This is a genomic window from Bacillus sp. EB600, from assembly GCF_024494385.1.
Lineage (GTDB): Bacteria > Bacillota > Bacilli > Bacillales > Cytobacillaceae > JAEVLT01.
The window spans coordinates 288,357-335,994 of record NZ_JAEVLT010000003.1; the positions used below are offsets into that span (position 1 = coordinate 288,357).

Annotated in this window: 43 protein-coding genes, 2 tRNA genes and 2 pseudogenes; 46 read left to right on the forward strand and 1 reads right to left on the reverse strand. The window is 41.8% G+C overall.

The window, feature by feature from the left end:
- Nucleotides 1–131: 131 nt before the first annotated feature.
- From JN080_RS05635 to JN080_RS05790, 32 genes and pseudogenes are all read left to right on the forward strand, one after another.
- Complete coding sequence (locus JN080_RS05635) at nucleotides 132–1,592, forward strand: S41 family peptidase (RefSeq protein WP_256234942.1); 1,461 nt, start codon at nucleotides 132–134, stop codon at nucleotides 1,590–1,592.
- Between the two features lie 524 nt (nucleotides 1,593–2,116).
- Complete coding sequence (locus JN080_RS05640; protein ID WP_309144657.1) at nucleotides 2,117–3,307, forward strand: PDZ domain-containing protein; 1,191 nt, start codon at nucleotides 2,117–2,119, stop codon at nucleotides 3,305–3,307.
- 213 nt (nucleotides 3,308–3,520) lie between these two features.
- Nucleotides 3,521–4,756: an ATP-binding protein gene (locus JN080_RS05645; protein WP_256234944.1), complete on the forward strand. Its 1,236-nt coding sequence runs from the start codon at nucleotides 3,521–3,523 to the stop codon at nucleotides 4,754–4,756.
- 1,239 nt (nucleotides 4,757–5,995) lie between these two features.
- Nucleotides 5,996–6,628, forward strand: a complete 633-nt coding sequence (locus JN080_RS29785; protein WP_375141589.1) for a methyl-accepting chemotaxis protein — start codon at nucleotides 5,996–5,998, stop codon at nucleotides 6,626–6,628.
- Between the two features lie 359 nt (nucleotides 6,629–6,987).
- Nucleotides 6,988–7,356: an ArsR/SmtB family transcription factor gene (locus JN080_RS05655; RefSeq protein ID WP_256234946.1), complete on the forward strand. Its 369-nt coding sequence runs from the start codon at nucleotides 6,988–6,990 to the stop codon at nucleotides 7,354–7,356.
- Nucleotides 7,357–7,374: 18 nt separating this feature from the next.
- On the forward strand, nucleotides 7,375–7,509 hold the full coding sequence (locus tag JN080_RS05660) for a hypothetical protein (protein ID WP_256234947.1): 135 nt from the start codon (nucleotides 7,375–7,377) through the stop codon (nucleotides 7,507–7,509).
- A gap of 144 nt (nucleotides 7,510–7,653) precedes the next feature.
- Nucleotides 7,654–8,571 carry a cation diffusion facilitator family transporter gene (locus JN080_RS05665; protein ID WP_256234949.1) on the forward strand — a complete coding sequence of 306 codons (918 nt, stop codon included), beginning with the start codon at nucleotides 7,654–7,656 and terminating at the stop codon, nucleotides 8,569–8,571.
- An 80-nt stretch (nucleotides 8,572–8,651) separates the two neighbouring features.
- A complete protein-coding gene (locus JN080_RS05670) occupies nucleotides 8,652–8,885 on the forward strand; it encodes a DUF2198 family protein (protein ID WP_375141582.1) in 234 nt (77 codons plus the stop codon).
- 532 nt (nucleotides 8,886–9,417) lie between these two features.
- Nucleotides 9,418–11,397 (forward strand): excinuclease ABC subunit UvrB, encoded by a 1,980-nt coding sequence (uvrB, locus tag JN080_RS05675; protein WP_256234951.1) that lies wholly within the window; start codon nucleotides 9,418–9,420, stop codon nucleotides 11,395–11,397.
- A 7-nt stretch (nucleotides 11,398–11,404) separates the two neighbouring features.
- Entirely contained in the window at nucleotides 11,405–14,281 is a 2,877-nt protein-coding gene (gene uvrA / locus JN080_RS05680; protein ID WP_256234952.1) for an excinuclease ABC subunit UvrA, read from the forward strand.
- 277 nt (nucleotides 14,282–14,558) lie between these two features.
- Nucleotides 14,559–15,680 carry a DUF4097 family beta strand repeat-containing protein gene (locus tag JN080_RS05685; protein WP_256234953.1) on the forward strand — a complete coding sequence of 374 codons (1,122 nt, stop codon included), beginning with the start codon at nucleotides 14,559–14,561 and terminating at the stop codon, nucleotides 15,678–15,680.
- A 24-nt stretch (nucleotides 15,681–15,704) separates the two neighbouring features.
- Nucleotides 15,705–15,908, forward strand: a complete 204-nt coding sequence (locus JN080_RS05690) for a PspC domain-containing protein (protein ID WP_256234954.1) — start codon at nucleotides 15,705–15,707, stop codon at nucleotides 15,906–15,908.
- Nucleotides 15,905–16,264, forward strand: a complete 360-nt coding sequence (locus tag JN080_RS05695) for a phage holin family protein (RefSeq protein WP_256234955.1) — start codon at nucleotides 15,905–15,907, stop codon at nucleotides 16,262–16,264. Before JN080_RS05690 ends, JN080_RS05695 begins: the two co-directional genes overlap by 4 nt.
- Before the next feature lie 245 nt (nucleotides 16,265–16,509).
- The gene (gene hprK, locus JN080_RS05700) at nucleotides 16,510–17,445 is read left to right on the forward strand and encodes an HPr(Ser) kinase/phosphatase (RefSeq protein WP_256234956.1); all 936 of its coding nucleotides are present in this window, start codon (nucleotides 16,510–16,512) and stop codon (nucleotides 17,443–17,445) included.
- A 209-nt stretch (nucleotides 17,446–17,654) separates the two neighbouring features.
- Nucleotides 17,655–18,488, forward strand: a complete 834-nt coding sequence (gene lgt / locus JN080_RS05705) for a prolipoprotein diacylglyceryl transferase (protein WP_256234957.1) — start codon at nucleotides 17,655–17,657, stop codon at nucleotides 18,486–18,488.
- Between the two features lie 93 nt (nucleotides 18,489–18,581).
- A complete protein-coding gene (ppaX, locus tag JN080_RS05710) occupies nucleotides 18,582–19,226 on the forward strand; it encodes a pyrophosphatase PpaX (protein ID WP_256234958.1) in 645 nt (214 codons plus the stop codon).
- Between the two features lie 4 nt (nucleotides 19,227–19,230).
- A complete protein-coding gene (locus JN080_RS05715; RefSeq protein ID WP_256234959.1) occupies nucleotides 19,231–19,761 on the forward strand; it encodes an acyltransferase in 531 nt (176 codons plus the stop codon).
- Between the two features lie 229 nt (nucleotides 19,762–19,990).
- The gene (locus JN080_RS05720; RefSeq protein WP_256234960.1) at nucleotides 19,991–21,178 is read left to right on the forward strand and encodes an ATP phosphoribosyltransferase regulatory subunit; all 1,188 of its coding nucleotides are present in this window, start codon (nucleotides 19,991–19,993) and stop codon (nucleotides 21,176–21,178) included.
- Nucleotides 21,171–21,809: an ATP phosphoribosyltransferase gene (gene hisG / locus JN080_RS05725; protein WP_256234961.1), complete on the forward strand. Its 639-nt coding sequence runs from the start codon at nucleotides 21,171–21,173 to the stop codon at nucleotides 21,807–21,809. Before JN080_RS05720 ends, hisG begins: the two co-directional genes overlap by 8 nt.
- Before the next feature lie 2 nt (nucleotides 21,810–21,811).
- Nucleotides 21,812–23,083, forward strand: coding sequence for a histidinol dehydrogenase (gene hisD, locus JN080_RS05730; protein WP_256234962.1), 1,272 nt, complete (start codon nucleotides 21,812–21,814; stop codon nucleotides 23,081–23,083).
- Nucleotides 23,084–23,287: 204 nt separating this feature from the next.
- Nucleotides 23,288–23,875: an imidazoleglycerol-phosphate dehydratase HisB gene (gene hisB / locus JN080_RS05735; protein WP_256234963.1), complete on the forward strand. Its 588-nt coding sequence runs from the start codon at nucleotides 23,288–23,290 to the stop codon at nucleotides 23,873–23,875.
- A 1-nt stretch (nucleotide 23,876) separates the two neighbouring features.
- Entirely contained in the window at nucleotides 23,877–24,515 is a 639-nt protein-coding gene (hisH, locus tag JN080_RS05740; protein WP_256234964.1) for an imidazole glycerol phosphate synthase subunit HisH, read from the forward strand.
- Entirely contained in the window at nucleotides 24,512–25,240 is a 729-nt protein-coding gene (gene hisA / locus JN080_RS05745; protein ID WP_256234965.1) for a 1-(5-phosphoribosyl)-5-[(5-phosphoribosylamino)methylideneamino]imidazole-4-carboxamide isomerase, read from the forward strand. Before hisH ends, hisA begins: the two co-directional genes overlap by 4 nt.
- A complete protein-coding gene (gene hisF, locus JN080_RS05750; protein WP_256234966.1) occupies nucleotides 25,234–25,992 on the forward strand; it encodes an imidazole glycerol phosphate synthase subunit HisF in 759 nt (252 codons plus the stop codon). Before hisA ends, hisF begins: the two co-directional genes overlap by 7 nt.
- Nucleotides 25,989–26,607, forward strand: a pseudogene (gene hisIE / locus JN080_RS05755) (bifunctional phosphoribosyl-AMP cyclohydrolase/phosphoribosyl-ATP diphosphatase HisIE). The gene hisF and the pseudogene hisIE overlap by 4 nt, the downstream one beginning before the upstream one ends.
- 271 nt (nucleotides 26,608–26,878) lie before the next feature.
- Nucleotides 26,879–28,363, forward strand: a complete 1,485-nt coding sequence (locus tag JN080_RS05760) for a tetratricopeptide repeat protein (protein ID WP_256234967.1) — start codon at nucleotides 26,879–26,881, stop codon at nucleotides 28,361–28,363.
- Nucleotides 28,364–28,630: 267 nt separating this feature from the next.
- On the forward strand, nucleotides 28,631–29,581 hold the full coding sequence (gene trxB / locus JN080_RS05765; protein WP_256234968.1) for a thioredoxin-disulfide reductase: 951 nt from the start codon (nucleotides 28,631–28,633) through the stop codon (nucleotides 29,579–29,581).
- A 647-nt stretch (nucleotides 29,582–30,228) separates the two neighbouring features.
- On the forward strand, nucleotides 30,229–30,687 hold the full coding sequence (locus tag JN080_RS05770) for an NUDIX hydrolase (RefSeq protein ID WP_256234993.1): 459 nt from the start codon (nucleotides 30,229–30,231) through the stop codon (nucleotides 30,685–30,687).
- A 22-nt stretch (nucleotides 30,688–30,709) separates the two neighbouring features.
- Nucleotides 30,710–31,603 (forward strand): RNase adapter RapZ, encoded by an 894-nt coding sequence (gene rapZ, locus JN080_RS05775; RefSeq protein WP_256234969.1) that lies wholly within the window; start codon nucleotides 30,710–30,712, stop codon nucleotides 31,601–31,603.
- Nucleotides 31,600–32,583, forward strand: coding sequence for a gluconeogenesis factor YvcK family protein (locus tag JN080_RS05780; RefSeq protein WP_256234970.1), 984 nt, complete (start codon nucleotides 31,600–31,602; stop codon nucleotides 32,581–32,583). The genes rapZ and JN080_RS05780 overlap by 4 nt, the downstream gene beginning before the upstream one ends.
- 58 nt (nucleotides 32,584–32,641) lie before the next feature.
- Complete coding sequence (gene whiA, locus JN080_RS05785) at nucleotides 32,642–33,592, forward strand: DNA-binding protein WhiA (RefSeq protein ID WP_256234971.1); 951 nt, start codon at nucleotides 32,642–32,644, stop codon at nucleotides 33,590–33,592.
- 27 nt (nucleotides 33,593–33,619) lie between these two features.
- Nucleotides 33,620–33,877 (forward strand): HPr family phosphocarrier protein, encoded by a 258-nt coding sequence (locus JN080_RS05790; RefSeq protein ID WP_256234972.1) that lies wholly within the window; start codon nucleotides 33,620–33,622, stop codon nucleotides 33,875–33,877.
- A gap of 149 nt (nucleotides 33,878–34,026) precedes the next feature.
- Here the strand turns inward: JN080_RS05790 and clpP are convergent, their stop codons facing one another.
- Entirely contained in the window at nucleotides 34,027–34,626 is a 600-nt protein-coding gene (clpP, locus tag JN080_RS05795) for an ATP-dependent Clp endopeptidase proteolytic subunit ClpP (protein WP_256234973.1), read from the reverse strand.
- Nucleotides 34,627–34,848: 222 nt separating this feature from the next.
- On the opposite strand from clpP, the gene JN080_RS05800 reads away from it, so the two are divergent.
- From JN080_RS05800 to secG, 14 genes and pseudogenes are all read left to right on the forward strand, one after another.
- Nucleotides 34,849–34,920: transfer RNA gene (locus JN080_RS05800), tRNA-Arg, on the forward strand.
- Nucleotides 34,921–35,047: 127 nt separating this feature from the next.
- The gene (locus tag JN080_RS05805) at nucleotides 35,048–35,572 is read left to right on the forward strand and encodes a tyrosine-type recombinase/integrase (protein WP_256234974.1); all 525 of its coding nucleotides are present in this window, start codon (nucleotides 35,048–35,050) and stop codon (nucleotides 35,570–35,572) included.
- Nucleotides 35,573–35,600: 28 nt separating this feature from the next.
- A pseudogene (locus JN080_RS30125) lies at nucleotides 35,601–35,719 on the forward strand (recombinase zinc ribbon domain-containing protein); the annotation flags it as partial.
- Between the two features lie 306 nt (nucleotides 35,720–36,025).
- The gene (locus JN080_RS05815; protein WP_256234975.1) at nucleotides 36,026–36,517 is read left to right on the forward strand and encodes a hypothetical protein; all 492 of its coding nucleotides are present in this window, start codon (nucleotides 36,026–36,028) and stop codon (nucleotides 36,515–36,517) included.
- A 455-nt stretch (nucleotides 36,518–36,972) separates the two neighbouring features.
- A tRNA-Arg gene (locus tag JN080_RS05820) sits at nucleotides 36,973–37,045 on the forward strand.
- A gap of 172 nt (nucleotides 37,046–37,217) precedes the next feature.
- The gene (gene rpoN / locus JN080_RS05825; RefSeq protein ID WP_256234976.1) at nucleotides 37,218–38,522 is read left to right on the forward strand and encodes an RNA polymerase factor sigma-54; all 1,305 of its coding nucleotides are present in this window, start codon (nucleotides 37,218–37,220) and stop codon (nucleotides 38,520–38,522) included.
- Nucleotides 38,523–38,907: 385 nt separating this feature from the next.
- Complete coding sequence (locus JN080_RS05830) at nucleotides 38,908–39,156, forward strand: glutaredoxin family protein (RefSeq protein ID WP_256234977.1); 249 nt, start codon at nucleotides 38,908–38,910, stop codon at nucleotides 39,154–39,156.
- Between the two features lie 132 nt (nucleotides 39,157–39,288).
- A complete protein-coding gene (locus tag JN080_RS05835) occupies nucleotides 39,289–40,311 on the forward strand; it encodes a sugar-binding transcriptional regulator (protein ID WP_256234978.1) in 1,023 nt (340 codons plus the stop codon).
- 52 nt (nucleotides 40,312–40,363) lie between these two features.
- Nucleotides 40,364–41,371, forward strand: coding sequence for a type I glyceraldehyde-3-phosphate dehydrogenase (gap, locus tag JN080_RS05840; protein WP_256234979.1), 1,008 nt, complete (start codon nucleotides 40,364–40,366; stop codon nucleotides 41,369–41,371).
- A gap of 322 nt (nucleotides 41,372–41,693) precedes the next feature.
- Nucleotides 41,694–42,878, forward strand: a complete 1,185-nt coding sequence (locus JN080_RS05845) for a phosphoglycerate kinase (protein WP_256234980.1) — start codon at nucleotides 41,694–41,696, stop codon at nucleotides 42,876–42,878.
- A gap of 161 nt (nucleotides 42,879–43,039) precedes the next feature.
- A complete protein-coding gene (tpiA, locus tag JN080_RS05850; protein WP_256234981.1) occupies nucleotides 43,040–43,801 on the forward strand; it encodes a triose-phosphate isomerase in 762 nt (253 codons plus the stop codon).
- Complete coding sequence (gene gpmI / locus JN080_RS05855) at nucleotides 43,794–45,326, forward strand: 2,3-bisphosphoglycerate-independent phosphoglycerate mutase (RefSeq protein WP_256234982.1); 1,533 nt, start codon at nucleotides 43,794–43,796, stop codon at nucleotides 45,324–45,326. Before tpiA ends, gpmI begins: the two co-directional genes overlap by 8 nt.
- 24 nt (nucleotides 45,327–45,350) lie before the next feature.
- Nucleotides 45,351–46,649 carry a phosphopyruvate hydratase gene (gene eno / locus JN080_RS05860; RefSeq protein WP_256234983.1) on the forward strand — a complete coding sequence of 433 codons (1,299 nt, stop codon included), beginning with the start codon at nucleotides 45,351–45,353 and terminating at the stop codon, nucleotides 46,647–46,649.
- 616 nt (nucleotides 46,650–47,265) lie between these two features.
- Complete coding sequence (gene secG, locus JN080_RS05865; protein ID WP_256234984.1) at nucleotides 47,266–47,499, forward strand: preprotein translocase subunit SecG; 234 nt, start codon at nucleotides 47,266–47,268, stop codon at nucleotides 47,497–47,499.
- Nucleotides 47,500–47,638: the final 139 nt, after the last annotated feature.

A 47,638-nucleotide genomic window follows, 5' to 3' on the forward strand; every position in this document is an offset into this window, starting at 1 on the left:
TCTTCTTTTTTTGCTTTTTCTCTCTCTTCTACAGTATGTTTTCTATCGATTATTCATAACTCGTCCAGCATCTACATATATGTTACTAGCGGGCACTAATGAATTTTACGATGTCGTTGAGGAGGATTTGGATGAAGCAAAAATGGATTGCCCTTTTGATGACAGGGTCACTGCTCTTAGGGGCGGGTGGAACGTATGCAGGCATGCAGTGGTTTGATCGCTCAAGTGGAACGCCGTCCTTTGAAAAAATAAATCATACACCAGTAAACAAATCTACGGATTTAGCGATGGCGGATCGTACGAATTTGGAAAAAGTAAGCCAGGCTTATGATCTAATTTTAAGCCGCTATGTTGAAAAGGTCGACCGCGATAAATTGACGGAAGGAGCGATCCAGGGAATGCTATCCGTGCTGAAGGATCCTTATTCTGTATATATGGACAAGGAAACCGCTAAGCAGTTTACGCAAACGCTGGAATCCTCCTTTGAAGGAATCGGGGCAGAAGTAGGGATGGAGGATGGAAAAATTATCATTGTTTCCCCTTTTAAAAATTCACCGGCAGAAAAAGCTGGTCTTCGGCCGAATGACCAAATCTTAAAGGTGGACGGTAAAAGTGTTGACGGGCTGAATTTGAACGAAGCAACATTAAAAATCCGTGGAAAAAGAGGCACGAAGGTGCAATTAGAGATTGCGAGAAGAAGTGTAAAGGAGCCAATCACGATTTTGGTTAAGCGGGATGAAATTCCGCTTGAAACCGTCCATTCCTCATTGAAAAAGGTAAATGGCGAGCAGATTGGCTATATTGATATTACGACATTCTCTGAGAATACGGCAGCTGATTTTAAAAAGCAGCTCGGATCATTGGAGAAGGATCAGCTGAAGGGACTCGTCATTGATGTGCGCGGTAACCCTGGCGGCCTTTTATCAAGCGTTGAAGAAATTTTAAAGGAGTTCGTTACAAAGGATAAGCCAATGGTTCAAATTGAAAAAAGAAATGGTGAGAAGGATCGTTTCTTCTCGACTTTAACAAAGAAAAAAGACTATCCTGTTGCCGTTCTTGTTGATAAAGGCAGCGCGTCGGCTTCAGAAATTTTGGCAGGCTCCTTACAAGAAGCAGAGGGCTATAAGCTTGTTGGGGATAAAACGTTTGGAAAAGGCACTGTTCAGCAGGCGATCCCAATGGGTGATGGCAGCAATATTAAATTAACATTATTTAAATGGCTGACTCCAGATGGAAATTGGATTCATAAAAAGGGAATTCAGCCTGACGTCGAGGTTAAGCAGCCTGCAATTTTTCAAACGCATCCGATTCAAATTAGCAAGCCTTTAGAGCAAGACATGAATAACGAGCAGGTCAAGAATGCTCAAGAAATTTTAACTGGACTAGGCTTTGTTCCTGGCAGAATGGACGGCTATTACAATGCTGACACAGCAAGGGCTGTAAAAGCATTCCAGCAGCAGCAAGGGTTAAAGCCATCTGGAAAAATCGACTCCCAAACAGCTTTGAAGCTTGAGGAGGCAGCAGTCAAGGAAATGAAGAAAGAAAAAAATGATCTTCAGCTAAATACAGCATTGCGCCTAGTAGCCAACTAAAAACAGGGGAGAATTCCCCTGTTTTTTAGTTGGCTAAAATTTGAGGTGAGTGGAGCATGCAGCCTTGTAAAAAGCGGTTGGCGAAATAAATGGGGAGTTTGGCGAAATAATTAAAAATTTGGCGAAATAAATAGGGAGTTTGGCGAAATAATTAAAAATTTGGCGAAATAAATAGGGAGTTTGGCGAAATAATTAAAAAATCGGCGAAATAAATAGGGTGTTTGGCGAAATAATTTAAAAATCGACGAAATTAATTTTGAAATAGCAGGAATTAACCTAATGTTGGTAAACTCACCCCGAAAATTCGTGAAATTACTCTGCAAATTAGAAAATAAATTCAGCAAATTAGCGAAAACATTGAATAGAAACCATACAGGTATCTTCTTTAATCCCTATTCACTGCATTTTTCTCCCCAGTCTCGATATTTTCCTTGTTCCAAGAAACTAGCAATAGGTTTTACGAGCCCAATTTGGTAGAATAGTATATAAATAGAACTTTTTATGGAGGTTGGTGGCGGGTCTTGATGCAAGTATGGCTTGTAGAGGTGATAAAGGGGATAGGCAGGTTTTTTCTTGATCCCGTGGCCTACTATCTCGTGATTCTTGCCGGAATTCTGGGTGTTAGGAGAGTTAGACGAGAACGGAAAAACTTTAATATACGGGCATATGATGCCTATTTTGAATTGCGCCAATTGATTCCAGCCGGGCTGTTTGCCGGATTGATCCTATCGATTATTATTTTTGCAGCAGGGATTGCCGTGCCATTTGCTGCAATCTTGTTGATAACAGCTTTTACTTTTTTATGGAGCCTGACGACGAATGTAAGGCTGTTGGCGCCAGTGTATACGGTTGGAGCTGCCTTTTTTACGTTGATTTTTGCTTCGCAAAATAATTGGCCAGTGCCTTTTTTTAAAAACGCCTTTCATTCGATTGATGAAAAAGTGTATCCATCACTCGCTGTTTTGCTTGGTCTTTTGTTAGTAGCAGAGGGATGCATGATTATAAAAAATGGCAGCTATGGTACTTCACCAAAGCTGATAAAGAGTAAGCGAGGCAGGCGTGTGGGTGTTCATGAAGTAAAACGCCTCTGGCTGCTGCCAGTGCTTTTGCTTATTCCTGGAGATGCTGTTCATCTGCCATTTACATGGTGGCCAGTATTCCACTTAGGGGCTGAAAACTATAATCTAATTGTCATTCCGTTTGCGGTTGGTTTTCAGCAGAGGATTCAGAGCATGCTGCCAAAGCAGGCAGTTAAAGCCCTTGGAAAAAGAGTTCTCTGGCTGGGGATCATCGTACTCGTTTTGTCTGCAGCAGGCTATTGGTTCCCACTTGTTTCGATTGTGGTAGTGACTTTAGCTATTTTAGGCCGCGAAGGGATCGCCTTCATGCAGCGGTTTCGTGAAGATGGGATGCCGTTTTATTTTTCAAAAAAAAATCACGGTCTGATGATTTTAGGGGTCATTCCCAACTCACCGGCCAGCAAAATGGAATTAAAGGTCGGCGAATTAATTACGAAGGTAAATGGAAATCTCGTCAAAGACGAGAAGGAGTTTTATGAGGCATTGCAAAAAAACCGCGCCTATTGCAAGCTTGAGGTAATTGACACGAATGGCGAGATAAGGTTCGAGCAGCGGGCCTTATATGAAGGCGATCATTATGAACTTGGGATTTTGTTTGTTCAGGATGAGCGGACAGACGGGGAAAAAATCGGGTAAGGATGCGAGTTTTTTGACTAAACATTTGAATTATTTCAGCATTTGTCTAAACCTTTTGAATCGATTCAGCATTAGTCATATATAGTAGGTGTTCATTTTTATTCACCTAAGTGAGGCGGGAGGCGTATGGCTCTCGCCATTTTTCAACACTGGGCATTTCCTGCGTGTGGAAAGTTTCACTAACTGGGAAACTGCCTAGAAAGGAGTCACATCTTGATTGAATCTTTACTATTAAATTTTCTTTTTCTACTTTTTCCTGTTGTTATTTTTCTAATCTTCTTTGAGAACAGACTACATACTTACAACAAATATATTCTTATTCTGCTAACGGCTATTACAATGGTTTTATGTATGATATTTCCGATAAGGTTAAAAATCGGCTTTATTTTTGATTTACGCTATATTCCATTTATCTGCATTGCCCTTTACGGTGGTTACAAATATACATTTCCACTTTATATTGTCTTAAACGTATATCGGTTTATGATTGGTGGGAATGGTACTGTACAATCGCTTGTTTTCTCTACTGTTATTTTCGCACTGGTGCCTTTAGTAAATAAAATGTTTCTCAAACGGAAAGCTAAGCAACGAATCTTCCTTGCTGCACTTGTTGCTTTTCTTACGATGGTTCTCTACCTCTCAAGTCTTGCGTTATTTTTACCAGCATTGAATCGGGAATACTGGATCTTAACCCTCAACGCTTTGACCACCTACGTAGCAGTAATGGTCGTCATCATGATTTTAGTAGAGCAAATTATTGCTAATAAAAAAACCCGTGAATCCTTTTTACATTCAGAAAGATTGCATGTGATTAGTGAGTTATCAGCAAGCGTTTCACACGAAATCAGGAATCCCCTTACCGTAACGAGTGGATTTCTACAGCTTTTAAGTAAATCAGAGACGGTCTCGGAGAAAGATAAAAGCTATATTGACTATTCATTATTAGAATTACAACGCGCAGAAAATATCGTTAGCGATTTTCTTGCTTTTGCCAAGCCTCAATCGGAAAATATGATTTATTCCAATTTAAAGGATGAAACTGAGTATGTAAAAAATATTATTACGCCCTATGCTAATATGCATCAAGTTGAGATCAATAATGTTTTTCAAAACACGTTACATTTTAAGTATGATAAAAATCAAATCCAGCAATGCTTAATCAATTTATATAAAAACGGAATAGAAGCGATGAAGGAAACTGGCGGTACTTTGTTTATCGATGTTTCGGAACGGAAGAATAACATCGTAATTACGGTAAGAGATATGGGTGTTGGAATGACAAGCGAGGAACTTTCAAGTCTTGGTAGCCCCTATTACTCGACTAAAACAGAGGGCACAGGACTAGGCATGCTTATGGTTTATAGTACGATTCAAAAGGTAAATGGAAAAATTGAAGTGGAAAGTGAAAAAGGAAAAGGAACGACGTTTACCATCACTATTCCTGCCTAAAATCCAGCAGGCTCCAACGTAATCCTTTCCTTTATGGTGGTGTCTAACCACTCAGCAGGTCCCGTCTTACCCCCTTTCATATGTAAAAAAATTTCCGGCTTCTTTTTCAGGCTGGGAATTTTTTTGGTTTATCAGATGCTAATGGGCTTTTGAAACTCCCCTGACTTGTAAACTTTTGAAAAAAGAATAACAGTAACTGGTGAAAAATTTTCATTTTTTTCTCATCTAACTAGCCTATAGTCCGATATAATGAATAGTAAAATAGGCTGACTTTGGGGGAGTGAAGGAAAATAGCTGCTAGTTGAATGGACCGATTAAATGAATATATTCAAAGATTTACATTTCCTTCTCAAAATAAAAAAGAATGCTGGGGGGATCCACTTGGAAGCCATTAAACAAATGAATCTAAAAGTGCTTAGATCAAAAAATACGCTTATGTTTATTACCTTTTTAATTTCGATCATTGCAGATGAAGTATACGGGTTTATCAACCACAGCGGTACGATTACGATGTCAGTGCTGGGGTTTGAATTTTTGGGGTTTATTTTGCTTTTCCTTATTTTGCAAAAGGTAGTAAAACAGGAGCACTTATTCCCGTATCTTAGTGTGATATTAATCTATGGCTGTACGATTACATTAATTTTTGTCGGAGGTGGTACATCAGCAAACTACCAAATGATCGCCTTTTTGCAGGTTTATTCCATTATTCAACTGTCTTTTGCGATCTTTATGCTCGGAACTTCTTTGGGAATCATTGCGGTCGTTCTCAATTTTTTCAAGGCTGTGGATCCTGCAACGCAACTTGCATTTCCATCCGCATTAATGACCTTTATTTTAACGGCCATAGCTTTATTTTCGCTGGTGAAAATCAATGGTACGCAAAAGAATAAGATAGAAGCTTTACTGATTGAATCCGAGGAAAGCGCTGCAGAAATAAAAGTGCAAAGAGAATTGCTGGAATGCGAAGTTACCCAGATGGTTGATACGATTAATGATATCAATCAGCAGGTCCAAAATAACAGCGGTGCACAAATGGAAATGAAGGCTGCTGTTCAAGAGGTTGCCGCAGGCGGACAGACACAAAATGATCAAGTCGCGATTATTTCCGAGAATGTCCGGTCCACCGTTTTGGCTATGGAAAAAATGGGTGAAGTTACGAAAGAACTATTTAAAGATACAGAAATTGCCCATGAAATTACGAAAAACGGCGAAACGAAAATTTCTCAGCTTCAGAAAAGTATGGACGAGCTGAAAGATATGATTACTGAGGTTTATGATGTTTTTGAGAATCTTACGAGTAAAATTCATGAAACAAATGAATATGCAGAATCAATCAAGGAAATCACATCACAAACAAATTTACTAGCTCTCAATGCCAGCATTGAAGCTGCCCGCGCCGGCGAAGCTGGGAAGGGCTTTTCCGTTGTGGCTGAGGAGATCCGCAAGCTGGCTGAAACAACTAAAAAGACAACGGAAAATATCACAAATAATTTATTAGAAGTGAATGAAACGAATAGCCTGGCAGTTGATAAAATTAATCAAAGTGCTTCCAGGTTTAAAAATAGTGCGGAGACGACAGTTAAGGTTGCTGACTACTTCTTGCAGTTGAACCAAACAGTCAGTGCCTTGAATAATAAATTTAGCAGCTTTGAAAACCTTGTTGAGGATATTACGGTAAAATCAACAAATGTTGAATTGTCTACAAGCGAGCTCGCAGCTGTAATTGAGGAAGCATCGGCGGGCCTTCAAGAAATGAGTGCTACGATTGAAACGATTAGTGAAGACAATCGACAAATTGCCGGCAATATTTTAGACCTATCAAGCAGTGCAGAAAATATCAAAACAGCTTTTAAGGTAGAACCTAAAGGGTAATAATAATAGAAAGTTGGAAGAAGAGCCTCATGGTTCTTCTTTTTCTATATTATGTGGTCCCTAACATTCCCGTTGCAGTCTTTGAATAGACTTTGAGGATACTTATGACAATTTACCGCGGGATTGAAACTTAATATGCTTTCCAGAAGTATATAGCGATGAAGTTCCCCATCAAAAACCCTTTTATTCTATTTTCCTTCTCTTTTTTCAGTAAAATTTCGTATTTATTAATTGACATTCAAATGTGTATTTGAATATGATATATTCAAATACACATTTGAATGATAAAAGTGCAAGCTCCCGTTTAGCAAAGTTCAAAGATGTTAAAATTGTTATTTTTTTAGAAAGAAGGCGGCTCCATGAAAGAACAGGATGTTTGCGAAGTTCCCTGTGTGGATCAAGCGAGAATCACTCGTGTCCAACGTGAACTTAAGGAGGGCAGCATTCTTGATGTCTCGAAGCTTTTTAAAGCATTGTCAGATGAAACAAGGCTAAAAATTGCTTATGCGCTTACGATCGAAACTGAGCTGTGCGTTTGTGATGTGGCCAACCTTGTTGGAGCTACCACGGCAACGGCCTCCCATCATTTGCGCCATCTAAAAAGCTTAGGATTGGCTAAATACCGGAAAGAAGGAAAGCTAGTCTATTATTCCCTTGACGACGACCATGTTAAACAACTAATTCAGATCGCCTTTGAACATTTAGAGGAATTAACTAATCGGGGATAATCGCTCTGCTTTAGGAGATTGGCGACATTATCGGCGTTTTGGCGAAATAAACTAATTTTTGGCGAAATTATCAGCGGTTTTGGCGAAATAACCATCTGGTTTGGCGAAATTATCATTAAAATCAGCGCAATTAATGAAAATCCGCAGTTGTGAGGTCGGGTTCTGACAATAATATGTCTGGGTTTCGCATTTAACTGGCATGCTTCCCGCTAGAAATCTGTCAATATTTAGTGAAAAATAAACCAATTTACGTCCTTGTTCATATTTTACTAGTATCTTAATTTAGGAGGGTTCTTTATGGGCCACCATCATGGCCACTCGCATGGTCATTCACATACAAATTCTGGCAATAAAACTGCTTTATTTAGTTCTTTTTGTTTGATCCTCACCTTTATGGTGGTGGAGGTAATCGGCGGATTCATGACAAACAGCTTGGCGCTGCTCTCGGATGCAGGCCATATGCTAAGTGATGCGGCATCCCTGGGGCTGAGCTTCTTTGCCTTAAAGCTTGGGGAACGGAAGGTATCCCTTGATAAGACTTATGGATATAAACGCTTTGAAATTATTGCGGCCGCCATTAATGGTATCCTCCTCGTTGTAGTCGCCATTTATATTTTTTTGGAAGCAGCCCAGCGCTTTTTTGCTCCGCCGGAGGTCCAAAGCAAAGGGATGCTGCTTATTTCCACGATCGGTCTGATTGTAAACATTATTGCGGCAGTGATTTTGATGAAGGGTGATAAAGAGGAAAATTTAAATGTAAAAAGTGCGTTTTTACACGTGCTTGGTGATTTACTCGGATCTGTCGGGGCAATTGTGGCTGCACTGTTGATACTTTTCTTCGGCTGGGCCATTGCTGACCCAATTGCAAGTGTGATCGTGGCAGTGCTTGTTTTGATCAGCGGCTCGCGTGTTATGAAGGAATCCTACCAGATTCTAATGGAAGGTGCTCCCTCCCAAATCGATATGAAGGGGATCAAAAAAGCATTGTGCGGGATTCCCATGGTAAAGGAAGTCCATGATCTTCATGTCTGGACGATTACTTCCGGATATCCAGTTCTAAGCTGCCACATTACGATTTATGATGAAGCTTTCCATGATGATATTCTGTTGCAATCGCAAAAGATTCTTCATGATCAATTTGACATTGAGCACAGCACGATTCAAGTGGAAAGAGCAGCGAATGGCTGCCCGAGCCCGCACGGAACATGTAATTAGGCTTCGCCAAGTAATTTTAGTTGCTTTTTCATATAGAAATTTTTTAGAATGACTATAATAGGAAAGAGGTGTACCCATTGATGGTTCCAATAGTATCAGCTCTCATATTGCCTTGTCTGCTGGTTTTGCTGTTCACAAGGGTCACTTATAATCGGGTCATTGGGCTCATCTTAACCGTCGCGCTAATTGCCGCCTCTGTTTATAGAGGGTACGCGCATACATGGCCGGTGATGATTATTGATGCATTTTCCCTGACCGCCGGTTTTTGGCTTGCAGCCGTCATGAACAAAAGAGCAGCAGTAAAAGAAAGCTAAGCAGCCAGTCTACCCAAGCTTGTCGAACTATCGGCAAGCTTTTTTGCACCAAATCATAGGGACGGTTCTTTTGTTCTTTTTGTAAAGGCTGTGTTAAAGGGTATTGATGATTTTGTAACTTTGTTGATTGGAGAGGAAGGCGCGAGACTCCTCGAAAATGCTATCGCATTTTCTTCGTGCGTGGGCGATTTCAAGGATGACAATTCAATGTCCTATCGGGAGTACGGGACAGGGGAGATCCCGCAGGCGCCTGGGCGCCGAGGAAGCTCCCCGAACCGCCCCCGAACCGCCCCCGAACCGCCCGCGAACCGCTCGCGCCTGAAGCGGAAATCAACAGACAAATTTAATTTTGTAAAAAAAGACATCCAGACAAAAATCCGAATGTTAGTTCGTATATTGTTGGTTTGTTGTAAGCATTTTGTGGTAAAATGGTAATATGTTTTTTCGGAGGATTGTGCAGGTTAGCCAGCTTGAATTTCACCTAGTCGAAATCATAGGAAAATTTGTGAGGATTTACAGGAGGAAAAAGTGAGTGAATGACCAATTTGAATTAGTTTCAAAGTATTCGCCTCAAGGTGATCAGCCTGGTGCGATTAAACAGTTAGTCGACGGCATCCATCATAATAAGCGCTATCAAACGCTGCTTGGAGCTACAGGGACAGGCAAAACATTTACGATCTCGAATGTAATCAAAGAAGTTAACAAACCAACGCTAGTGATCGCCCACAATAAGACGCTTGCAGGCCAGCTTTATAGCGAGTTCAAGGAGTTTTTTCCTAATAATGCTGTTGAGTATTTTGTCAGCTACTACGATTACTTTCAGCCGGAGGCCTATGTGCCTCAGACGGATACCTTTATAGAAAAAGATGCCAGCATAAACGATGAAATTGATAAGCTGCGTCACTCGGCAACCTCTTCGTTATTTGAACGCAAGGATGTCATTATTATTGCGAGTGTTTCCTGTATTTATGGTCTCGGTTCACCGGAGGAATACCGCGAGATGGTTGTCTCCCTTAGGACCGGAATGGAAATTGAGCGCAACCATTTGCTTCATCGCTTAGTTGATATTCAATATGAACGGAATGACATTGATTTTAAACGGGGAACCTTCCGCGTGCGTGGCGATGTGGTCGAAATTTTTCCGGTTTCCCGTGATGAACATTGCATTCGGGTTGAATTTTTTGGAGATGAAATTGATCGGATTCGTGAGGTCGATGCTCTGACGGGTGAAATTACCGGTGAGCGCGAGCATGTGGCTATTTTCCCGGCTTCCCACTTCGTTACCAGAGAGGAAAAGCTGCAGATTGCCATCCAAAATATTGAAAAAGAACTTGAGGAACGGCTTCAGGTTCTTCGTGATGAGGATAAATTATTAGAAGCACAGCGGCTCGAACAGCGGACCCGCTATGACCTCGAAATGATGCGGGAAATGGGATTTTGCTCCGGGATTGAAAACTATTCGCGCCATCTGACGCTCCGAGCGCCAGGTTCAACTCCCTATACGTTGATTGATTATTTCCCGAAGGATTTCTTGATTGTCATTGATGAGTCGCATGTGACCCTGCCGCAGATCAGGGGAATGTTCAACGGGGACAAAGCTCGGAAGGAAGTCCTTGTAAATCATGGCTTCCGTCTGCCGTCGGCATTGGATAACCGGCCGCTGACCTTTGATGAATTTGAAAAGCATATTCAAAATATCATTTTTGTCTCGGCAACACCTGGACCATTTGAAATTGAACATACCCCGGAAATGATCGAACAAATCATTCGTCCAACTGGCTTGCTTGATCCGATCATCGAGGTCCGCCCAATCCAAGGGCAGATTGATGATTTAATTGGCGAGATCCAAGACCGGGTAACACGCAATGAGCGCGTGCTGGTGACGACCTTGACGAAAAAAATGTCTGAGGACTTGACTGATTACTTGAAGGAAATCGGCATTAAGGTTAATTATTTGCATTCAGAGGTAAAAACGTTGGACCGGATTGAAATTATCCGTGAATTAAGGCTTGGAAAATATGATGTTCTAGTCGGCATCAACCTGCTTAGGGAGGGGCTGGATATTCCGGAGGTTTCGCTTGTTACGATCCTCGATGCCGATAAAGAAGGATTCCTGCGTTCGGAGCGTTCGCTGATTCAAACGATTGGCCGGGCCGCTCGGAATTCTAATGGTAAGGTTATTATGTATGCCGACCGAATGACCAATTCAATGGAACTGGCGATCAGCGAAACGAAACGGCGCCGTGCCATTCAGGAAGAGTATAACGAAAAGCACGGGATTACACCGCAAACGATCCAAAAGGATATTCGTGATGCGATCCGTGCAACTCATGCTGCTGAGGATCAGGAGGAATACAAACCAACAGCAGTATTTGGAAAGATGTCAAAAAAAGAACGAGATCGCGTAATCAAGGATATGGAAAAAGAAATGAAGGAAGCCGCCAAAGCGCTTGACTTTGAACGGGCTGCTGAGCTTCGCGATCTTTTATTTGAATTAAAAGCGGAAGGATGACGGTAACATGGCGATGGATAAACTGATTGTAAAAGGCGCCAGAGTAAACAATTTAAAAAATATCGATGTCACCATTCCGCGCGATAAGCTGGTTGTGTTGACGGGACTTTCCGGGTCAGGAAAGTCTTCGCTTGCTTTTGATACGATTTATGCGGAGGGGCAGAGGCGCTACGTTGAGTCGTTGTCTGCTTACGCCCGCCAATTTTTAGGACAAATGGATAAGCCGGATGTCGATATGATTGAAGGTTTGTCACCGGCTATCTCAATTGACCAAAGAACAACGAGCAACAACCCGCGGTCAACGGTTGGAACAGTGACAGAAATCTATGATTATCTGCGATTATTATATGCCAGGGTAGGCCGGCCAACCTGTCCAATTCACCATATTGAAATTACATCGCAAACAATTGAGCAAATGGTTGATCGGATTTTAGAGTATCCGGAACGTACAAAGATGCAAATTTTAGCTCCGGTGGTATCGGGCCGGAAGGGAATGCATGTGAAAACACTTGAGGACATTAAAAAGCAGGGATTTGTCCGGGTGCGCATTGATGGTGAAATGGCTGATCTTGGTGATGAAATCGAACTTGAAAAAAACAAGAAGCACTCCATTGAAGTGGTCATCGACAGGATTGTCGTCAAAGAGGGCGTTGCCTCAAGGGTAGCTGATTCACTTGAAACTGCCTTAAAACTTGGTGAAGGCAAGGTAATTGTCGATGTGATCGGGGAGGAAGAACTGCTTTTTAGCGAACACCATGCCTGTCCGCACTGCGGTTTTTCAATTGGCGAGCTTGAGCCGCGGATGTTTTCGTTTAACAGTCCGTTTGGTGCCTGTCCGGAATGTGACGGGCTGGGCGCGAAGCTTGAGGTGGATTTGGATCTTGTTATTCCAAACATGGATTTGAACTTAAAGCAGCATGCAATTGCACCATGGGAGCCGACAAGCTCGCAATACTATCCGCAGTTGCTTAAAGCGGTTTGCGATCATTATGGAATTGATATGGATATTCCTGTTAAGGATATTCCGAAGCATTTACTTGATAAAGTATTATACGGTTCTGACGGTGAAAAGATTTATTTCAAATATCAAAGCGATTTTGGGCAATTGCACGAGGGTTATATTGAATTTGAAGGCGTTCTAAAGAATGTTGAGCGCCGCTACCGGGATACAAGCTCTGACTTTATCCGCGAGCAGATGGAAAAATATATGGCGCAGCAGCCATGCCCGACCTGTAAAGGAAACCGACTGAAAAAGGAAAGTTTGGCTGTGTTAATTGCCGGTCAGCATATTACCCAGATAACCGAGCTGCCCATTACGGAGGCTTATCATTTTTTTGAAGGCCTGCAGCTTTCCGAAAAAGAGATGCAAATCGCGCGGTTAATTTTCCGTGAAATCAAGGAACGGCTTGGCTTTTTGATCAACGTTGGTCTTGATTATTTGACATTAGGTCGTGCTGCCGGAACATTATCTGGCGGGGAAGCACAGCGGATCCGGCTCGCAACCCAAATCGGCTCACGTTTGACAGGTGTGCTGTACATTTTGGATGAACCGTCAATTGGGCTGCACCAGCGTGATAATGACCGTCTGATCGAGACATTACAAAGCATGCGCGATATCGGCAACACCTTGATTGTGGTTGAGCACGATGAAGACACGATGATGGCCGCCGACTATTTAATTGATGTCGGGCCGGGAGCCGGTGTCCATGGCGGAGAAATTGTCTCTGCTGGTACACCTGCAGAGGTTATGGCTGATCCTAACTCCTTAACCGGTCAGTACCTTTCCGGTAAAAAGTTTATCCCGCTTCCGCTTGAACGGAGAAAACCGGATGGACGGTATATTGAAATTAAAGGAGCAGCGGAGAACAATTTAAAAAATGTCAATGTTAAGTTCCCGTTAGGCTTGTTTATCGCAGTGACCGGTGTTTCCGGTTCGGGAAAAAGCAGCTTGATAAATGAGATTCTTCATAAATCCCTGGCACAAAAGCTTAACCGTGCCAAAACAAAGCCTGGTGAGCATAAGAGCATAAAGGGGATCGAGCAATTGGAAAAGGTCATTGATATCGACCAATCACCAATCGGCCGGACGCCACGCTCTAACCCGGCTACTTATACCGGCGTGTTTGATGATATCCGCGATGTGTTTGCATCCACGAATGAAGCAAAGGTGCGCGGTTATAAAAAAGGCCGTTTTAGCTTCAATGTCAAGGGTGGACGCTGTGAAGCCTGCCGCGGCGACGGAATTCTCAAGATTGAAATGCACTTTTTGCCGGATGTGTATGTGCCATGTGAGGTGTGCCACGGCAAACGATATAACCGCGAAACCCTTGAAGTGAAGTACAAAGGAAAAAACATTGCCGATATTCTTGAGATGACGGTCGAGGACGCGTGGCAGTTTTTCGAAAATCATCCGAAAATCAGCCGCAAGCTGCAAACGATTGTTGATGTAGGTCTTGGCTATGTTAAGATGGGCCAGCCGGCAACGACACTTTCTGGTGGTGAAGCACAGCGCGTGAAGCTTGCCTCCGAGCTGCACCGCCGTTCAACGGGCAAATCGTTTTATATTTTGGATGAACCGACTACAGGGCTGCATGTCGACGATATTTCACGGCTGCTTGATGTGCTCCAGCGGCTCGTCGAAAATGGTGATACCGTGCTGGTGATCGAACATAATTTGGATGTTATCAAAACAGCTGATTATCTGATTGACCTTGGACCTGAAGGCGGAGATAAAGGTGGGACAATTGTTGCTACAGGTACTCCGGAGCAGGTATCAACGGTTCCGGAATCGTACACGGGGAAATATTTAAAGCCTATTCTCGAACGGGACCGGTTACGAATGAAAAAACAAATAGAAGATCAAGAAACGATGGTTAAGAGTTAAAACAAGGCGGAATCTAGCTCCGCCTTGTTTTTTTGCTGAAAAGGAATGATGCGCGTGCTTCGGTAATAAACTTTTAAGTCTAGTATGATAAAAGTGAAACCTTCAACTACGCCAATCCGTAAATAATATATCTAGTGCTAATGCATGATCGTCAATAGCATTACTGTCTTATTTTGGAATATAGTTAATGGTGTGAATGTCTTAAAAGAAAAATGAGGGCTCAAGGGTACGCTGTAAATTTTTTTCATAAAAACAAACTGTTTGAGGAGGGTTTTTTATGAATGAAGACAAAAAGCGGATTTTAAAAATGGTCGAGGAAGGCAAAGTGTCCGCTGAAGAAGCGTTCGATTTGCTTGAAGAATTGGAAAGAGCAACGCAAACGGCTGAGCAAAAGCAAGAAGAAATTGTTAATGAACTGTCTACGGCTGTCAAGTTCGATGAAGCCAAAAGAGAGGATACTGTGCATCAAAAGTTTCAATCGACAAAGGAAAAGATTTTTGAATTTGTGGATTCAACGTTAAAAAAAATTAAGGATTTTGATCTGGATTTAAATTTTGGCCAATCCGTAGAAATTTCACATATTTTTCACCAAGGTGATGTTTTATTGAAGGAAATGGATTTTGATCTGGCGAATGGTTCACTTAGATTGGTCCCGTGGAGCCAAAACGATGTCCGGATTGAATGCCATGCAAAGGTTTACCGAGTTGAAAACCAGGAACAGGCCCGGCAAAACTTTTTGAAGGATATTATTTTTGTAATTGAGGGGCAAAAGCTGCGTTTTACAACCCAGCAAAAGTGGATGAAGGTGGAGGCTGTTGCCTACATTCCTCAGGTGCAATATGAAAGAGCCCGTGTCCGGATCTTTAATGGCTCCATTCAGGGAGATAAACTCGAGGTAGGGAGTTTTCGGGTGAAAACTGCCAATGGAAAAATTGATTTATCGGAAGTAACCGGAAGGAAATTGGAAGCTGAAACCGCAAACGGGCATATTAAAATTTGGCATAGTGAAGTTGATGACCTAGAGGCGGAAACGATTAACGGCGCTGTTAAATTGGATGGTGATTTCCGAAGTGTCGAAACGCAAAGCTTTAATGGAAATTTGACAACCAATCTAAACGGGTCTCGCTGCAAATCGATTACAGCTAGGGCTACATCCGGCAGCATTGATATTTATGTTCCTGAGGGGAGTTCTGTTAGTGGCGAGGTAAAGTCGAATTTAGGTGGCTTTAACATTCTTCTTAATGGAATTCACATTACTGAGGAAAAAAATGACGTCATTCAGAAGCTGCTTCGCTTCCAATCGGTCAACAAAACTGCCTCGGCATTGACAGTGATCGGGGAAACAAAGACAGGTTCGATTTCCGTTCAGAAGACGGATAAGGTTATACCTTTTAAGTAGGAGTTAGGTAGGAGGTTATTTGTTTTGAAAACGTGGGTGCGATCGGGAACAAATCGAATATTTGCAGGTATCCTGGGGGGCATTGCGGAACAAATGGGCATGGAAGCAAAATGGCTGCGTATTATCTTTGTCTTATTGGTTTTGGTCACTGCGCTTTTACCAATGTCATTATTGTATATATTGCTAATGTTTGTTATGCCGAATGATCAAGGAAACCCTACGCGATGAAGTGGCTGCTAGGAATTCTTATTAATGCGGTCTTGTTTATGGCACTCGCCGGATACTTTAATGACAGTTTTCAAATATCCAGCTTTAAAGCAGCGCTAGCGGCGAGCTTTCTGTTATCGATCCTAAATGTTCTTGTACGCCCGCTCTTGATCCTGTTAACGTTGCCTGCCACCGTCCTTACCCTCGGACTTTTTCTGTTTGTTATAAATGCGATTACGCTTGAGCTCACCGATTTATTAATGGGAACTGACTTTGAAATATCTGGTTTTGGGATGGCGTTTCTCGCAGCGGTGATCATGTCAATTGTCAATCTTATCATCCAAAAGACCCTTTTTTATGAAAAAAGATCGAAATAAAAATAGCGCAAAATAGTGCGCTATTTTTTTTGGTTCAAAAGAGATGAACGCATCAAACCCGGCTGCTTTTACCTTCCGGAATTTCAGGTGCTTCCGCTTTTATTTTTCATTAATCGAATAATTTGGTTCTTTTATAAAAAATGTTAAAATAAGAGGAAGTTGAAGATACAATTTTGAAATTTATACAATAAAGTTACCTTTACGACAACAAATGATAGTTGGAAAGTTAAAAGGGGGGGCTACGTTTGCCTAAAGTGCGAACAAAAGATATACTAGAAAAATTTCAACTTGAATTGCTTAGTGGGGAAGAGGGAATTAATCGTCCTATTACCATGAGTGATATTTCCCGTCCAGGAATTGAGATGGCCGGTTATTTTGATTATTATCCTGCTGAAAGGATTCAATTATTAGGAAAAACTGAACTATCCTTTTTTGAGAAGCTGCCTGCAAGTGAGCGAGAATCAAGAATGGAGCAGCTGTGTACCGATATTACACCGGCCATTATTGTGACAAGGGGTCTTGATGTTCCTCCTGAATTGCTAGAAGCGTCTGAACGTGAATCTGTACCGGTTTTAAGGGTCACAATGAAAACGACTCGTTTTTCGAGCCGATTAACGAACTTTTTGGAAAGTAAACTTGCCCCAACCACAGCTGTCCATGGTGTTCTCGTTGATATCTACGGGGTGGGTGTACTAATCACCGGCCAAAGCGGTGTCGGTAAAAGTGAAACTGCACTAGAATTGGTCAAACGCGGCCACCGCCTTGTAGCGGATGACTGTGTTGAAATTCGTCAGGAGGATCAGGATACATTAGTAGGCACATCGCCTGACCTAATTGAGCATTTACTCGAAATCCGCGGCTTAGGGATTATTAACGTAATGACATTGTTTGGTGCAGGAGCCGTTCGCAGTCATAAAAAAATTTCGCTTGTTGTATTTTTGGAAATATGGGATCCAAAGCGGCAGTATGATCGCTTAGGGTTGGACGAAGAGAAAATGAAAATCATTGATACGGAGGTTCAAAAGCTGACCATTCCGGTCAGGCCAGGTCGTAACCTTGCAATTATTATTGAGGTAGCAGCAATGAACTTCCGCTTAAAAAGAATGGGTGTCAACGCAGCCCAGCAATTTACTGACCGTCTTTCTGACGTTATAGAAGATGGCGAGCATGAGGACTTTTAAGGAAAGCGGAAGCGCCCGTTTAGCGCACGACAGGACTGGAGCACACCGACTGAGATAAAGGAAACACGAAGCACGATAGCGATTCGATGCTGACTTATGTAGGGAGGTGGGCGAAGTACACTAGTTGCTGGGCGTTGTAGCTGGACAGTTCTCAAAGTTAAACTATTATATTTACTTATCTTTAAAAATCCAAGGAGGGACAATTATTCATGAACGAAACGATTCAGCCGCTTAATCCGATCGCTTTTTCACTTGGTCCGATTCAAGTGCATTGGTATGGCATTATTATTGGCTCTGGTTTGGCGCTTGCTTTGTATTTGGCCATCCGTGAAGGAAATAAACGTGGACTTCCAAAGGAGACGTTTGCAGACTTAATGATTTGGGCAATCCCGATTGCGATTATTTCCGCCCGTATTTATTATGTTCTGTTTGAATGGGGCTATTATGCTCAGCATCCAAGTGAAATTATCCAAATTTGGCATGGCGGCATTGCGATTCACGGAGCACTTATTGGATCCATTCTTACGGTTATCTTTTTTGCGAGATCAAGAGGGATCTCTTTTTGGAAAATAGTCGACATCGCTGCTCCCAGCCTTATTCTTGGCCAAGCAATCGGCCGCTGGGGTAATTTCATGAATCAGGAGGCACATGGCGGTCCAGTGAGCCGCACCTTCCTTGAAAACCTTCATTTGCCGGACTTTATTATTAATCAAATGTATATTAATGGCATTTACTATCATCCCACCTTTTTATATGAATCTGTTTGGGATTTTGTTGGCTTTATTCTGCTCGTCCTTTTTCGCAGGGTAAATCTAAGGCGCGGGGAATTATTTTTATCGTATTTAATCTGGTATTCGATCGGCCGCTTCTTCATTGAAGGGATGAGGACTGACAGCTTGATGCTGACCTCGCATCTTCGCATGGCCCAAATGATCTCAATTGTGCTCGTGGTCGCTGCTGTTGGTATTCTGCTATATAGAAGAAAATCAGGTTTATCAGATGTACGCTATCAGGATCAAAGCAACCAAGGCTTAACACACTGAAGGGAGAGGTTTTGCGGTCGAGGTTAGTTTAACCGTAAATCGTCGGAACCATCCGGAGGCGGTCAGGCATCATGAGAAGAAAGGAAGCATTTTATGAACAGAAATATTGATACGATTTTATTTGATTTAGACGGAACATTAATTGATACAAACGAACTAATTATTTCTTCTTTTTTGCATACACTTGGGAAATACTATCCTAACAAGTATCAACGCGAGGATGTTCTCCCGTTTATGGGACCATCACTTGATGAAACCTTTGGTTCAATTGCCCCTGACCGCGTGGAAGAAATGATCCGTGAGTATCGCACCTATAATAATGCTAATCATGATTTCCTTGTAAAGGAATTTATTGGTGTTAATCAGACAATCGAGATCCTGAAAGACAAGGGTTTTAAGCTGGCTATTGTTTCAACTAAGATTTTGGATACTATCAATAAAGGTCTGAAGCTGACCAAGCTTGATCCGTATTTCGATACGATTATAGCATTGGATCATGTCAGCAAGGCCAAGCCTGACCCCGAATCGATTTTTAAGGCATTGGATCAATTGGACTCGACCAAAGAGCAGGCCATCATGGTTGGTGACAACTTCCACGATATCTTAGCTGGAAAAAATGCTGGGACCAAAACAGCCGGCGTTGCCTGGACGGCAAAAGGACGAGACTATCTTGCCCAATTTAAGCCGGACTATATGCTAGATGAAATGTCTGATTTATTAAAGATTGTCGGAGTGTGACAAAATGAGAAATACGGCCCGCTTTCCGGTAGAGGGTGCCAATTCCTTATGGCATGTATACAAAACCGTGCCATTTTGGAAGGTTGTTAAAAATTTTATTGTGATTGAACTTGCCCGCTATACACCGTTTCTGGGAATGAAAAGTTGGCTGTACCGTACCTTTTTGCGCATGAAGGTAGGCGAACAAACCTCGTTCGCCTTAATGGTCATGCTTGATGTGATGTTTCCTGAAAAAATAAGCGTTGGCACCAATACGGTCATCGGCTACAATACAACCATTCTGGCCCACGAATATCTTATTAAGGAATACCGGCTGGGAGCTGTTGAAATTGGCAGCGAAGTAATGATTGGAGCTAATTCGACAATCCTTCCTGGTGTGACCATTGGAGATGGCGCGATTGTTTCGGCCGGGACCGTTGTCCATAAGGATGTTCTGCCGGGAACCTTCGTTGGCGGGAACCCGATGAGAATAATTTATACGAAAGAAGAGTTAACACAGCGGCGCGCAAACGATCCAATATACCAACAACAATGAAGCCTGGCAGACGACCGGGCTTTTTTGCTCACCTGGCACAACAAGTGTAAGCTGGAAGTGGCGGGTTTTAGTCGACGATTTTTTTTCGGGCGCCTGCATATTTGTTTTTAATTTTTAGTTTTTCAATTGACGATCATCACACAAAAAGGTAAACTACATATATTACTTTACTTTATTAGCATATTAGCGAACTAAAGGATTTTTACTTTTGAAAAAAAGGATGAAGAATATGAGCCGTTTGTTTATGTTTGAAAAACCTCTTGGAATGAGGGATACGCTTCCGGAGTTATATGAAAAAAAGCATCGGATTCGTTCGTTAATGGAAGATGTGATGAAACAGTGGGGATACTCATTTATTGAAACACCTACGCTAGAATATGATGAAACAGTTGGGGCAGCTTCGGCCATTCTTGACCAGCAGCTCTTTAAATTACTTGACCGTGAGGGCCATACACTTGTGCTAAGACCGGATATGACGGCACCAATCGCCCGGGTCGCGGCATCAAAGCTTTTGAACGACGACCTGCCGCTTAGAATCGCTTATAGTGCCAATGTATTTCGCGCCCAGCAGCGTGAAGGAGGCCGTCCTGCAGAGTTTGAACAAATCGGAATTGAACTGATAAATGATGATACGGTGTCAAGTGATGGGGAAGCCATCTCTTTGCTGGTTTCAGCTTTAAAGGAAACTGGATTAGAGGATTTCCAACTATCAATCGGCCATGTCGCCTTTGTTCAGGAATTATTTTTGCAAATCCTTGGAAATGAAGACCGTGCCAATATGTTAAGAAGATTTTTATATGAAAAAAATTACGTCGGCTACCGGGAACACGTAAATTCCCTGGCATTGTCTTCGATTGATAAGCAAAGACTTCTTGGTCTCTTAAGTTTGAGGGGCGGCGAAGAAGTGATCGGCAAGGCGCTCGATCTTGTTGAAAACGAACGCGGCAAAGCAGCGATTTTACAATTAAAAGAATTGGCGGAAGTTATTAATGATTATGGTGAGCAGGAAAAAGTGAAGTTTGATTTAACGCTTGTCAGCCATATGAGCTATTATACGGGAATTTTGTTTGAGGTATATGCCGGACGGGTTGGTTTTCCGATTGGAAACGGTGGCCGCTACGGGTTGCTTGAAAAGTTTGGCAAAAAAGCAAGTGCCACCGGGTTTGCGGTTCGGCTTGACCGCCTGCTTGAAGCATTAGGCGGAGCAGAAGAAAAGCTGCCAGTTCATTGTATTTTCTTTAGTCAGGAGCGGCGCAGGGAAGCTTTTCAATTAGCGAAAAAAATGCATCAGGACGGAAAAAGAGCCGTGCTCCAGGATATTAATGGTGTGAAAAATCTCGATGCCTATACCCACCAATTTGAAGATACCACCTTTCTGTTAGGGAAAGCAGGAAAGGAGCTTGCACATCATGAATAAAACGTTAACGATTGCCATGCCAAAGGGACGGATTTTTGAAGAAGCAGCAGAATTATTGCGGAAAGCCGGTTACAAGCTGCCGCCTGAATTTGATGAAAACCGGAAGTTAATCATCGATGTTGAGGAAGAGGGACTCAGGTTTATTCTTGCCAAGCCAATGGATGTTCCGACATATGTCGAGCACGGTGTTGCCGATTTAGGTATTGCTGGAAAGGACGTTATGCTTGAAGAGGAACGAGATGTTTACGAGCTCCTTGATCTGAATATCAGTGACTGCCATTTAGCAGTAGCCGGAATGCCTGATACAAAAATGAGCGATGTTGCACCGCGCGTGGCAACCAAGTACCCAAGGGTTGCGGCTGCTTATTTCCGGGAGCAAGGCGAACAGGTTGAAATCATTAAACTAAATGGTTCGATTGAACTGGCACCAATGATTGGCTTATCCGACCGAATTGTTGATATTGTTTCGACCGGCCGGACGCTGGTGGAAAATGGCTTAGTTGAATATGAAAGCATAGTTGATATAACGTCAAGACTGATTGTGAATCCTGTCAGCTATCGAATTCACGATCAACAAATTAGTGAGCTTGTTGCTCGGTTAAGTAAAGTTGTGACAAAGGAAGGTCTTTAAAAATGAAGATATTACAGGTAAATGAGCTTGTTTCGATTAAGCGCTCGATCGAATCTGGAACAGCAGATCAGCTTGAGGTTGTCCAAAAGATTATTGCTGATATCCGCGCAAATGGCGATACTGCCCTAAAAGCGTATACGGTGAAATTTGACCATGTCAGCTTGGAGTCCTTTACAGTAGAGGAAGCCGAAATCGAGGAAGCGTATGGCTTAGTCGACAGCGGGTTTATCGAAATTGTGAAGGAAGCAGCCGAAAATATCCGATCCTTTCATGAAAAACAGCTGCGCCCTTCGTGGATGACAACCGAAGAGAACGGCACCATTCTCGGCCAAAAAATAACTCCGCTTGATTCCGTTGGGGTCTATGTACCTGGCGGGACCGCTGCTTATCCTTCGTCAGTGTTAATGAACGTGATTCCAGCAACGGTTGCCGGCGTAAAGCGCATCGTAATGGTATCACCGCCTGATAAGGAGACTGGGAAATTACCTCCTGCCGTACTTGTTGCCGCTAAAGAAGCAGGTGTAAAGGAAATTTATAAGGTCGGCGGCGCTCAGGCGATTGCAGCGCTCGCTTACGGAACGGAATCAATTGAGGCAGTTGATAAAATAACTGGTCCAGGGAATATCTTTGTGGCCCTTGCAAAAAAAGAAGTGTTTGGTGATGTGGATATCGACATGATCGCTGGCCCAAGTGAAATTGCTGTCCTTGCAGATGATACAGCCTATGCTGATGAGGTTGCAGCGGATTTATTGTCACAAGCAGAACACGATCCCCGCGCCTGCAGCGTTCTAGTAACGCCATCAATGAAGCTTGCTGAAGCAGTTTCCGCTGAAGTGGAAAAACAGTTGGCCGTTTTGCCACGAAAAGAAATTGCCACCCGCTCGATTGAAGATTACGGTGCAATCTATGTGACTTCGAATTTAGATGAGGCAATTGACACAGTCAATAAGCTGGCACCAGAGCATCTTGAAGTCGTTACTGAAAATGCGATGGAGATTCTCGGCAAGATTCACCATGCAGGGGCCATCTTCCTTGGCCGTTATAGCTCTGAGCCTGTCGGTGATTATTTTGCCGGACCGAACCATGTTTTGCCGACGAATGGGACAGCTCGCTTTTCCAGTCCATTAAATGTCGACGATTTTCAAAAGAAATCAAGCGTAATTGTATATAGTGAAAAAGCGTTGAAGGATAACGCTGCAAAAATTGCTGAGTTTGCCCGGATGGAAGGCCTTGAAGCACATGCTAGGGCTGTTGAGGCTAGGTTGAATAAATAAAATTACCAATTTAAAGTAAGAAAATAATATGGAATAAGAGCTAAATTCAATAATTGCGCCAATTCACCAAGTTATTGCGCCGACTTTTGAATAATTGCGCCAATATTGATGGTAATTGCGCCAAAATCAGAATAATTGCGCCAACGTGAAATTAACCAGCAACAAGAGGAAAATTTTCAATAAATAACCACAAGGGGGTACCTCATGGAAAGAACAGCAAGCATTGAACGCAATACAAATGAAACACAAATCAAACTAGCATTGGACATTGATGGGGACGGACAAGCCAATCTTAACACGGGTGTACCATTTCTAACTCATATGCTTGATTTATTCACCAAGCATGGCCTTTTTAACCTTACTGTCGAGGCAAACGGTGATACGGAGGTTGATGACCATCATACAACTGAAGATATCGCTATTTGTTTAGGTCATGTGCTCCGCGAAGCCTTAGGTGATAAAAAGGGCATTAAACGTTATGGAAACTCATTTGTGCCAATGGATGAGACTCTTGCACAAGTGGTAGTCGACCTCAGCAACCGCCCGCATTTCGAAATGCGCGCAGACTTCCCTGCCCAAAGAGTTGGTACCTTTGATACCGAGCTTGTGCATGAGTTTTTATGGAAGCTTGCGCTTGAAGCACGGATGAATCTTCATGTAATTGTTCACTACGGTCAGAACACCCACCATATGATTGAGGCTGTTTTTAAAGCACTTGGCCGGGCCTTGGATGAAGCGACAACGATCGATCCCCGTATTAAGGGAGTTCCTTCCACGAAAGGAATGTTATAAAATGATTGGCATTGTTGATTATGGAATGGGTAATTTGTTCAGTGTCAGTAAAGCGCTCGAACGTCTTGGCGCCGAATATTTTCTTTCAAGTGAAAAAAAAGATCTGCTTGCCGCTGATGCATTGATTCTTCCAGGGGTAGGTTCGTTTCGTGATGCGATGCTGCGCTTAAATGAAGAAGGGCTCAGTGAAATGGTCAAGGAATTTGCCAAAACAGGAAAACCGCTGCTTGGCATCTGCCTAGGCATGCAGCTTTTGTTTGAAGACAGTGATGAGAACGGCTTTACAGAAGGACTCAAGCTTTTGCCTGGTTCAGTCCGCCGTTTCCCTGGAAAAACAAACGATGGTGAGACCTATAAGGTTCCGCATATGGGCTGGAACAAGCTCCAATTTGTCAAGCCGTCACCGCTTTTAGAGGGTCTCGATGAGGACTACGTTTATTTCGTGCATTCCTACTTTGTTAACGCCAAAGATTCCGATGTCCTAGTGGCAAAAGCGAGCTATCACGAAGAGGTTTCGGCAGTAGTCGGGCGCGGCAACATTTACGGGATGCAGTTCCATCCGGAAAAAAGCAGTAAGCTTGGAATGGCCCTGTTAACGAATTTTTTAAAGCTTGCTGAAGAAAGGAAGGCGTGTCAATGAGTTTCACGATTTATCCGGCAATTGATATGAGAGGCGGCAATTGCGTCCGCTTGCTGCAAGGCGATTATAACAAAGAAACAGTATACGGCGATTCGCCGTTTGACATGGCCCGTCAGTTTGCTTCAGTGGGCGCCCAATGGATCCATATGGTTGACTTAGACGGTGCCAAGGACGGTAAACGCGTCAATGACCGCTTCGTTATTCAAGCTGCAAAAGAGCTAAACGTTAATGTACAGATTGGCGGCGGGATTCGGACCGAGGCTGATATTCTTCATTATTTGGAAAATGGCGTTGACCGCGTGATTATTGGCAGCATTGCCGTTTCCAATCCGGAATTTGCAATTGAAATGATTAACAAATACGGGGCAAAAATCGCAGTCGGCATTGATGCAAAAAATGGATTTGTGGCAACACACGGCTGGCTGGATACCTCTAAGGTCCGTGCTGTAGAACTTGGCAAACGCTTTGCGGATGCTGGTGCCGAGACATTTATTTTTACCGATATTGCCACAGATGGTACGCTTTCCGGCCCGAATATTGCCGCTGTTTGCGAAATGGCGGAAGCAACAGGGAAAAATGTGATTGCATCTGGAGGGGTCAGCTCTCTTGCTGATTTAAAAGCGATTGCGGCAAAAGGAATCAGCGGTGCTATCGTCGGCAAAGCACTCTATGAAAATCGCTTTACGCTAGAGGAAGCGCTCAAAGAGGTGAATTTATCATGCTGACCAAACGGATTATTCCCTGCCTTGATGTCAAAGAGGGACGGGTTGTCAAAGGAGTTCAGTTCGTTCAGCTCCGCGATGCCGGCGACCCGGTTGAACTAGCCAAGTTTTATGATGAAGAAGGCGCAGATGAGCTAGTGTTTCTTGATATTTCTGCCTCAGTTGAAGGACGGAAGACGATGGTGGAAGTTGTCAAGGCAGTAGCCTCCCAATTAGCAATTCCGTTTACGGTTGGCGGCGGCATCAATGCCCTTGAGGACATGAAAAAAATCCTCCGCGCCGGTGCTGATAAGGTTTCCTTAAATACGGCAGCTGTTCAGAATCCGGGCTTAATTACAGAGGGGGCCAGCTTTTTTGGCTCGCAGTGCATTGTCGTCGCGATTGATGCCAAGTATGATGAAGAGTGGGGAACATGGCGAGTGTTCACGCATGGCGGGCGAACACCGACCGAGCGAAAAGTGGTCGAATGGGCACAAGAAGCGGCAACGCTTGGCGCTGGGGAAATCTTGCTGACAAGCATGGACAGTGATGGTGAGAAAAACGGCTTTGACCTGTCATTAACGAAGGCTGTCAGCGAGGCAGTTACGATTCCGGTGATCGCTTCTGGCGGCGCGGGGAATGCCGAGCATTTTGTCGATGCCTTTGAAAAAGGCAAGGCAGATGCTGCTCTGGCTGCGTCAATTTTTCATTATAAAGAAACGTCTGTGCATGAGGTCAAAAGCTTCCTGAAGGAAAAGGGAGTGATTGTACGATGAATGCACTTGAGGTAAAATTTGATGAGAAGGGACTTGTCCCCGCGATTGTCCAGGACGCCGAAACGAAAGAAGTGTTGACGCTTGCCTATATGAACCGTGAGTCGCTGGCAAAAACACTTGAAACGCGCGAAACTTGGTTTTGGAGCCGCTCCCGCCAGGAACTGTGGCATAAAGGAGCAACGAGCGGCAATACGCAGACGGTTGTCGAGATGAAGCTTGACTGTGACCGCGATGCAGTGCTGGTGCTCGTCAATCCGAAGGGTCCTGCCTGTCATACAGGCACAATTAGTTGTTTTACGGAAGGGGTTAGTGAAAATGGAAGAATATGAAATCTTGAAAAAGCTTGAACAAGTCATCATTGAGCGTGAAAAAGAACGTCCCGAGGGTGCCTATACCACTTATTTGTTTAAAGAGGGCGTCGATAAGATTTTGAAAAAGGTTGGCGAAGAGTCAGCAGAAGTCATTATTGCTGCTAAAAATCGCAGTCATGAAGAATTAAAATGGGAAGCAGCAGATTTGCTCTATCACTTGATGGTTCTCTTAGTGGAGCAGGAGCTGCCATTTACAGAGGTATTGAAAACCCTTAAGGAAAGACATGAAGGCAGAGATAAGTAAGATGTGAAAAGCCGGCGACGAGATTGCTGGCTTTTTTTCATTTATTTTGTAAACAAAGAATACCCAGACTCGAAGAGTTAGATCATTTAGATGTTTTATGTAAAAATAAACCGAATTTTTTTAAAAAGATAGGCGAATAGTTAAAAAACTTGTAAAAAAAGGACGATTTATCGCAATTTAATGGTTCCAATTTCTTCTAAATCCCTTCTCCCAAAGCTAGTACTTATGATATACTACTGTAGTTATGTTTAAATGGAAAGATGGAGGACTTATGGGTAAAAATGCGAAGGCAACAATTCAAAGTGGAAAGGTTCTTTCCTTCCTGCCTACAGGAGAATATTATTTCAAAAAGGGCATAAAGGCTTACCATCGCCGTGATTATACAAAAGCAAAAAAATATCTGCAACGGGCATTTCAGCTTGAGCCGGGTGAACCAATGATTGCTTGCCAATTAGCGATTATTTTAACAGAAATTGGTGACTATGAGGAATCGAACCAGCTTTTACACATCATCCTTGAAGAATTAGATGAGGAGATGGCTGAATGTCATTATTTACTAGCTAACAACTACGCCCATCTGGGATTTTTTAAGGATGCTTATCAACATGCTAATCTGTATATCGATCTTGATCCTGACGGTGATTTTGCAGACGATACTGAAGATTTGCTCGAACTGCTGACGATGGAGTCAGATGATCTAGAGGAAGAGCTTTATGAACAAGACGACCTCATCGTGAAACAGGAGCAGGCCCGTGGTTTTTTGGAGTCTGGGTATTTCCAAAAGGCAATTGAGCTTCTTGAGCATGTGATCGAAGAGTATCCTGAGTATTGGTCTGCTTATAATAACCTGGCTCTCGCTCACTTTTATTTAGGAGAAGTGGAGAAAGCCGAGGAGATCTTAAAGGATGTCTTAGTCCGCAATCCAGGGAATCTCCATGCACTTTGCAATCAGCTTGTATTTGCGCATTATCAGCGTGAATCGGATAAGGTTAAGAAGATACTGAGCGGTCTTCAAAAAATTCAACCGATGCTAACGGAGCACCAATTTAAATTGGGAGCAACATTTGCGTTGGTTGGTAAGTATGAACTAGCCTACGGCTGGCTTAAAAAGCTATATAAACATGGCTTTGATGGAGATGGACCATTTTATTATTGGCTCTCCTATGCAGCTTACTACACAGGGCATGAAAGCTTTGCCCGAAACATTTGGAAAAAAGTGCTTGAACTGAATCGCGAAAAAGAAGGGTATGAACCGTGGAACGATGAAAAGAGTCCGGTACATGGCTATGAAAAGCGATCAAGTTCAGCTATTTTGAAGCTCGAAAGTGAATATCCAGAGGAACGCTTATTTGCGCTGTTTCTTATATCCCTTTCACCTAAGAAAGGTGCATTGCTGGAGTCTGTAAAAGCTGAAAAGCTAACTGCACCAGAACAACGTTACTTTGACTATTTACAAGATGGGAAACATTCTTCTGCTGCTGATGCACATGAGATTGCTAACCACTTATATCGATACTATAAACCAATTGGCACCACTGAGGCCGGCTTGTATTTGTTATGGTTTTCTATTTTTAACGAGTTGGCCGGGCAAGGGGTCATTCTGAAAAATCAAAAAGCCTGGGCTGCAGCAACGGATTATATCTGGAACAAGCTGCGCAGTGAAAAGGTTTCCCAGCAGGAAGTTGCCGACCGTTATGGATTATCTTCAGCCACTGTCGGTAAGTATGTTAAATTAGTTAATCAATATATAGAATAACCAATAGTAAAAGAAGAAAGTATAAAACTTTGAACAAAGAAAACTGTCTAGCTTCGACGCACAGGAAGTGCTAGTGCCGACGTTGCCGCCAGGACGGCGGCGCTTGTAGTCGGCCCGCACCCAGCGACTCGTGTACGTCGTAAAGTCGACTTTTCTTTGAGCAAATGGGTGGACGAAGGGCTCATTGTTTTATAGGATATGGGTATTAAGAAAATAATATAGAATAAGTAAAGGTGGCAACATTTTCTTTAGTCGGGAGGGAATTACATGTCAGAGGAAAAAATTTATGATGTAATTATTGCAGGTGCCGGGCCTGCTGGGATGACAGCTGCTGTATATACTTCACGGGCAAACTTATCTACATTAATGATCGAACGCGGAATACCAGGCGGGCAAATGGCCAACACAGAGGAAGTTGAAAATTATCCGGGCTATGAAAGTATCTTAGGTCCCGATTTATCAACGAAAATGTTTGAACATGCTAAAAAATTCGGTGCTGAATATGCATACGGTGATATTAAAGAAATCATAGACAACGGTGAAACAAAAACGGTTGTTGCCGGTACCAAGCAATATAAAGCCTATTCTGTCATTATTGCAGCAGGGGCTGAATATAAAAAGCTGGGTGTGCCAGGTGAAAAAGAGCTTGGTGGACGCGGAGTATCCTACTGCGCAGTTTGCGATGGCGCCTTTTTTAAAGGAAAAGAGCTAGTTGTTGTTGGCGGCGGGGATTCTGCTGTTGAGGAAGGGATCTATTTAACGAGATTTGCCTCAAAAGTAACAATCGTTCATCGCCGCGACGAGCTTCGTGCGCAAAAAATTATTCAAGATCGTGCTTTTGCCAATGAAAAGGTTGATTTTATCTGGAATCATACGGTAAAAGAAATTCATGGGACTGACGGTAAAGTTAGCAGCCTCACACTCGTTTCAACAAAGGATGGCTCTGAACAGGAATTTAAAGCAGATGGGGCATTTATTTATGTTGGGATGCTGCCGCTGTCCAAACCATTTGAAGGCTTGGGCATTACCAATGAACATGGCTATATCGAAACAAATGAGCAGATGGAAACCAAAGTACCGGGGATTTTTGCTGCCGGCGATATTCGTGAAAAGACATTGCGGCAAATAGTAACGGCAACGGGAGATGGCAGTATTGCTGCCCAAGCTGCCCAGCATTTTGTTGAAGAAGTTAAAGAAGAATTAAAGCTGAAAAGCTAAGCAGTAAAGCACATGTGAATTATCTATTGTCTAGCTCTAGCGCCCAGCGCCTACTGGACTTCACGCAACTCCCTACGATAAGTCAAACATCGAATGCGCTTACGCTCTTCGTGTTTCCTTTGCCGCGTATTAACGGGCAGTAGATTCTCAACTGCCCGTAAAAACCCGGTTGGCTCAACTAACAATCAGTGAGAAAAGCACTCACTGATTGAAGTTTCGCCTTATCTCAGTCGTTGTGCTCCAGTCCTGTCGTGCGCTAAACGGGCGCTTCCGCTTTTCTAATAACGTTACCTTCATTTAATTTTACTGTAACAGTAGTGAAATAATGGAAGGGTATTATTAAAGTAGTAATTGACCCCCTTTAATATAATCTTTCAAGCATAGGTTATCGGCCTATGCTCTTTTTTTTGCCCAAGGACAAGGGAGCTAGACGGTTGCTTCCGCTTTTCTAATATTTTACACAATATCAACTTTGTATTCATTGTGACGGTTTATGAAAAATAGTATAATGAATAGAATCAATAATGCTGTTCCAAAAAAGATATTATTGTAAAACTGCTCCATATGGAAGCGTTGCTGGAACAAGCCATGCTTGTGCCCGGGCTTCTGTTTTTCAATATAGAGCTTTTGATATTGAGGTGAAAATAATGCAGCGAGTCACCAATTGTGTATTGATAAGAGATGATCAAGCTCTGCTGCTCCAAAAGCCGCGGCGGGGTTGGTGGGTTGCTCCAGGCGGAAAAATGGAGCCTGGTGAATCGGTTAGAGATTCCTGTGTTCGTGAGTTTCGCGAAGAAACGGGAATATATTTAAAAAACCCCCAATTAAAAGGGATTTTTACTTTTATAATGAAAGAAAACGATCAAGTCATCAATGAATGGATGATGTTTACTTTTCTTGCTAACGATTCAGATGGAATTAGCTATAAGCAGAGTGTCGAAGGAAAGCTAGAATGGCAGCCGGTTGAGAAAATAAATGAGCTGCCGATGGCTGAAGGTGATCACCATATTCTTGATTATATGATTCATGGAAATGGAATTATCTATGGTACATTCACGTATACAAAAGACTTTGCTTTAATTGGTTATAGGTTAGATCCTAGTTAGGTCATAGGAGGGAGGAATTGCGATGAGTACCGGTGCGACAAATGATACTCAAATGGTCATAATTACAGGAATGTCTGGAGCGGGAAAAACGGTTGCCATCCAAAGCTTTGAAGATTTAGGTTTCTTCTGCGTTGACAACCTTCCGCCTACACTGCTGCCAAAATTTCTAGAACTTATGAAGGAATCTGGGAATAGGATGAATAAAGTAGCATTGGTTATGGATTTGCGGGGCAGAGAGTTTTTTGACGATCTTTTCAAAGCACTAGATGACCTAGCTGAAACCTCCTGGGTGACTCCACAGATCTTATTCCTTGATGCTGATGATTCATCTCTCGTCAGACGGTACAAAGAGACAAGGCGGTCACATCCGCTAGCCCCATCAGGGCTGCCGCTTGAAGGGATTCAGATGGAAAGGGAGCTGCTTGAAGAGCTAAAAGGAAGAGCACAGATCATTTATAATACCTCCCAAATGAAGCCAAAGGATCTTCGGGAAAAGATTATTAATGAATTTAATCAAAATAGCAAACCGATTTTTACTGTCAATGTCATGTCGTTTGGCTTTAAGTATGGAATACCGATTGATGCTGACCTCGTTTTTGATGTGCGTTTCCTGCCAAATCCTCACTATATCGAACATATGAGACCAAAGACCGGTCTTGATGATGAGGTTTACGGCTATGTGCTAAAATGGAGTGAAACGCAAAAATTTCTAGAAAAGGTAACAGAATTACTGAGCTTTATGCTCCCGCATTACAAGCGGGAAGGAAAAGCGCAGCTTGTTATCGCTATTGGTTGTACGGGTGGACAGCATCGTTCCGTGGCACTTGCTGAATATATTGGTCATTTTTTTGAAAAAGATTATAAGACCATTATTTCGCATCGTGATATCGAGAGGAGAAAGGAAAGGACAACATGAAACAACACGGACAGCCTAGAATCGTCATAATTGGCGGTGGAACTGGGTTACCTGTCCTCCTAAGGGGCTTAAAGCAGTATCCTGTTGATATTACCGCGATCGTGACTGTTGCGGATGACGGGGGCAGCTCTGGGAGACTGCGGGATGAGTTGCATATTCCACCCCCAGGTGATATCCGAAATGTTTTAGCTGCCTTATCGGATGTTGAACCGCTGATTGAGGAGATGTTTCAGCACCGCTTCAAAACTTCTAATGAATTATCAGGACACTCGCTTGGTAATCTGATTTTGGCGGCTATGACCTCCATTACAGGAGATTTTGTCCATGCTATTCAAGAGATGAGTAAGGTTTTGAATGTTCACGGCAAAGTTCTGCCAGCTGCAAATGTAAGTGTTGTTTTGAATGCGGAGCTGGAGGATGGAACGATTATTTCGGGTGAATCGAAAATCCCTTATTCTGGAAAAAGAATTAACAAGGTCTTTTTGACACCTCATGATATCCGCCCATTGCCAGAGACCATTCAAGCGATCCACCAAGCTGATATGATTATTATTGGTCCAGGGAGTTTGTATACAAGTATTCTACCAAACCTGCTTGTGCCGGTTCTTGGTCAAGCGGTCTGCCGCTCAAATGCGAAAAAAGTGTATATTTGCAATCTAATGACCCAGGCAGGAGAAACATATGGGTTTACAGCTAGCGATCATGTAAAGGCGCTTTATGATCATTTGGGTTGTCGTTTCATCGATACAATCCTTATTAATAATGAGGAAGTTCCAAAGGATGTTCAGCTTCGCTATAATCGGGAATTGGCCTACCCAGTTTATTATGATCTTCCGGTTCTCTATGAGCTAGGTTTGGAGGTTGTTCATGCCGATATTGCTAATCTTGAAAAAGGGGCATTAAGGCATGACCCAAAAAAGGTAGCGGAAATTTTATATAATTTGCTTTTAACTGAAACCAAACGGAGATATAAAACGTAATAGTAGCTATACAAATATTCCATATCGGTTCGGATTGGTGCAGATAGGTGGTGAAGGGATGTCTTTCGCTTCGGAAACGAAAAAAGAATTAACAAATCTAGAATTGAAGTCTTGTTGCAGCAAATCCGAGCTTTCTGCTCTCATTCGAATGAATGGTTCACTATCTTTTTCCAGCCGGAAAATGGTTGTTGATATTCAAACTGAAAACGCAGCGATTGCAAGAAGAATCTATACATTAATTAAAAAGAATTATCAGGTTCAGGTGGATCTGCTGGTCAGGAAAAAAATGCGCTTGAAAAAAAATAACGTCTACATCGTCCGTTTAACGGAGCAGGCCAAGGTAATTCTTGAGGATTTAAAAATACTAGGTGAAGGCTTTACCTTTACCCACGACATTTCAAGTGAACTGATCAAAAAGAAATGCTGTAAACGTTCTTATTTGAGGGGTGCTTTTCTGGCAGGAGGATCCGTAAATAATCCGGAAACGTCCTCTTACCATTTAGAAGTCGCATCGCTTTATAAGGATCATAATGATTCTTTATGTGAATTAATGAATATGTTTGGGTTAAACAGTAAAACCTTGGAGCGTAAAAAAGGCTATATTACCTATTTAAAAGAGGCTGAAAAGATTACTGAGTTTCTTAATATTATTGGAGCTCATAATGCCTTGTTGCGCTTTGAGGATGTCCGTATTGTTAGAGATATGAGAAACTCCGTTAATCGGCTTGTCAATTGCGAAACAGCAAATTTAAATAAAACAATTGGGGCATCCTTAAGACAAGTCGAAAATATCCGTTTTATTGATCGAATTGTAGGTCTCCATATATTGCCAGATAAATTACGAGAAATTGCTGAGTTGCGTGTCACCTATCAAGATGTTACATTAAAGGAATTAGGCGAAATGGTGTCAGGTGGGACGATCAGCAAGTCCGGTATTAACCACCGTTTACGAAAAATTGATGAAATTGCTGAAAAATTGCGAGCCGGTGAAATGGCTCCGAAAAAATAGAGAAACAAGCTTGAGGAGGCATGTGTGATGCAAGTAAAACAAGTAGAAGTTAAATTAAAAACAGGGCTTCAAGCCCGTCCAGCTGCATTGTTCGTTCAGGAGGCAAACCGATTTTCATCTGATATTTTTCTTGAAAAAGATGGGAAAAAGGTAAATGCAAAGAGTATCATGGGTTTAATGAGCCTGGCAGTTAGCTCTGGGACTGAGATTAACATTATTGCAGACGGCGATGATGAACAAAATGCGATTGCATCGCTTGCAGAGTTTATTCAAAAAGAAAGCTAAAAAAAAGGGTTTGACTGATTCATGTCAAACCCTTTTTTTAGATCCTAAACCCAAACTAGCCATAGTTTAAACTGGTTTAACAAAAAAATAGAACACCCCCGGATGAAATCATCGAGGGGTGTTAGGTTTTAAAATCAATATGTTTCTTATTATTTTTTATCAATCAATGGATTTCTGGTAATGATGTGGTCAATCAGACCGTATTCCTTTGCTTTTTCCGCAGTCATGAAGTTATCGCGGTCTGTATCTCTCGAGATCACTTCAATTGGCTGGCCAGAGCGTTCTGCTAAAATGCCATTCAACTTTTCACGAAGGAAGAGGATTCGTTTTGCAGCAATTTCAATTTCAGTTGCTTGACCTTGTGCGCCGCCAAGAGGCTGGTGAATCATGACTTCAGCGTTTGGTAACGCATAGCGTTTTCCTTTTGCACCTGCAGTAAGCAAGAAGGCACCCATTGATGCAGCCATACCGATACAAATTGTTTGTACATCAGGCTTAATGAATTGCATTGTATCATAAATAGCCATTCCAGCTGTGATGCTTCCACCAGGGCTGTTAATGTAAATGGATATGTCTTTTTCTGGATTTTCTGCTTCGAGGAATAATAATTGTGCCACAATGGAGTTGGCAACATTATCATCAATTGCACTTCCAAGCATAATAATCCGGTCTTTTAATAAACGGGAATAAATATCATATGCTCTTTCACCCCGATTGGTTTGTTCAATAACTGTAGGGATCAAATTCATAGTTCTTCCTCCTTTAATATGTAAAATTATTAAAAAATCGTTCGTATAGTTATCATACACTGATGGTCAATAAAGGTCAAACATATCGTTCTTGAATCGTTCGACAATCTTCACCGTGCAGCAACCCATCCATCATGATAACCAACGATTTTATTTTTAAACATAAAATATACTTGCAAAGATGAGAAACATGACTTATAATAGGTAAGTCGCAATCAATTAGCCCTCGTGGTGCAACGGATAGCACGTAAGCCTCCGAAGCTTAAAATGTGAGTTCGATTCTCGCCGAGGGCATCTCAAGACCTTCTTGTTGTTGAGTTTTTCAACGCAATGAGGTCTTTTTTCGTTTTTAAGGTTTGGATGCTTTTCAATTTCGTGTACCACGCAACGAATAACACGCAATGGGGGGCATTTTAGCATTATGGCACGAAGAACAACGGTTAGTACAAAAGTTTTGGAAAAGCTAATTATCGTACAGGAGCAGCCAGTTAAAAATTTTAAACAAGCGTCCGAGGAGTTTTTGAAGCATTGCCGTATCAAAGGACTGTCGGACGGTACCATCAAGTTTTATCAGAAGGAACTAAAGGGATTGTTCGTAGCGTTAATTGACCGTTATGCAAGACGAGTTCCTATGACTAAGCGGTTGAAAACGGCATATGTCTCAGAACTGGGGCTCTTAGAGGAAACTGAAGCTCTGTTTGTAAGTGTCGAGAATGCCCCAATAAACGCTTGGACGGTTCAAGAGCGTCTGAAGCATTACGGAGTGATTTCTAAGGTCGAGGACTTAGTCCCAGTAAGTCCACACACATTTCGTAGGACGTTCTGTCGGTTAAAAGTTGAAGCTGGAGTAAATCTGTTTGTGCTACAACGGTTGACGGGACACAGCGACCTAGAGATGTTACAGCGTTTAGACTTAGAGCAAGCGATTGAAAAGGGATTCGAGTGAGGCTTCCATTACGGGAGCCTTTTTTGTTCTCCTTAGCGGATTGCTATGTTGTGGAGATTGCGGAAATGCGATGACGGGTCGCAAAGCAAAGAATTGGGGCAAATATGTATACGAATACACTTGCTTAAGAACACCTCGGGATTGAAGAAGGATCTTTCTGATGCAATATATTCGTACTGTTCATAAAAAAATGTTACTGCTTCTTCTTTATTTTCATCTTAAAAAGCTAATCCAATTAACGTTATAAGTCTTCGACGATTGACTGCTCCACCATTATCTTAAGCCATTTAACGTTATTTTTAAGCATATCGAGACTGATAAACTATTACTAAATTCTCCATAGGGTCTTTTATTCGAATGAATATTTCCCTGTTTTTGGAAAGAATAAGTATCCCTATCCGATGACAATATAATTAGTGTTATAAATAACATTATTCTCAAGGAGGATTTTAGATGACTGACAAAAAACATATTGAGAAAGAAGTTAACCAAGCTGCTGAAGCCGAGTTTGCTGAAGAGATTTCCCAATTAAGAAGTCAAATTAGTGTATTAAAAAATCAAGTTGGAAATCCACAGTCTTATGCAACTCAAGGACAGCAGGGGCAAATGCAAGGACAGGGACAACAAGGACAACAAGGACAGCAAAATCAATTAATTCAACAATTAAATCAATTTAGTAATCAGACCCAACAACAGCTTAGACAATCGGATCAACAGCTTCAACAGTCCATTCAGCAAGCAATTCAAATTCTTACTCAGGGATTACAAACTGTAGGCTCTAATCAAGCATTAAATCAAGTTAACCAAGCTATCAGGCAGGCTGAGCAACAACTTAATCAAATACAACAGCAGTATCAGCAGTATCTTCAAATGCAACCGAATCAACAAATGCAACAAATGCAACAATCTCAACCGAATCAACAATCTTCTCAATTAATTCAATGATAATCTTGGTTTATATCTAAACAATTAGCTTTTCCCGAAACCTTCAAGAATGTTTGTTCATTTTCCTTGTTATCCATAGGTATTAAACAGTCTTAAGTTATGAGGAGGGAGCGTCAATTCGACGCTCTCTTTTGGCAGGGTGCATTTGCAATTCCTTCTTTTTTAATTACCACTTATAACGCATTCTTCCACTAACCTGCAACGTTAGCTAAAGAAAATCTATCCCTTTAACACAGACATTTAAATGTACTTACTCTACTCCACTACAACGATGATTGTAGGGCTTTTTTTATGTTTAATTTTCGGATGCATGCAGCAAAACTCACTTTTGGGACGAAGTATCAAATGCAAGGGAACATTTTATAAATTTTTTTACTTTGGATGTAGCAACACCATATTTCGGGACGGAGTATGAGGTATAAGGTAATTTTCTCATTAGTCCAAAGACCTTTTGAGCCGATTGTGGTGCAACGGATAGCACGTAAGCCTCCGAAGCTTAAAATGTGAGTTCGATTCTCGCCGAGGGCATCTCAAGCCTCCTGTCATTCAGTTGACGGGAGGCTTTTTTAAAAGTTTTTGCCGGTTAGCATCCGAGAATTGATGACGATTTTCATATTTTATTAAATACTACTTTTCCCATCTTAAATTTTGTTATCAATTCACTTCCAATATTGTAAAATAGGAATAAGGGGGATTGGATATGAATTTGAAGGCAGGATTATGGCAGCAGCAGACATTGAAGCTGACAATGACTCAAGAATTGTCACAGGCAATTGCCCTGCTGCAATATTCGACACATGAATTAACTGAATTTTTGGAGAATAAGTCACTTGAGAACCCCTTGATAACGATCGGAGCTGCACCAGGTCAGCAACGAAAGAAAAAGGGGAAAGCAGAAAAGAGCAAATCCGATTGGATCGAACAGATTGCCGATAAGTCTTTTTCTCTAGAAGAGCTATTACTATCGCAATTAAATTTTAAAAAATACTCAAAATTACAATTATCCACAATTAAAACCTTATTAGAATATTTAGATGAGAGCGGTTACTTTAGAGGGGATACTGAAGAAATAGCTAAAAAAAGAACGATTTCCAAGGAGCTAGTCGAAGAATGTCTTAAAATTATCCAAGGACTTGAGCCAGTAGGAGTGGGTGCAAGGAACCTTCAGGAATGTTTACTGATTCAAATTGAGTGGGAATATCCAGACGATGAACTTGCCCAAAAAATTATAGCTGATCATTTTGTGCTATTTGCTGAAAAAAAGTGGAAGCCTCTTGCAAAAGAATTGCAGGTATCGGTGAAGGAAATCCAGGATGTTTTTGATAGAGTTCAGGAATTAAACCCAAAGCCGTGCGCAGAATTTTCAACCGACCAAACCTATTACATTGTTCCAGATGCGATAATCGAAGTAACGAGCGAGGGTGTTTCGGTCCGTTTATGGGAGGCAGCGATCCCTAAAATAAACTTCAATGAATCCTATTATAAGCAGTTTTCAACGAGCGGGGATCATCAGGTGGGAAAATTTCTGCAAGAAAAAATGCAAGATTTTCAATGGATTATGAAAAGTATTGAACAGCGGAAGGAAACATTGGCAAGGGTCATTATGAAAATAACCGAAAAGCAGTCTGAATTTTTTCTAAAGGGCCCTAAATACTTAAACCCGATGACAATGAAGGAACTGGCTCAGGAGCTTGATGTTCACGAATCAACGATCAGCCGTGCTGTTCGTGAAAAATTTGTGCAAACACCTTCAGGAACGATTCCGCTTAAATCCTTTTTCTCAAGTACCATTCAAACCGTTTCAGATGAGAACACATCCTCATCGCAAGTCAAAAATGCACTATCCCTTTTGATTGAAAAAGAGAACAAGGAAAATCCTTTTTCCGACCAAGAAATTGTCGAGCTGCTAAAAGCAAAGGAAGGCATTGTGGTTTCAAGACGGACTGTGGCAAAGTATCGGGACCAATTAGGAATCCCTTCGTCAACAAAAAGAAAGAGATACTAAGAAAAGCGAAAGCGCCCGAATAAAGGAACGTCGACTAAAACCCGCCACTTCCTGTGGCGAACGTCGACGTCAGCACATCCTGTGCAAGTCCATATGGACTGGAGCTCATCGACCGAGATAAAGGAAACACGAAGAACGTAAGCGATTCGAAGTTGACTTATCGTAGGGAGATGGGCGAAGTACACTAGTCGATGGGCACTTGCCGACTAAGAGCGCCGCCGTCCTGGCGGCAACGTCGGCACTAGCACATCCTCGAAAAAGCTAACGCGTTTCCTTCGTGTGACGCAAAGCTGCCGAAGCTATGCTTGTCCTGTGCGTCGAAGCTAGACAGTTATCATCGTTCAAAATGATATATTTTATCCTTAAAAAAAGGAGATTTTTCGTTATGCCTCAAACGACTCTTACCTTATACACCCGTCAGCAATGCCACCTTTGTGAACAAGCAAAGCAGGCAATCATGGAGTTGAAAGATGAGTACCTATTTCATTTGGAAGAATTCGACATTGATCAAAATGATGAGTTAACAGAGCGATATGGACTGATGATTCCAGTGGTTTTGATTAACGGAGAAGAGGTGGCTTTTGGCCAAATTAATAAATTTATTTTAAGTAATCGCTTGCAAAAGAAGTTTTGAGTTGAAATTGATTTTAACTCCTGTTAGAATGGGTTTTGTAGCAGGGGTGATTTTTTTTGGCTGTTGTGGGACATAATATGTCTACGTGGGACAGATGACGGCCATGTACAACTTACAAAGGAGCTACAATTTATGCGATCGTTCATTGATATCCAAAGAACATTATTACCGGACCTTCTTCAAGTTATGCAGAAAAGGTATACCATTCTCCGTTACATAAGCTTTATGCAACCAGTCGGCAGAAGAAGTCTTGCTGCCAGTCTTGGGTATACCGAGCGAATTCTTCGAAGTGAAGTTGATTTTTTAAAAGATCAAAACTTAGTTAATGCAAATAAAGTGGGAATGAGTTTAACCTTGGAAGGAAAAAATTTACTCGAAGACCTTGAGGGAGTAATGCGAGAACTAAGAGGATTCAATGAAATGGAGCTGGAGCTAAAGCATCGCCTTGGGATCCATAGGGTAATGATTGTGCCTGGAGATAGTGATGAAACTCCGATGGCAAAAATAGAACTTGGAAGAGCGTGTGCTGTCTGCATGAAAAGGCTTCTCGGAGGGGAAAATATCATAGCTGTAACTGGTGGTTCAACAATGGCTGCTGTTGCTGAACAGCTTACCCCTGATTTAGGTGAGAATAATATTTTGTTTGTGCCTGCCCGTGGTGGTATTGGTGAAGACGTTCAGAACCAAGCAAATGTGATTTGTGCAAACATGGCTCAAAATACTCATTCAAAGCATCGAGTTTTTTATGTGCCAGATCAAGTTAGCACTGTGATATACGAATCACTGATTAAAGAGCCAGGTATCCATGAAATTCTAGGGCTGATTCAATCTGCAAGCATGGTTTTACATGGGATCGGAGACGCTATTACAATGGCAGAACGCAGAAAGACAAGCCAAGAGCTCCTCCAAAAGCTTAAGGATGGAAATGCAGCTGGTGAAGCGTTTGGATATTATTTTAATGAAGACGGCGAAATTATTCATAAGTCATTAATTATTGGATTGCAATTGGATGACTTGGCGAAAATCCCCCATATCATTGCTGTTGCCGGCGGCTCAAGCAAAGCAAAGGCAATCCGGTCCTATATGAGACAGGCACCCTCATCAACCATTTTAATTACAGATGAAGGTGCTGCTAAAAAGTTATTGAAAGGGTAATTCCTTTTTAAATAAAAATATTATTTTCACGCCTACAAAGGAGGAACTTTAAATGACAGTAAAAGTTGGTATTAATGGATTTGGACGTATCGGACGTAATGTTTTCCGTGCTGCCTTGACAAACTCGAATATTGAAATTATTGCAATTAATGATTTAACAGATGCAAATATGCTTGCGCATCTATTAAAATATGACACTGTGCATGGTACACTTGCAGAGGATGTTACTGTAGATGGAGAATACCTAGTTGTTGGTGGCAAGAAGGTAAAGGTTCTTGCTGAACGTGACCCTGCACAGCTTGGCTGGGGCGACCTTGGCGTAGAAGTTGTTGTTGAATCAACAGGCCGCTTCACAAAACGTGATGGCGCTGCAAAACATCTTGAAGCAGGTGCAAAGAAAGTCATTATCTCCGCTCCAGGAACAGATGAAGATATCACAATTGTTATGGGCGTTAACCAAGATAAATATGACCCAGCTAACCATCATGTGATCTCAAATGCATCTTGTACAACAAACTGCCTTGCACCATTTGCAAAGGTATTAAATGATCAATTTGGCATCAAACGCGGGATGATGACAACTGTTCACTCCTATACAAATGACCAACAAATTCTTGACTTACCACATAAAGACTATCGCCGTGCTCGTGCAGCTGCTGAAAATATTATTCCAACAACAACAGGGGCTGCAAAAGCAGTTGCACTTGTTATTCCTGAACTAAAAGGAAAATTAAATGGTATGGCTATGCGTGTACCAACTCCAAATGTATCTGTCGTTGACCTAGTAGCAGAATTAGACAAAGACGTTACAGTTGAAGAGGTAAACGGAGCATTAAAAGCTGCTGCTGAAGGCGAATTAAAAGGAATTTTAGCATACACTGAACTTCCTCTTGTTTCCAAAGATTACAATGGTACAACTGTTTCTTCTACAGTTGATGCTTTATCAACAATGGTGCTTGAAGGCAACATGGTAAAAGTACTTTCTTGGTACGATAATGAAGTTGGCTACTCTAACCGCGTTGTTGACCTTGTCGACTACATCGCCAAAAAAGGATTTTAATTTTAACTCATCCATTTATGGACTGTATTGGTAATTTTATTAAGAAGCGTCTATAATGAACTAGGGTTATTTAAATGTTTTTCAAAGGGGAGCGGGGAGGATTCCCCACTCCTTTTTCTATGGAAAAGGGCGGAGCACCGCGAAAGTTAATCCGCAAATCCAATAGCAGAGGAAAAGATACATTTTGCGATTTGAATGTAGTGAGCATGACTCTGCTCACATGGCAAGGATGGTTCTCTGAATAATTTTAGGGAGGATGTGGCGAGTAACGCCATATTGGTTTTCTATGCATTTCTACTTACAATTAGGAGGGTCCTAACGCATGAACAAAAAAACAGTAAAAGATGTAGATATGAAAGGAAAACGCGTGTTTTGCCGGGTTGATTTTAATGTTCCGATGCAGGAAGGAAAAATCACCGATGAAACACGGATTCGTGCTGCGCTTCCAACCATTCAGTATTTAATTGAACAGGGAGCAAAAGTGATTTTAGCAAGCCATCTTGGCCGTCCAAAAGGAAAAGTTGTCGAAGAAATGCGCTTAACACCGGTAGCCGTACGACTTGCTGAATTGCTCGGTCAAGATGTTAAAAAGGCGGATGAAGCCTACGGAGATTCCGTTAAATCACTGATTGGCACCATGAATGAAGGCGATGTACTGCTGCTTGAAAATGTTCGTTTTTATCCTGGAGAGGAGAAAAATGATCCAGAGCTTGCAAAACAATTTTCTGAGCTGGCTGATGTTTATGTCAACGACGCATTTGGTGCAGCACACCGTGCCCATGCATCAACAGAAGGAATTGCCCATCATCTTCCGGCTGTTTCCGGCTTTTTAATGGAAAAAGAGCTTGAAGTTTTAGGAAAAGCTCTATCAAATCCGGAACGTCCTTTCACAGCCATTATTGGAGGCGCCAAAGTAAAAGACAAAATAGGCGTTATTGATAATCTTTTAGAAAAAGTTGATAATTTGATTATTGGCGGCGGTTTGGCCTATACATTTGTTAAGGCACAAGGCCATGAAATCGGCAAATCACTTCTAGAAGAGGACAAGGTTGATTTGGCTAAATCATTTATTGAAAAAGCAAAAGAAAAAGGCGTAAACTTCTACATGCCGGTTGATGCTGTTGTTGCAGATGAATTTTCAGCGGATGCCAATTCAAAGGTCGTTCCGATTGAAGAAATCCCTGCTGATTGGCAAGCACTTGATATCGGACCAAAAACCGAAGAAATTTATCGCGATGTAATTCAAAAATCAAAATTGGTGATTTGGAATGGACCAATGGGTGTTTTTGAAATGGATAAATTTGCAGGTGGAACAAAGGCTGTTGCCCAAGCTCTTGCTGATTCTGAAGGTACATATTCTGTGATCGGGGGCGGTGATTCTGCTGCTGCAGTTGAAAAGTTTGATCTAGCAGACAAAATGAGTCACATTTCAACTGGAGGCGGCGCATCGCTTGAGTTTATGGAAGGAAAAGAACTTCCAGGTGTAGTGGCTTTAAATGATAAATAAGAAAGCGGAAGCGCTCGTTTAGCGACGTACATTAGTCGCGGGCGGCTTAGCCGACTAAGAGCACCGCCGTCCTGTCGGCAACATCGGAACTAGCACTTCCTGTACGTCGAGTTAGACAGTAAGAAATTGTTGCAAAAGCACTTATGAGAGGACGTACCAGCATGAGGAGACCAATTATTGCAGGAAATTGGAAAATGTATAAGACACTTTCCGAAGCAAAAAGTTTTGCCGAAGAAGTGAAGGGTCGTGTTCCTTCAAAGCAAAAGGTAGAGTCAGTCATCTGTGCACCAGCATTATTTTTACACAGCCTTGTCGAAGCAACAAAAGAAACCAATGTAGAAATTGGTGCGCAAACGATGCATTTTGAGGAAAACGGTGCTTTTACAGGTGAAATCAGCCCAAAGGCACTTCAAGATTTAGGAGTGAAATATGTTATTATTGGTCACTCTGAACGGCGCCAGATGTTTAATGAAACAGACGAAACAGTAAACAAAAAAACACTGTCAGCATTTAAATACAACCTATTGCCAATTGTTTGTGTTGGTGAAACAGTAGAACAACGTGAAAATGGCAAAACACTTGAACTAATCAGCGCTCAAGTGAAGGCTGCTTTAGCTGGACTTTCAACTGAACAAGTAAAACAAACAGTTATTGCGTATGAACCAATTTGGGCCATTGGTACAGGAAAGTCTTCGACTGCTGAAGATGCAAATGAGGTATGTGCCCTTATTCGCAAGGTAGTTGCTGAACAATTTTCCGAGGATGCAGCGGAAGCCTTACGAATTCAATACGGCGGAAGTGTAAAACCAGGAAATATTAAAGAGTATATGGCCCAGCCAGATATTGATGGTGCTCTTGTCGGCGGCGCAAGCCTTGAAGCACAATCATTTTTACAATTAGTGGAGGCAGGAAGTTATGAGTAAATCTCCGGTAGCCATAATCATCTTGGATGGTTTTGGATGCAGAAAAGAAACAAAGGGAAATGCAGTTGCACAGGCGAAAAAGCCTAACTTTGACGGATTTTGGGAAAAGTATCCTCATGCCCAACTTTTAGCTAGTGGGGAAGCCGTTGGTCTTCCAGAAGGACAAATGGGAAATTCAGAAGTGGGTCACATGAATATCGGCGGAGGCCGGATTGTTTATCAAAACTTAACAAGGGTGAATATTGCGATTCGTGAAGGCGAATTTGAAAAAAATGAAACCTTCCTTGGTGCGATTGATCACGTAAAGAAAAATGGAACAAGTCTACATCTTTTCGGTTTGCTTTCTGATGGCGGGGTTCACAGCCATATTGATCATATGTTTGCTTTGCTTAAGCTCGCAGCTGATCAGGGCGTTGAAAAAGTGTATGTTCACGCATTCCTTGATGGACGTGATGTTGGGCCCCAAACTGCAAAATCATACATTCAGCAGACACTCGATAAAATGAAAGAATATGGCGTTGGCGAATTTGCAACGATTTCAGGACGCTATTATTCGATGGACAGGGACAAGCGGTGGGAGCGCGTTGAAAAATCGTATCGTTCCATGGTTTACGGGGAAGGTCCTAGTTACACGGATCCGCTTGAGCTAGTTGAGGATTCTTATCAACATGGGATTTATGACGAATTCGTTCTACCATCTGTTATTACAAAAGAAGATGGAACACCGGTTGCAACGATTCAAGATAACGATGCTGTTATTTTTTACAATTTCCGACCAGACCGGGCTGTCCAAATTTCCAATACGTTTACAAATAAGGATTTCCGTTCATTTGACCGTGGACCGAAGCATCCAAAAGATTTATACTTTGTCTGCTTGACCTTTTTCAACGAATCAGTTGATGGCTATGTGGCCTTTAAAGCAACGAACTTGGACAACACACTTGGAGAAGTTTTATCGCAGCATGGCTTAAAACAATTAAGAATTGCAGAAACAGAAAAGTATCCGCATGTTACTTACTTTATGAGCGGCGGTCGTGAGGAAAAATTCCCTGGAGAAGAACGGATTTTAATTAATTCGCCTAAGGTTGCCACTTATGACCTGCAACCGGAAATGAGTGCCTATGAAGTAACGGATGCTCTTTTAAAAGAAATTCAAGCGGATCACTTTGATGCAATTCTTTTAAACTTTGCAAATCCTGATATGGTTGGACATTCAGGAAAGCTTGAGCCAACCATCAAAGCAATTGAAGCTGTTGATGAATGTCTAGGAAAAGTTGTCAATTTAATCCTTGAAAAAGGCGGTGCAGCAATTATTACTGCCGACCACGGTAATTCTGATGAAGTGGTTACCCTTGAAGGAAAACCAATGACTGCACATACAACAAACCCTGTTCCAGTCATTGTGACAAAGCCAGGGGTAGAATTGCACGACGGTATTCTTGCTGATTTAGCACCAACGATGTTGGATCTTCTTGGTATTGAACCACCGAAAGAAATGACAGGAAAATCAATTATTACTAAATAATTTACATTATAAGGAGAGATACAAATGCCATTTATTGTTGATGTATATGCACGTGAAGTATTAGATTCCCGCGGTAACCCTACTGTTGAAGTTGAAGTTTTAACTGAATCAGGTGCATTTGGACGCGCACTAGTTCCAAGCGGCGCTTCTACAGGTGAATACGAGGCTGTTGAACTTCGTGACGGCGACAAAGAACGCTATCTTGGCAAGGGTGTTCTAAAAGCAGTTTCAAACGTAAACGATATTATTGCTCCTGTATTAGTTGGTGAAGAATTTAGCGTCCTTGATCAAGTAGGCGTGGATAGTCGTTTGATTGAGCTTGATGGAACTGAAAATAAAGGGAAGTTGGGCGCTAATGCAATCTTAGGCGTTTCCATGGCAGTTGCCCGCGCTGCTGCTGATTATTTGGACATACCTTTATATCAATACTTTGGAGGTTTTAACGCTAAACAACTTCCTGTTCCTATGATGAACATTGTTAATGGTGGAGAGCATGCGGATAATAACGTTGACATTCAAGAATTCATGGTTATGCCTGTTGGTGCTCCAAATTTTAGAGAAGCATTGCGTATGGGTGCTGAAGTATTCCATAACTTAAAATCAGTTCTTAAAGAAAAAGGTCTTAACACTGCAGTTGGTGATGAAGGCGGTTTTGCTCCAAACTTAGGTTCAAATGAAGAAGCACTTCAAACGATTATTGAAGCAATAAAAAAAGCTGGATACAAGCCTGGCGAAGACGTAATGCTTGCAATGGATGCAGCTTCTTCAGAGTTTTACAACAAAGAAGATAAAAAATACCATCTTGCAGGTGAAGGTGTCGTGAAAACTTCTGAAGAAATGGTTGCTTGGTACGAAGAGCTTGTTTCGAAATACCCAATCATTTCAATTGAAGACGGCTTAGATGAAAATGACTGGGAAGGTCACAAGCTTCTAACTGAACGCCTTGGTAAAAAAGTGCAACTAGTCGGTGACGACTTATTTGTAACCAATACGAAAAAATTAGCAGAAGGAATCGAAAAAGGAATTGCTAACTCAATTCTTATTAAAGTGAACCAAATCGGTACCCTTACTGAAACATTTGACGCCATTGAAATGGCAAAACGTGCTGGATACACAGCAGTTATTTCCCACCGTTCTGGTGAAACAGAAGACAGCACAATTGCTGATATTGCTGTTGCAACAAATGCTGGGCAAATTAAAACTGGTTCAGCTTCCCGTACTGACCGTATCGCAAAATACAACCAGTTGCTTCGTATCGAAGACCAATTAGGTGAAACAGCACAATTTAACGGAATTAAATCTTTCTACAACTTGAAGAAGTAATTTTTGTTGAATGACTTTTCCATTGAATTAGGTCGGACAAGTCAAACTGGTGTGGCTTCAATTATGTGATACGGAAACATGAATTTAGTCATTCTCTTAAAACCTCCTATTTATGTGTGATAAATAGGAGGTTTTTTTGTATGTTAAAACTGATTTTTTTGAAAAAAACTGTGAACTGGAATGATTTAACGAACAAAGTTTGTCTATATTCTAACATTTAAAGAAAATTTGGGTATATTAGTTTTAATTGTTATTCAGAGTGCTATTTTAGTTCACTATCTTCCATATCGTCTAGGAACAATCATCTTTTGTTAAATCTCTTATTATCATATCTTTTGATAGAGTTCGTCCTCAATTACCATATTTAACATTTCTATTGCCTTTACTTTGAGTTTGCAGACTTGTTCCTTAAGAAGTAAATCAACCATTTTGCGCCTCCTTTACGATCAATAGTATCAGGGGAATACCCGGTATGCTTTTTATTGATGAAAGTAGTTATTATCCTAAAAATTTACAAGCCTTTAACAGTTGACACACATCGTTCTATTGTTAAAAGAAGCGAAATATGGTAAATTTAAAATACTGTGACATGTACGTCTAACAGGAGGTGTCTTACATGCATGCATTGGTTGTAACATTATTAGTAATCGTTAGTATTGGACTTATAATTGTTGTGTTACTACAATCAGGGAAAAGCGCAGGCTTATCTGGTGCCATTTCCGGTGGAGCCGAGCAATTATTCGGGAAACAAAAAGCACGCGGTATTGACTTGATCTTACACCGCATTACAGTTGTATTATCGGTATTGTTCTTTTTGCTGGCGATTGGAGTTACCTATTTTAAAATATAATCTTGATTGGTGCACAAACCTGGCGGATCGGCCGGGTTTTTTATTTGACAAGATCTTAATATCTGTAATTTATTCTTAAATTCACGATAACAGAAATAAACATGAAAAAAAGTGCCAGTATGATTCCCGAACTCATGCA

Excerpts from the sequence above, each read along its gene's own strand:
- JN080_RS05655 (WP_256234946.1), top strand. The coding sequence starts at position 6,988 with ATGAAAGAACAGGATGTTTGCGAAGTTCCCTGTGTGGATCAAGCGAGA.
- tpiA (WP_256234981.1), top strand. The coding sequence starts at position 43,040 with ATGAGGAGACCAATTATTGCAGGAAATTGGAAAATGTATAAGACACTT.
- lgt (WP_256234957.1), top strand. The coding sequence starts at position 17,655 with ATGAACGAAACGATTCAGCCGCTTAATCCGATCGCTTTTTCACTTGGT.
- JN080_RS05835 (WP_256234978.1), top strand. The coding sequence starts at position 39,289 with ATGCGATCGTTCATTGATATCCAAAGAACATTATTACCGGACCTTCTT.
- JN080_RS05845 (WP_256234980.1), top strand. The coding sequence starts at position 41,694 with ATGAACAAAAAAACAGTAAAAGATGTAGATATGAAAGGAAAACGCGTG.
- hisF (WP_256234966.1), top strand. The coding sequence starts at position 25,234 with ATGCTGACCAAACGGATTATTCCCTGCCTTGATGTCAAAGAGGGACGG.
- JN080_RS05770 (WP_256234993.1), top strand. The coding sequence starts at position 30,229 with ATGCAGCGAGTCACCAATTGTGTATTGATAAGAGATGATCAAGCTCTG.
- JN080_RS05805 (WP_256234974.1), top strand. The coding sequence starts at position 35,048 with ATGGCACGAAGAACAACGGTTAGTACAAAAGTTTTGGAAAAGCTAATT.
- gpmI (WP_256234982.1), top strand. The coding sequence starts at position 43,794 with ATGAGTAAATCTCCGGTAGCCATAATCATCTTGGATGGTTTTGGATGC.
- JN080_RS29785 (WP_375141589.1), top strand. The coding sequence starts at position 5,996 with ATGGACGAGCTGAAAGATATGATTACTGAGGTTTATGATGTTTTTGAG.
- JN080_RS05715 (WP_256234959.1), top strand. The coding sequence starts at position 19,231 with ATGAGAAATACGGCCCGCTTTCCGGTAGAGGGTGCCAATTCCTTATGG.
- hisA (WP_256234965.1), top strand. The coding sequence starts at position 24,512 with ATGAGTTTCACGATTTATCCGGCAATTGATATGAGAGGCGGCAATTGC.
- rapZ (WP_256234969.1), top strand. The coding sequence starts at position 30,710 with ATGAGTACCGGTGCGACAAATGATACTCAAATGGTCATAATTACAGGA.
- JN080_RS05815 (WP_256234975.1), top strand. The coding sequence starts at position 36,026 with ATGACTGACAAAAAACATATTGAGAAAGAAGTTAACCAAGCTGCTGAA.
- whiA (WP_256234971.1), top strand. The coding sequence starts at position 32,642 with ATGTCTTTCGCTTCGGAAACGAAAAAAGAATTAACAAATCTAGAATTG.
- JN080_RS05685 (WP_256234953.1), top strand. The coding sequence starts at position 14,559 with ATGAATGAAGACAAAAAGCGGATTTTAAAAATGGTCGAGGAAGGCAAA.
- hisH (WP_256234964.1), top strand. The coding sequence starts at position 23,877 with ATGATTGGCATTGTTGATTATGGAATGGGTAATTTGTTCAGTGTCAGT.
- secG (WP_256234984.1), top strand. The coding sequence starts at position 47,266 with ATGCATGCATTGGTTGTAACATTATTAGTAATCGTTAGTATTGGACTT.
- JN080_RS05695 (WP_256234955.1), top strand. The coding sequence starts at position 15,905 with ATGAAGTGGCTGCTAGGAATTCTTATTAATGCGGTCTTGTTTATGGCA.
- eno (WP_256234983.1), top strand. The coding sequence starts at position 45,351 with ATGCCATTTATTGTTGATGTATATGCACGTGAAGTATTAGATTCCCGC.
- hisB (WP_256234963.1), top strand. The coding sequence starts at position 23,288 with ATGGAAAGAACAGCAAGCATTGAACGCAATACAAATGAAACACAAATC.
- JN080_RS05640 (WP_309144657.1), top strand. The coding sequence starts at position 2,117 with ATGCAAGTATGGCTTGTAGAGGTGATAAAGGGGATAGGCAGGTTTTTT.
- JN080_RS05635 (WP_256234942.1), top strand. The coding sequence starts at position 132 with ATGAAGCAAAAATGGATTGCCCTTTTGATGACAGGGTCACTGCTCTTA.
- JN080_RS05760 (WP_256234967.1), top strand. The coding sequence starts at position 26,879 with ATGGGTAAAAATGCGAAGGCAACAATTCAAAGTGGAAAGGTTCTTTCC.
- hisG (WP_256234961.1), top strand. The coding sequence starts at position 21,171 with ATGAATAAAACGTTAACGATTGCCATGCCAAAGGGACGGATTTTTGAA.
- ppaX (WP_256234958.1), top strand. The coding sequence starts at position 18,582 with ATGAACAGAAATATTGATACGATTTTATTTGATTTAGACGGAACATTA.
- JN080_RS05665 (WP_256234949.1), top strand. The coding sequence starts at position 7,654 with ATGGGCCACCATCATGGCCACTCGCATGGTCATTCACATACAAATTCT.
- JN080_RS05670 (WP_375141582.1), top strand. The coding sequence starts at position 8,652 with ATGGTTCCAATAGTATCAGCTCTCATATTGCCTTGTCTGCTGGTTTTG.
- JN080_RS05790 (WP_256234972.1), top strand. The coding sequence starts at position 33,620 with ATGCAAGTAAAACAAGTAGAAGTTAAATTAAAAACAGGGCTTCAAGCC.
- trxB (WP_256234968.1), top strand. The coding sequence starts at position 28,631 with ATGTCAGAGGAAAAAATTTATGATGTAATTATTGCAGGTGCCGGGCCT.
- rpoN (WP_256234976.1), top strand. The coding sequence starts at position 37,218 with ATGAATTTGAAGGCAGGATTATGGCAGCAGCAGACATTGAAGCTGACA.
- hisD (WP_256234962.1), top strand. The coding sequence starts at position 21,812 with ATGAAGATATTACAGGTAAATGAGCTTGTTTCGATTAAGCGCTCGATC.
- JN080_RS05830 (WP_256234977.1), top strand. The coding sequence starts at position 38,908 with ATGCCTCAAACGACTCTTACCTTATACACCCGTCAGCAATGCCACCTT.
- JN080_RS05720 (WP_256234960.1), top strand. The coding sequence starts at position 19,991 with ATGAGCCGTTTGTTTATGTTTGAAAAACCTCTTGGAATGAGGGATACG.
- JN080_RS05780 (WP_256234970.1), top strand. The coding sequence starts at position 31,600 with ATGAAACAACACGGACAGCCTAGAATCGTCATAATTGGCGGTGGAACT.
- gap (WP_256234979.1), top strand. The coding sequence starts at position 40,364 with ATGACAGTAAAAGTTGGTATTAATGGATTTGGACGTATCGGACGTAAT.
- uvrA (WP_256234952.1), top strand. The coding sequence starts at position 11,405 with ATGGCGATGGATAAACTGATTGTAAAAGGCGCCAGAGTAAACAATTTA.
- clpP (WP_256234973.1), bottom strand. The coding sequence starts at position 34,626 with ATGAATTTGATCCCTACAGTTATTGAACAAACCAATCGGGGTGAAAGA.